This window comes from Arenimonas sp. MALMAid1274 (assembly GCF_049195245.1).
GTDB lineage: Bacteria > Pseudomonadota > Gammaproteobacteria > Xanthomonadales > Xanthomonadaceae > Arenimonas.
The window spans coordinates 170,321-212,788 of sequence record NZ_JBMIRR010000021.1 but is presented as its reverse complement, the minus strand read 5'-3'; the positions used below and the strand labels follow the sequence as shown (position 1 = coordinate 212,788).

At 69.5% G+C, this 42,468-nt stretch carries 33 protein-coding genes and 1 rRNA gene (1 of these 34 running past the window's edge); 22 read left to right on the top strand and 12 right to left on the bottom strand.

What is annotated here, in order from left to right:
- From rrf to glmU, 12 genes are all read left to right on the top strand, one after another.
- Nucleotides 1–93, top strand: a 5S ribosomal RNA gene (rrf, locus tag ACOQFR_RS02375); the annotation flags it as partial.
- A 309-nt stretch (nt 94–402) separates the two neighbouring features.
- Nucleotides 403–4,791 (top strand): Calx-beta domain-containing protein, encoded by a 4,389-nt coding sequence (locus ACOQFR_RS02370; RefSeq protein WP_421378109.1) that lies wholly within the window; start codon nt 403–405, stop codon nt 4,789–4,791.
- A gap of 146 nt (nt 4,792–4,937) precedes the next feature.
- The gene (locus ACOQFR_RS02365; protein WP_421378107.1) at nt 4,938–5,339 is read left to right on the top strand and encodes a hypothetical protein; all 402 of its coding nucleotides are present in this window, start codon (nt 4,938–4,940) and stop codon (nt 5,337–5,339) included.
- A complete protein-coding gene (gene atpB, locus ACOQFR_RS02360; RefSeq protein ID WP_421378105.1) occupies nt 5,336–6,184 on the top strand; it encodes a F0F1 ATP synthase subunit A in 849 nt (282 codons plus the stop codon). Before ACOQFR_RS02365 ends, atpB begins: the two co-directional genes overlap by 4 nt.
- Before the next feature lie 67 nt (nt 6,185–6,251).
- Nucleotides 6,252–6,527, top strand: a complete 276-nt coding sequence (gene atpE, locus ACOQFR_RS02355; RefSeq protein WP_421378103.1) for a F0F1 ATP synthase subunit C — start codon at nt 6,252–6,254, stop codon at nt 6,525–6,527.
- A 59-nt stretch (nt 6,528–6,586) separates the two neighbouring features.
- Complete coding sequence (locus tag ACOQFR_RS02350; RefSeq protein WP_421378101.1) at nt 6,587–7,057, top strand: F0F1 ATP synthase subunit B; 471 nt, start codon at nt 6,587–6,589, stop codon at nt 7,055–7,057.
- 10 nt (nt 7,058–7,067) lie between these two features.
- Nucleotides 7,068–7,598 (top strand): F0F1 ATP synthase subunit delta, encoded by a 531-nt coding sequence (locus ACOQFR_RS02345; protein WP_421378099.1) that lies wholly within the window; start codon nt 7,068–7,070, stop codon nt 7,596–7,598.
- A 67-nt stretch (nt 7,599–7,665) separates the two neighbouring features.
- Nucleotides 7,666–9,210, top strand: coding sequence for a F0F1 ATP synthase subunit alpha (atpA, locus tag ACOQFR_RS02340; protein ID WP_421378097.1), 1,545 nt, complete (start codon nt 7,666–7,668; stop codon nt 9,208–9,210).
- Between the two features lie 69 nt (nt 9,211–9,279).
- Complete coding sequence (gene atpG, locus ACOQFR_RS02335; RefSeq protein WP_421378095.1) at nt 9,280–10,143, top strand: F0F1 ATP synthase subunit gamma; 864 nt, start codon at nt 9,280–9,282, stop codon at nt 10,141–10,143.
- An 88-nt stretch (nt 10,144–10,231) separates the two neighbouring features.
- Nucleotides 10,232–11,641 carry a F0F1 ATP synthase subunit beta gene (gene atpD / locus ACOQFR_RS02330; protein ID WP_421378093.1) on the top strand — a complete coding sequence of 470 codons (1,410 nt, stop codon included), beginning with the start codon at nt 10,232–10,234 and terminating at the stop codon, nt 11,639–11,641.
- A gap of 25 nt (nt 11,642–11,666) precedes the next feature.
- Nucleotides 11,667–12,092, top strand: a complete 426-nt coding sequence (locus tag ACOQFR_RS02325) for a F0F1 ATP synthase subunit epsilon (RefSeq protein WP_421378091.1) — start codon at nt 11,667–11,669, stop codon at nt 12,090–12,092.
- Between the two features lie 992 nt (nt 12,093–13,084).
- Complete coding sequence (gene glmU / locus ACOQFR_RS02320) at nt 13,085–14,455, top strand: bifunctional UDP-N-acetylglucosamine diphosphorylase/glucosamine-1-phosphate N-acetyltransferase GlmU (protein ID WP_421378089.1); 1,371 nt, start codon at nt 13,085–13,087, stop codon at nt 14,453–14,455.
- 30 nt (nt 14,456–14,485) lie between these two features.
- Here glmU and ACOQFR_RS02315 read toward each other — a convergent pair whose 3' ends face one another.
- Genes ACOQFR_RS02315 through ACOQFR_RS02290 form a run of 6 tightly spaced genes read right to left on the bottom strand, consistent with a single transcriptional unit; the run spans nt 14,486 to nt 21,800 of the window.
- Entirely contained in the window at nt 14,486–15,805 is a 1,320-nt protein-coding gene (locus tag ACOQFR_RS02315; RefSeq protein WP_421378087.1) for a sensor histidine kinase, read from the bottom strand.
- 1 nt (nt 15,806) lies between these two features.
- Nucleotides 15,807–17,156, bottom strand: a complete 1,350-nt coding sequence (locus ACOQFR_RS02310; protein ID WP_421378085.1) for a sigma-54-dependent transcriptional regulator — start codon at nt 17,154–17,156, stop codon at nt 15,807–15,809.
- A 15-nt stretch (nt 17,157–17,171) separates the two neighbouring features.
- Nucleotides 17,172–18,404, bottom strand: a complete 1,233-nt coding sequence (locus tag ACOQFR_RS02305) for an ABC transporter permease (RefSeq protein ID WP_421378083.1) — start codon at nt 18,402–18,404, stop codon at nt 17,172–17,174.
- A 25-nt stretch (nt 18,405–18,429) separates the two neighbouring features.
- Nucleotides 18,430–19,743: an ABC transporter permease gene (locus ACOQFR_RS02300; RefSeq protein WP_421378081.1), complete on the bottom strand. Its 1,314-nt coding sequence runs from the start codon at nt 19,741–19,743 to the stop codon at nt 18,430–18,432.
- Nucleotides 19,744–19,753: 10 nt separating this feature from the next.
- Nucleotides 19,754–20,473, bottom strand: a complete 720-nt coding sequence (locus tag ACOQFR_RS02295) for an ABC transporter ATP-binding protein (RefSeq protein ID WP_421378079.1) — start codon at nt 20,471–20,473, stop codon at nt 19,754–19,756.
- A 58-nt stretch (nt 20,474–20,531) separates the two neighbouring features.
- Nucleotides 20,532–21,800 (bottom strand): efflux RND transporter periplasmic adaptor subunit, encoded by a 1,269-nt coding sequence (locus ACOQFR_RS02290; protein WP_421378077.1) that lies wholly within the window; start codon nt 21,798–21,800, stop codon nt 20,532–20,534.
- Between the two features lie 215 nt (nt 21,801–22,015).
- Between ACOQFR_RS02290 and glmS the strand changes: the two genes are divergently transcribed.
- Both glmS and ACOQFR_RS02280 read left to right on the top strand, forming a co-directional pair.
- Complete coding sequence (glmS, locus tag ACOQFR_RS02285; protein ID WP_421378075.1) at nt 22,016–23,839, top strand: glutamine--fructose-6-phosphate transaminase (isomerizing); 1,824 nt, start codon at nt 22,016–22,018, stop codon at nt 23,837–23,839.
- Nucleotides 23,840–24,126: 287 nt separating this feature from the next.
- A complete protein-coding gene (locus ACOQFR_RS02280) occupies nt 24,127–24,705 on the top strand; it encodes a TIGR00730 family Rossman fold protein (RefSeq protein ID WP_421378072.1) in 579 nt (192 codons plus the stop codon).
- Between the two features lie 16 nt (nt 24,706–24,721).
- Here ACOQFR_RS02280 and ACOQFR_RS02275 read toward each other — a convergent pair whose 3' ends face one another.
- Together ACOQFR_RS02275 and ACOQFR_RS02270 are read right to left on the bottom strand one after the other, a co-directional pair.
- On the bottom strand, nt 24,722–25,111 hold the full coding sequence (locus ACOQFR_RS02275; protein ID WP_421378070.1) for a TfoX/Sxy family protein: 390 nt from the start codon (nt 25,109–25,111) through the stop codon (nt 24,722–24,724).
- 26 nt (nt 25,112–25,137) lie between these two features.
- On the bottom strand, nt 25,138–25,626 hold the full coding sequence (locus ACOQFR_RS02270; protein ID WP_421378068.1) for a GAF domain-containing protein: 489 nt from the start codon (nt 25,624–25,626) through the stop codon (nt 25,138–25,140).
- A gap of 65 nt (nt 25,627–25,691) precedes the next feature.
- Here ACOQFR_RS02270 and ACOQFR_RS02265 point away from each other — a divergent pair, with 65 nt between their 5' ends.
- From ACOQFR_RS02265 to ACOQFR_RS02245, 5 genes are all read left to right on the top strand, one after another.
- A complete protein-coding gene (locus tag ACOQFR_RS02265; protein WP_421378066.1) occupies nt 25,692–26,432 on the top strand; it encodes a TMEM175 family protein in 741 nt (246 codons plus the stop codon).
- Nucleotides 26,433–26,462: 30 nt separating this feature from the next.
- Complete coding sequence (locus ACOQFR_RS02260) at nt 26,463–27,218, top strand: TMEM175 family protein (protein ID WP_421378064.1); 756 nt, start codon at nt 26,463–26,465, stop codon at nt 27,216–27,218.
- On the top strand, nt 27,218–27,868 hold the full coding sequence (gene bioD / locus ACOQFR_RS02255) for a dethiobiotin synthase (protein ID WP_421378062.1): 651 nt from the start codon (nt 27,218–27,220) through the stop codon (nt 27,866–27,868). The genes ACOQFR_RS02260 and bioD overlap by 1 nt, the downstream gene beginning before the upstream one ends.
- Nucleotides 27,869–27,977: 109 nt before the next feature.
- Nucleotides 27,978–29,129 carry an efflux RND transporter periplasmic adaptor subunit gene (locus tag ACOQFR_RS02250; RefSeq protein WP_421378060.1) on the top strand — a complete coding sequence of 384 codons (1,152 nt, stop codon included), beginning with the start codon at nt 27,978–27,980 and terminating at the stop codon, nt 29,127–29,129.
- Nucleotides 29,130–29,144: 15 nt separating this feature from the next.
- Complete coding sequence (locus tag ACOQFR_RS02245) at nt 29,145–32,201, top strand: efflux RND transporter permease subunit (RefSeq protein WP_421378058.1); 3,057 nt, start codon at nt 29,145–29,147, stop codon at nt 32,199–32,201.
- 51 nt (nt 32,202–32,252) lie between these two features.
- Here ACOQFR_RS02245 and queD read toward each other — a convergent pair whose 3' ends face one another.
- Nucleotides 32,253–32,612, bottom strand: a complete 360-nt coding sequence (gene queD, locus ACOQFR_RS02240; protein WP_421378056.1) for a 6-carboxytetrahydropterin synthase QueD — start codon at nt 32,610–32,612, stop codon at nt 32,253–32,255.
- 92 nt (nt 32,613–32,704) lie between these two features.
- Between queD and ACOQFR_RS02235 the strand changes: the two genes are divergently transcribed.
- Nucleotides 32,705–33,610: an SDR family NAD(P)-dependent oxidoreductase gene (locus ACOQFR_RS02235; RefSeq protein ID WP_421378054.1), complete on the top strand. Its 906-nt coding sequence runs from the start codon at nt 32,705–32,707 to the stop codon at nt 33,608–33,610.
- Between the two features lie 36 nt (nt 33,611–33,646).
- Here the strand turns inward: ACOQFR_RS02235 and ACOQFR_RS02230 are convergent, their stop codons facing one another.
- The 3 genes from ACOQFR_RS02230 to ACOQFR_RS02220 form a co-directional block, all read right to left on the bottom strand.
- Nucleotides 33,647–36,409: a M16 family metallopeptidase gene (locus tag ACOQFR_RS02230; protein WP_421378052.1), complete on the bottom strand. Its 2,763-nt coding sequence runs from the start codon at nt 36,407–36,409 to the stop codon at nt 33,647–33,649.
- A 130-nt stretch (nt 36,410–36,539) separates the two neighbouring features.
- Nucleotides 36,540–37,217 (bottom strand): hypothetical protein, encoded by a 678-nt coding sequence (locus ACOQFR_RS02225; protein WP_421378050.1) that lies wholly within the window; start codon nt 37,215–37,217, stop codon nt 36,540–36,542.
- Nucleotides 37,214–37,408, bottom strand: a complete 195-nt coding sequence (locus ACOQFR_RS02220; RefSeq protein WP_421378048.1) for a hypothetical protein — start codon at nt 37,406–37,408, stop codon at nt 37,214–37,216. The genes ACOQFR_RS02225 and ACOQFR_RS02220 overlap by 4 nt, the downstream gene beginning before the upstream one ends.
- Before the next feature lie 273 nt (nt 37,409–37,681).
- Between ACOQFR_RS02220 and recC the strand changes: the two genes are divergently transcribed.
- A complete protein-coding gene (gene recC / locus ACOQFR_RS02215) occupies nt 37,682–41,146 on the top strand; it encodes an exodeoxyribonuclease V subunit gamma (RefSeq protein ID WP_421378045.1) in 3,465 nt (1,154 codons plus the stop codon).
- Nucleotides 41,143–42,468 carry the beginning of a UvrD-helicase domain-containing protein gene (locus ACOQFR_RS02210; protein WP_421378043.1) on the top strand. The gene runs 2,184 nt beyond the window's last position, so the window shows 1,326 of its 3,510 coding nt (coding positions 1–1,326); the start codon lies at nt 41,143–41,145; its stop codon lies off the right edge, out of view. Before recC ends, ACOQFR_RS02210 begins: the two co-directional genes overlap by 4 nt.

Genomic DNA, 42,468 nt, shown 5'->3' with positions numbered 1-42,468 from the left:
AACCACCCGATCCCATCCCGAACTCGGAAGTGAAACGCAGCTGCGCCAATGGTAGTGTGGCCTAAGCCATGCAAGAGTAGGTCATCGCCAGGGTTTTTATCCCTAAAACGCCGCCCCACACAGGGCGGCGTTTTTCTTTGCGCCAAAGGCGCGTCCGCAACAGGTCATCGCCAGGGTTTATCCCTAAAACGCCGCACCACACAGGGCGGCGTTTTTCTTTGCGTGCCATACGGGCCGAGATGAATTTCACGTCCGTGAAGCCGTTCGAATTTCCCTTCACAATCAGCGCCGGGAATCGCGACGCGTGAAAGCCGCTAACGTCAGCGGCAACGTTGCATTGGCCTCCACGGCCAGCCTCTGGTAAACCATGCATCTGTCTGACCGCGACCATCCGGGTGCCCGATGAAACCGATCCTTCCCCTGCTGCTCGCGCTGGCCGCCGTGCCCGCGCAAGGCGCCGTGCTGATGGCGGGCGACGGTGTAGTCGCCGACAGCAGCAAGCGCACCCGCGATGTCGGCGAACAGACCATGCACCTGGTGCGCATCGACCGACGCGCCATCGAGACCACGGCCAAGTCCGGCGCGCTGGTCCTGCCCAGCACCGGCAGCGAACCCACGCGTGCCCGATTCACGGGGCTGGAAAAGCGCGCCGACGGCCTGAGCATCTGGACCGGCAAGGTACAGACCCGCGCCGGCGAGCAGTCGGTGGTGCTGACCCTGGGTGACGGCATCGCCTTCGGCCTGATCCCGCAGTTCGAAGGCCCGCCCCTGCGGCTCGAGACGCGGCCCGAAGGCATCTGGCTGGTCGAGGGCCTGGACGTGGACCCCGTCTTCGACGAGCCCGGCCAGGATTTCATCATTCCGCCGAGGGAGCCTGCCAAAGCCCCGCCCGCGAAGGCACGCGAAGACGGCAAGGTAATCCCCGAGCCCGTGGTCCAGGTGGTCGCGGTCTATACGCCGCGGCTCGTGGACGTGATGGGTTCCAACGCCGCCGTCGAGGCACGCCTGGTCTATCTGGAATCGATCACCAACCAGGCCTACATCGACAGCGGCGCGGAGGTTCGCATCGACCTGCTGGCGACCCACCTGATCGACTATACGGTCAACAACGACAACAACATCGCCCTGGGCGAGATCCGCAATCCGTCGTCGCTGCCGGTCAAGATCGAAGTGGACCGCGTGCGAGCCCTGTACGGCGCCGACCTGCTGGCCATGGTCCGCAACTTCGACCGCGCCGTGCAGAACAGCTGCGGCATCGCCTACCTGCTGGGCACCAATGGCAGCGCGTTCAGCACCTCCTACGGTTTCTCGGTGACCAGCGACCGCGGCTTCGGCGGCGACAACTGCGGCGAATGGACCTTCGCGCACGAGCTCGGCCACAACATGGGCTCGCACCACGACAACGAGACCACGGGTGGCGAGTACGGCGCCTACGTCTACTCGCGCGGCTATCGAATCACCGCCGGTTCCGCCAGTTTCTCCACCATCATGGGCTACACCACCGGCTCGCAGGTGCGCGTGGGCCTGTTCTCCAGCCCCAACCTGACCTGCCAGGGCGTGCCCTGCGGCATCGCCGAAGAAGCCGACAACGTCCGCAGCCTCACCAACACCGCGCCGCAGGTGGCGGCCATGGTCGCCGCGCTGCCGCCGAGCAGCGAGCCCACCGTGTCGGTGGCCGATGTCACCGTCAACGAAGGCGACACCGGCACCACCACCGCCAATTTCGTGATCACCCTGTCCGCGCCCTCGGCCAGCCCGGTCACCATCCAGACCACCACCATGAGCGGCAGCGCCTTCGCGCCGGCCGACTTTGTGGCTCGCACGGTCACCACCCTGATCCCGGCAGGCCAGACCTCGGCCACCATCGGCGTGCAGGTCAGGGGCGACAACCTGGTCGAGCAGAATGAAGTCTTCGCGCTCAACATCACCTCGGCCAGCGGCGCGCGCGTGCGCGACGGGCAGGGCGTGGCCACGATCACCAACGACGAGCCCATTCCCGACCTGACCATCGCCGACGTGACGCTGGACGAAGGCAACGCCGGCACCACCAACGCAGTGTTCACGGTCAGCCTGTCCCAGGTCTCGGGCACGCCCGTCACCTTCGACGCCAACAGCTTCATCTACGCGCCAGGCCCCAATGCCGCGACCGAGAACAGCGACTTCACCCCGATCGCGCTGACCGGCCTCACCATTCCCGCCGGCAGCACCAGCACGCAGTTCACCGTGCCGATCCTGGGCGACACGACGGTGGAGCAGGACGAGAGCTTCATCGTCCGCATCTCGAACAACACCGCCTCCAACCTGCTCGACAACCGCTCCAACGTCTGGATCGACAACGACGACGACGGCGTGACCCGGCCCACGATTTCCATCAGCCCGGTGACCGTGGTCGAAGGCAATGCCGGCACGTCCACCGCCAACTTCGCCATCAGCCTGTCCCAGCCATTCACCAGCGCGGTGTCCTTCGGCGCCGCCACCAGCAATGGCAGCGCCCAGGCCGGCAGCGACTACGTGGCGCGTTCGGTGACCAGCCAGAGCATCCCGGCCGGCCAGACCAGCACCACCTTCGCCGTCACCATCCAGGGCGACACCGCGGTGGAGTCCGACGAGACGTTCACCGTTTCGCTCAACAACCTCATCAATGCCACGGCCGGCACGCTCACCGCCACCGGCACGATCACCAACGACGAAGCCGGCAGCCTGCCCGTGCTGGCCGCCCGCGACGACCGCGTGGTGGTGCGCCAGAACGCGGCGGCGTTCACCACCAACGTGCTGGCCAACGACGTGTTCGACGCGGCGCGCCTGTCCGGCGGCAACCTCACCATCACCACCGCGCCGGCACAGGGCACGGCCACCGTGCAGACCAACGGCACCAGCGGCACCGCCGCCGACGACCTGATCAGCTATTCGCCGGCCGCGAACTTCAGCGGCGAAGTGCTGGTGGGCTATCGCCTCTGCGAAGGGGCCGGCCGCTGCGTCGACGGCATCCTGAGCATCATCGTGCGGCCCAGCCTCGACGTGGCGATCGACACGCCCTCCGGCGCCGGCTTCATGGACCTGCCGATGGCGGACCTGCGCGCGCTGCCCGCAGCCGAGTTCATCGCCTACCGCCTGCGTCCGCCGCAGGTGTTCCAGCCCAGCCTGGCCGTGGATCCGACGCCCGAATCCCCGTGGGACCAGGGCCGCGCAGGCACCCACTTCCAAACCGGCGTGATCGCGACCGGCACCCTGGAGTGGCGCATCCTGGCCGACGCCCGCTCGCTGGGCGCGGGTGACGTGGACCTCTACCTGGGCATCGACCTGGACGGCGACAGCCAGCCGGATGCCAACGAAGTGCGCTGCACCGCGGCCATGTCCAGTGCCGCCGAGCGCTGCGAAATGGCGCTGGGCGTGCCCGCGCCGGACACCCGCTACTGGGCGATGCTGCACAACCGCAGCCCCTCGGGGCACCAGGTCCGGCTGGACCTGTTCGATTTTCCGATGCAGGAAGTCGAGGTTTCCGCCGTGCTGCAGAGCCTGGTCGCCACCGGGCCCGGCAGGCTGCCTGCGGATGCCGACTTCCCGCTGCGCCTGGGCTGGACCGACTACGACAGCGTGCTCGGTGATCGCCAGCTTGCCTACATCCGGGTCAAGGCCGACGCCGCCACCGACGCCGGCGTGTTCCCCGTGCTGCTCACGCGCTCGGCCAGCGACATGCCCGCCGTGCAGCTCAACGTGAGCCAGACCACCGTGGTGTCGATGCCGGCGGGCGGCGCGCAGGATCGCGTCTATATCGACGTGCCCAACGGGACCTCGAGCCTGACCGTTTCCACCAGCAACAACACCGCCGACATCGACCTTTACCTGTCCTTCGTCGCCGCACCGGCTGGCCCCGGCGTCGCGCCTGCGCCCGCCCGCAACCTGGCGGTGCGCTCGGCCACCACGGCCAGCGGCAACGAAAGCATCACGCTGACGGCGCCGACCCTGACGCCGGGCCGCTGGTATGTCACGCCGGTCAACAAGAGCGGCGGCGTGGTGCAGGTCGGCATGCTGGCCACCGTCAGCGCGGGCGCACCCGTCGTGCGGTCGGGCAGCTACTTCAACCCCGCGCGCGGTGGCCATGGCCTGTTCGTGTATCCGGCCGGCACCCAGCGGGCGGGCCTCTGGTACACCTACCTGCAGGACGGCAGCCCCACCTGGTACTACCTGCAGGGACCGGCGCCCGGTGCGAACGGATTGTGGTACGCCACGCTCTACCGCTCGGCCTGGACCGGCAGCAGCAACAAGCTCACCGCGATCGGCAAGGCCACGGTCACGCCGACCAGCAACGATGCCTTCACCTTCAGCTACACGCTGGATGGCGAAACCGGCGTGGAAACCATGGCCGCGCTTGGCCGCGGCTGCCCCACGCTGTCCGGGTCGGCGCTGGACGTGAGCTCGCACTGGTTCAATTCCGCCACCGCCGGCAGCGGCTACAGCGTGCAGATGTTCCCGACCTACGAGTTCCATGCCTCGTTCGTCTACGACGGCCGCGGCGTGCCGCGCTTCCTGCTGGCCGAGCGCAACGGTTTCGGCGGCGCCCAGGGCGCGCTCACGCTGGAGCAGCTCAAGGGCTTCTGCCCGCTGTGCACCCGCACCGGCAATCCGACCCGCACGGCGGTGGGCACCTACACCCGCAGCTTTTCGGGCGGCAGCTTCGCCAACATCGCCGTGAACGCCACCTTCGCCGACGGCCTGCCCGGCACCTGGGCCACCAACCACCCGGTGCAGCTGCTGGGCGGGGCGGGCACCTCGCAGGGCTGCGCCCCCTGACGCGACGGGCCGGACCCCCGGGTCCGGCCCCGGCGGGGAACCTCCCGCCCATGTCGGTTGCAACTTGTCCGGGACAAGCGCCCGCTGCTATAATTTTGCGCCTTCGGCGGGAGTCTCCACGGCTGCCGGCCACATCGGAACGGTCCTTGTTCAACTCCCTGGCCGCTGGTCGACGTCTCGCCCGCAGGGCTGCCTTGTTCCAGCTGGGTGCCGGGGTCCTGGCCGCCGGGCTGGCGGGTGCGGTCTGGGGTGCGGCGCATGCCGCCGGCGCCTTCACGGGCGCCCTGGCGGCCGCGCTGGGCACGGAAGGCATGGCCCGGCTGGCGCTGGGCGGTGGCATCCAGCCGGCCCGCGTCGCCTATGTGCGGCTGCTGGCCGGGATGGTGCTGAAGTGGTTGTTGGTCGCATTGCTGATTTACCTGGCGCTGGCGCGCTGGCGGTTCCCGCCGGTCGCGACGCTCTCAGGGTTGGTGCTGGCGCTGGTGGTGTTTCCACTGGCGCATCTTTCTGGCTCGGCTACAAGAACAGACACGCAGGGTGACAAGTGAGCGCTGAATCCGGTTCCGGTGGTGGTGGTCTGACCGAATACATCAAGCACCACCTGCATCACCTGCAGTGGCAGTTTGGCGACAGCAAGTTCGAGACCATCAACCTCGACAGCGTGTTCTTCCTGGTCATCCTGGCCGCGCTGTTCCTGTTCGTGTTCCTGCGCGTGGCCCGCAACGCCACCGCCGGCGTGCCGGGCAAGCTGCAGTGCGCCATCGAGATGGTGGTCACCGGCGTCGACGGCCTGGTCAAGGACACCTTCCACGGCCAGAGCAAGTTCATCGCCCCGATGGCGGTCACCATCTTCGCGCTCGTGTTCCTGATGAACTTCATGGACATGATCCCGGTCGACTTCCTGCCGTGGGCCGCCCACGCCGCCGGCGTCAACTACCTGCGCGTCGTGCCCACCGCCGACCTCAACACCACCATCGGCATGTCCCTGGGCGTGTTCCTGCTGATCCACTGGTTCGGCATCAAGCACAAGGGCATCAAGCTGTTCGTCGCCGAAGCCTTCACCGCGCCCTTCCACGCGCACGGCACGCTCGGCAAGATCCTGCTGGCGCCGGCCAACCTGCTGCTGCGCCTGATCGAAGAACTGGTGCGCCCGCTCAGCCTGAGCCTGCGACTGTTCGGCAACATGTATGCCGGCGAGCTGATCTTCATCCTGATCGCGGTCATGACGCTCGGCGCCGCCATGAACGAAGCGATGACCTACGTGATGGCGCCGGTGCAGTTCATCGCCGGCTTCGTCTGGACCGCGTTCCACATCCTGGTCATCACCCTGCAGGCCTTCATCTACATGATGCTCACCGTGGTCTACCTGAGCATGGCGAGCGAGAAGCACTGATCCACCGGTTCCAGTTCCAAACTACGCACCACCACCTTTCAACCAAGCGTTACTGACGGAGAGCAACATGGAGAACATCAACCTTATCGCCGACGTGATGGGCATGACCGTGATCGCGGCCGGCCTGCTGATCGGCCTGGGCGCGCTCGGCACCGCCATCGGCTTCGCCATCCTGGGCGGCAAGTTCCTGGAAGGCGCGGCGCGCCAGCCGGAGCTGACCCCGATGCTGCAGACCAAGATGTTCATCGTCGCCGGCCTGCTCGACGCGGTGCCGATCATCGGCGTGGCCATCGCGCTGCTGCTGATCTTCGCCAACCCGTTCCTGGCCACCCTCGGCGCCTGATAAGCCCCGCGGACTTGGTTAGCCGGCGGCAATCCGTCGCCGGCGCATAGGAGCTAGACATGGATATCAACATCACCCTGGTCATCCAGGGCCTGGCGTTCTTCGCGGTCGCCTGGGTCGTGATGAAATTCGGCTGGCCGCACATCATGGCGGCCATCGAGCAGCGCCAGCAGCAGATCGCCGAAGGCCTCGCCGCCGCCGACCGCAGCAAGAAGGATCTTGCCGTGGCCGAGGAGAAGGTCAACGAAGCCCTGCGCGAAGCCCGCACCAAGGCCAACGAGATCATCGCCCAGGCCGAGGCGCGCAAGATCCAGATCATCGACGCCGCCAAGGAAGAGGCGATCGCCGAAGGCAACCGCCAGAAGGCGCTGGCCCAGGCCGAGATCGTCTCCGCCGCCAACCGCGCCCGCGAGGACCTGCGTCGCCAGGTTTCCGCGCTTGCGGTCGCCGGCGCCGAGAAGCTGATCCGACGCGAGATCGACGGCAACGCACACAAGGCGCTGCTCGACGAGCTGGCGGCCGAGATCTGAGACCGAAGCCATGAGCGAAGCCCTCACCCTCGCACGCCCCTACGCCCGCGCCGCGTTCTCCGTGGCCAAGGACGGCGGCCGCACGCAGGCCTGGTCGAACATGCTCGGCTTCGCCGCGCAGGCCTCCGGCGTCGCCGGCGTGCAGGCGGTGCTCGGCCATCCGACGGCTTCGGCCGACACGATGGTCGACCTGCTGATGCCGCCGGGCGACAGCGACCCCAACTTCCGCCAGTTCCTGGTGGTGCTGGCGGAAAACCGCCGCATCGACCTGCTGCCGGAAGTCGCGGCGCTGTTCGACCAGCAGCGCGCCGAGTCCGAGCGCGTGGTCAAGGCCACCGTCACCTCGGCCCAGCCGATGGACGAGGCCAGCCTGGCCAAGCTGGGTGAGTCGCTGCGCAAGCGCTTCGGCCAGCAGGTCGAGATCACCACCGCGGTGGACGCGGCGCTGATCGGCGGCGCGGTCATCGACACCGGCGACGTCGTCATCGACGGCTCCCTCCGCACCAAGCTGGCGCGCCTCGGGGCGGCGCTGGCGAACTGATACGCAGAATCCAGATCCTCCTTTGAACCAAGCGCCGGCGCGAGCCGGACGACCCAGGGATACCCCCATGCAGACGCTCAACCCGTCCGAAATCAGCGAACTCATCAAGAGCCGCATCGAAAAGGTCAAGCTGGCCGCCGAAGCCCGCAACGAAGGCACCGTGACGTCGGTGTCCGACGGCATCGTGCGCATCCACGGCCTGGCCGACGTGATGCAGGGCGAGATGGTGGAGCTGCCCAACAGCACCTACGCCCTCGCGCTGAACCTGGAGCGCGACTCGGTCGGCGCCGTGGTGCTGGGCGACTACAAGAACGTGCGCGAAGGCGACACCGCCAAGACCACCGCCCGCATCCTCGAAGTGCCGGTCGGCCCCGAGCTGCTCGGCCGCGTGGTGAACGCGCTGGGCGAGCCGATCGACGGCAAGGGCCCGCTCAACGCCTCGCTCAGCGAGCCGGTGGAGAAGGTCGCCCCGGGCGTCATCTGGCGCAAGTCGGTGTCCCAGCCCGTGCAGACCGGCTACAAGTCGGTCGACGCCATGATCCCGATCGGCCGCGGCCAGCGCGAGCTGATCATCGGCGACCGCCAGACCGGCAAGTCGGCGATGGCAGTGGACGCCATCATCAACCAGAAGGGTACGGGCGTTAAGTGCGTCTACGTGGCCATCGGCCAGAAGGCCTCCACCATCGCCAACGTCGTGCGCCGCCTGGCCGACAACGGCGCCCTGGCCCACACCATCGTGGTGGCCGCCTCGGCGTCCGAATCGGCCGCGATGCAGTACATCGCGCCGTACTCGGGCTGCACCATGGGCGAGTACTTCCGCGACCGCGGCGAAGACGCCCTGATCGTGTACGACGACCTGTCCAAGCAGGCCGTGGCCTACCGCCAGATCTCGCTGCTGCTGCGCCGCCCGCCGGGCCGCGAAGCCTATCCCGGCGACGTGTTCTACCTCCACTCGCGCCTGCTCGAGCGCGCCTCGCGCGTCAGCGAAGAGTACGTCGAGAAGTTCACCAACGGCGCCGTCAAGGGCAAGACCGGCTCGCTCACCGCGCTGCCGATCATCGAGACCCAGGCCGGTGACGTCTCGGCCTTCGTGCCGACCAACGTGATCTCGATCACCGACGGCCAGATCTTCCTGGAAACCGACCTGTTCAACGCCGGCATCCGCCCGGCCGTGAACGCCGGCATCTCGGTGTCGCGCGTCGGTGGCGCCGCCCAGACCACGATCATGAAGAAGCTGTCGGGCGGCATCCGCATCTCGCTGGCGCAGTACCGCGAGCTCGCGGCCTTCGCCCAGTTCGCTTCCGACCTGGACGAAACCACCCGCAAGCAGCTCGAGCGGGGCCAGCGCGTCACCGAACTGATGAAGCAGAAGCAGTACGCGCCGATGTCGATCGCGCAGATGGCGCTGTCCATCTACGCGGTGAACGAGGGCTACCTCGACGACGTCCCGCTGAACAAGGTGCTGGCCTTCGAAGCCGGCCTGCATGCCCACCTGAGCAACACCCAGGGCGAGCTCGAGTCCAAGGTCGTCGCCACCGGCGCCTGGGACAAGGACATCGAGGCGTCGTTCAAGCAGGTCATCTCCGAGTTCAAGACCACGGGTTCCTGGTAACCCTTGTAGGAGCGCCCTCCGGCGCGAATCGTCGGGCCGCAAGGCCCTCCTACATAGAAAGGAAGAAACATGGCAGGCGGCAGGGAAATCAAGACCAAGATCAAGAGCGTGCAGAACACCCGCAAGGTGACGCGCGCGCTCGAAATGGTCTCGGCGTCGAAGATCCGCAAGGCGCAGGAGCGCATGAAGTCGTCGCGTCCCTACGCGCGGCTGATGCGCCAGATGATCGGCCACATCGCCAAGGCCAACTCCGAGTACGTGCATCCGTTCCTGCAGGAGCGCGAGCAGGTCAAGCGCATCGGCTACGTCATCGTGTCCACCGACCGCGGCCTCTGCGGCGGCCTGAACTCGGTGCTGTTCCGCAAGCTGCTGGCCGACATGCGCGAGTGGCAGGCCAAGGGCGTGGAGGTCGACGTGGTCTGCGTCGGCCAGAAGGCCACCGCGTTCTTCCGCCGCCTGAAGGTCAATCTGCTGGGTTCGGTCACGCACCTGGGCGAGAAGCCCGAGCTGGAGAAGCTGGTCGGCGTGATCAAGGTGATGCTCGATGGCTACAGCGAGGGCCGGCTCGACCGCGTCTTCCTGAGCTACAACGACTTCATCAACACCATGACCCAGAAGCCGCGCCAGGACCAGCTGCTGCCGCTGCCGCCCTCCGAGTCGCTGGAGAGCAAGCACGACTGGGACTACATCTACGAACCCGACGCGCAGACGGTGCTCGACCACGTGCTCACGCGCTACGTCGAGTCGCTGGTCTACCAGGCCACCCTGGAAAACCTCGCTTCCGAACACGCGGCGCGCATGGTGGCCATGAAGTCGGCCTCCGACAACGCCACCAAGCTGATCGGCACCCTGAACCTGATCTACAACAAGGCCCGCCAGGCCGCGATCACCCAGGAAATCTCCGAGATCGTCGGCGGCGCCGCAGCCGTCTAAAGAACCCTGTAGGAGCGGCTCGCGCCGCGATGCGTCACGCCAGAACCCGCTTCCACAAGCCAAGAATCGTTTTCCAGAGGAAACAACCATGAGTCAGGGCAAGATCGTTCAGATCATCGGCGCCGTCGTCGACGTCGAGTTCCCGCGCGCCGAAGTGCCGAAGGTGTACGACGCGCTGAAGGTCGGCGGCACCGAAATCACGCTCGAGGTCCAGCAGCAGCTGGGCGACGGCGTCGTGCGCTGCATCGCGCTGGGTTCCACCGACGGCCTCAAGCGCAACCTGGTCGCCACCAACACCGGCCGCGCCATCTCGGTGCCGGTCGGCAAGGAAACCCTGGGCCGCATCATGGACGTGCTGGGCAACCCGATCGACGAAGCCGGCACCGTGGACACCAAGGACCACTGGGAAATCCACCGCGCCGCGCCTAGCTACGAAGAGCAGTCCTCGGGCAACGAGCTGCTGGAGACCGGCATCAAGGTGATCGACCTGATGTGCCCGTTCGCCAAGGGCGGCAAGGTCGGCCTGTTCGGCGGCGCCGGCGTCGGCAAGACCGTGAACATGATGGAGCTCATCAACAACATCGCCAAGCAGCACGCCGGCCTGTCGGTGTTCGCCGGCGTCGGTGAGCGCACCCGCGAAGGCAACGACTTCTACCACGAGATGAAGGACTCCAACGTCCTGGACAAGGTCGCGATGGTGTACGGCCAGATGAACGAGCCGCCGGGCAACCGCCTGCGCGTCGCGCTGACCGGCCTGACCATGGCCGAGTACTTCCGCGACGACATCGACCCGGCCACCGGCAAGGGCCGCGACATCCTGTTCTTCGTGGACAACATCTACCGCTACACCCTGGCCGGCACCGAGGTCTCGGCGCTGCTGGGCCGCATGCCGTCCGCCGTGGGCTACCAGCCGACGCTGGCCGAGGAAATGGGCGTGCTGCAGGAGCGCATCACCTCCACCAAGACCGGCTCGATCACGTCCATCCAGGCCGTGTACGTGCCCGCCGACGACCTGACCGACCCCTCGCCCGCGACCACCTTCGCCCACCTCGACGCCACCGTCGTGCTGTCGCGAAACATCGCGTCGCTGGGTATCTACCCGGCCGTGGACCCGCTCGACTCGACCTCGCGCCAGCTCGACCCGAACGTCATCGGCCACGAGCACTACGACACCGCGCGCAAGGTGCAGTCCACCCTGCAGAAGTACAAGGAGCTCAAGGACATCATCGCGATCCTGGGCATGGACGAGCTGAGCGAAGAAGACAAGCAGGCCGTGTCCCGCGCCCGCAAGATCGAGCGCTTCTTCTCCCAGCCCTTCCACGTGGCCGAAGTCTTCACCGGCTCGCCGGGCAAGTACGTGACGCTGAAGGAAACCATCCGCGGCTTCAAGATGATCTGCGACGGCGAGTGCGACTCGCTGCCGGAGCAGGCGTTCTACATGGTCGGCGGCATCGACGAAGCCTTCGAGAAGGCCAAGAAGATGAGCGCCGCGGCCTAAGCCGCGACACTCGGGGAATCACGACATGGCATCCACCATCCGTTGCGACATCGTCAGCGCCGAGGAAGAGATCTTCCACGGCGAAGTGCAGATGGTCGTGGCCACCGGCGAAATGGGCGAGCTCGGCATTGCGCCGCGCCACGCCCCGCTGATCACCCGGCTCAAGCCCGGCCAGGTCCGCGTGACCCTGGCCAGCGGCGAAGAGCAGCTGTTCTTCGTGTCCGGCGGCATCCTGGAAGTGCAGCCGCAGGTGGTGACGGTGCTCGCCGACACCGCCATCCGCGGCGGCGACCTGGACGAAGCCAAGGCGCAGGCCGCCAAGGAAGAGGCCGAACGCATCCTGGCCGGCCGTGGCGAAACCATGGACCTGGCCGAAGCCCAGGCCAAGCTGGTCGAGGCCATGGCGCAGCTGCAGGCCCTCGAGCGCCTGCGCAAGAACCTCAAGCACTGACGCCGGCACCACGCCGACGAATCGACGCCGGCCTCGTGCCGGCGTTTTTTTTTGCGCCGGCGTTCGGGGTATGGTGCCGGCGTCACCGAGGAAGCGAAGGTCACTTTCTGCTCAGTGAAGCCTTTTATTTCGCAGAAAGTGACCTTCGCTTCCACGGCGCCACCGGTCCGTCCCGCAAGGGTTCTCAAAGGAAGGCCCGTGGCCGCGTGCTCCGATGCTTGCGCGTGAGCGATCCGGACCAAGGCGGGCCATCTTTCCTGCTGATCGCGCGGTTAATCAGTGCCCACGACTTGGCGCCCGCGCGTCAGCGCGTGCGTGTCCGCCTGGACACGCGACAGGCTTGGTCGCGCACTGGATGGACGGCAAGGCCGTGACTCCTATCCGCCCGGCGGCGGGTGTGAGCTCTTGGCGATCCCGATAAGCGCATCCGGCGAGCAAAGCCGTAGGCACGCGCTGGCGCGCGGAGCGTAGGGGCACGCGTTTTCTGCTCACCCAGAAGGCCAGCAATGCACGGTCGGATACGGACGCGGCCCGAATGGATATTTCCCGATTGCGGCACAGCCTGTCAGCGACGGAAACCGCTCCTCACGCTCGACTGAAACTGACACCCGCCGCCGGGCGGACAGGCGCCTCACTCTTGGCGTCGACCCAGCTCGCGGAGAAGCGGCATCAAGTGTCCGAATGGACACGCAGCCGCGTCGAGCTGCTGGCATGGGCACAGGCCTGTTCAATCGCCGGATCGGCAGGAGAGATGGACTGCCTTGGTCCGGATCGCTCACGCGCACGCATCGGAGCACGACGCCGCGGGCCTTCCCGTCCACCCACCGGATGATGGGACCGGGCGCGGCGTGGAGGTGAGGGTCACTTCCTGCGAAATAAAAGGCTTCTCTGAGCAGGAAGTGACCCTCACCTCCGCGTCGCGAACGGCGCCGGATCACACCCGGCTGGCGGCGGCGAGGCCCTGCGCCGATACTAGGGCCACGGAGGAAACCATGAGCCAGGCCCTGCACGTCATCATCCTCGCCGCGGGCGAGGGCAAGCGCATGAAATCGCGCGCCCCCAAGGTGCTGCAGCCCATCGCCGGGCGGCCGATGCTGGCCCACGTGATCGACGCCGCGCGCGCCCTGGGCGCCGCCGGCATCCACATCGTCTACGGCCACGGCGGCGACCAGGTGCGCGCTGCGTTCGCCAGCCAGTCCGACCTGCGCTGGGCCGAACAGGCGCAGCAGCTGGGCACCGGCCACGCGGTGCAGCAGGCCATGCCCCACGTGCCCGACCAGGCCCGGGTGCTGGTGCTGTACGCCGACGTGCCCCTGATCACCATCGACACCCTGCGCCGCCTACTGGCCGCGGGCACCGAGCGCGCCGCCGTGCTGGCCGAGACCCTGGCCGATCCGACGGGCTATGGCCGCATCGTGCTGGACGGCAATGGCGACGTGCAGGCCATTGTCGAGCACAAGGACGCCGACGAGATCCAGCGCGCCGTCCGCCTGGTCAACACCGGCGTGGTGGCGGCGCCCGCCAACGACCTGCGCCGCTGGCTGGGCAAGATCGGCAACCAGAATGCCCAGGGCGAGTTCTACCTCACCGACATCTTCGCCATGGCGCGCGCCGACGGCCGCCCGGCCGCCGTGGCGGCCTGTTCAGTGCCCGGCGAGGCCGAAGGTGCCAACGATCCGATCCAGCTGTCGCGTCTTGAACGCGCCTACCAGCGCCGCGCCGCCGAGGCGCTGATGCTGCAGGGCGCGCGCCTGGCAGACCCGGCGCGCTTCGACCAGCGTGGCGAGGTCTCGGTCGGCAGCGACGTGCAGATCGACGTGGACGTGGTGCTGGAAGGCAATGTCTGGCTGGGCGACGGCGTCCGCATCGGCCCCTTCTGCCGCCTGCGCGACGTCGAGCTGGCGGCCGGCACCGTGGTCAACGCGCACTGCGACCTCGAGGGCGTGCTCACGCGCGGGGCCTGCAGCATCGGTCCGTTCGCGCGCCTGCGCCCCGGCACCGACCTGGAGGAGGGCGTGCACATCGGCAACTTCGTCGAGACCAAGAAGGCGCGGCTGGGCAAGGGCTCCAAGGCCAACCACCTCAGTTACCTGGGTGACGCCGAGATCGGCAAGGCCGTCAACATCGGCGCCGGCACCATCACCTGCAACTACGATGGCGTCAACAAGTCCACCACCACCATCGGCGACGGCGCCTTCATCGGCTCCAACTCCTCGCTGGTGGCGCCGGTGGAGATCGGTGCCGAAGCCACCATCGGCGCCGGCTCGGTGGTGAGTAAGCGCGCGCCGCCGGGCAAGCTCACCGTCGCCCGCGCCCGCCAGGAAACGATACAGGGCTGGCAGCGCCCGACGCGCAAGACCTGAGTCGCCGGCACACGCACCGCGGAAACGCGCTCAGGCCTCGCTGGTGGGCAGCACCATCGCCACCGCCAGTCCGCCGCCGTCGCGGTTGCCCAGGCTGATGCGCCCGCCGTGCGCCTCGGCGATTTCGCGCGCCAGCGCCAGGCCCAGGCCGGTGCCGCTGCGTTTGGTGGAATAAAAGGGCACCAGCGCGTTGGCCAGCACCGCCGGGCTCATGCCGGTGCCGCGGTCCATCACCTCGATGCGCAGCAGGCCCGACTGCCGCCGCACGCGCAGCGACACGTCCCCGGCCGCGCCGCCGGATTCGTGCGCGTTCTTGAGCAGGTTCAGCAGCGCCTGCTCCATCTGCGCCACGTCCAGCCGCGCCATCTCCGCCGGCAGCTCGCCGTCCACCGCGAAATCGATCTGGCTGCGAAGGCGCTCGACGAAGGCCGGCCACTGCACCGCCTCCAGCCGCGGCGACGGCAGCTTGGCGAAATGCGCATAGCCGCGGATGAAACCTTCCAGGTGGCGCGCGCGTTCCTCGATGGTGCCGAAGATGGATTCCAGCCGCGCATGCTGGCCGCGCCGCGTCAGCTCGGCGCCGGAGTGCGCCAGCGACGCCACCGGCGCCAGCGAATTGTTCAACTCGTGGCTGATGACGCGGATCACCTTCTTCCAGGTCTGCACTTCCTGGCGCCGCAGCTCGGTGGTGAGCTGGCGCAGCAGCAGCAGTTCGTGCGGGCGGCCGTTGAGCCGGAAGCCGCGGCGCGCCAGATGGTAGACGTCCTCCTCGTCGCCTTCGCCGACCGAGAACAGCCCGTCGCCGCCGCGGTCCATGGCTTCGCGCAGGGGCGGGGCGGCGATGCGCAGCAGTGCCTCCAGCGCCAGGCCTTCGAGCTTGCGACCCTGGTTGAGCAGCTGGCGCGCCGCCAGGTTCGCGTACACCACGTGCCCGCCCTCGCCAACCAGCAGCATCGCCACCGGCGTGTTCTGCACCATGGTGTCGAGCAGCAGCTCGCGCTGCACCAGCGACAGGCGCTGCTCGCGCAGCACGCCACCCAGCTCGTTGTGCGCGGCCACCAGGTCGCCGAGTTCATCGCGGTGGCGCCAGCGCAGGCCGAAGCTGAAGTCGCCGTCGCGGTAGCTGAGCGCGGTGCCGGCCAGCGCGCGGAACAGCGACAGCGCCGGCCGCACCGCGCGCCGCACCGCTAGCAGGCCCAGCGGCAGCGTCAGCATCAGCGCCGCGCTGCCGGCCAGCCAGGGATTGTCGAACAGGCGGTCGAACCACAGCGCCAGCGTCACCGCGAGCACGGCGCCCAGGCCGCAGATCAGCGCCAGGTGGCCAGCGATGGACCGGCGCGGCGCCACCATCTCAGGGCCGGGCGATGCCCAGCCGCTCCATGCGCCGGTACAGCGCCTGCCGGCTCAGGCCGAGTTCGGACGCGGCCTGCGCGACGATGCCACCGGCGCGGGCCAGGGCCTGTTCGATGCTGGCGCGGTCGGGTTCGCTGTCGGCCGGCGTGGCGATCGACGGCATCACCAGGCCCAGGTCGCCGACGCTGATGCGGGCATCGGCCGCCAGCAGGCAGGCGCGCTGCATCACGTTCTTGAGTTCGCGCACGTTGCCCGGCCAGCCGTGGCGCAGCAGCGCGGCGCAGGCATCGTCGGTGAGCTGCTTGCCGGGCGCCAGGAAATGCTGGGCCAGGGGCAGGATGTCGCGCGGGCGCTCGGCCAGCGGCGGTAGCCGGATCTCGATGACGTTGAGCCGGTAGTAAAGGTCCTCGCGGAAGCGGCCGTCGCGGATCATCGCCGGCAGGTCGGCATTGGTGGCGCTGACCACGCGCACCTTCACCTGGCGCTCCTTGTTCGAACCCAGGCGCGAGAAGCGGCCGGTCTCGAGCACGCGCAGCAGCTTCATCTGCCCGGCCGGCGGCAGGTTGCCGATCTCGTCCAGGAACAGCGTGCCGCCGTCGGCCGCCTCGAACTTGCCTTCGCGCGCCTTGCCCGCGCCGGTGTAGGCACCGGCCTCGGCGCCGAACAGTTCGGCCTCGATCAGCTCCGAAGGCAGGGCGCCGCAGTTGAGCGTGACGAAGGGGCCGTCCTTGACCATCGAATTGGCCTGCAGGATCTCCGCAAGTTTTTCCTTGCCCGAACCATTGGGACCGGTGACCAGCACCGGCACGTCGGCGCGCGCGACCTGGCAGGCCAGCGCCAGCACGCGCTCGGTGGCCGGGTCGGCCCAGACCAGGCCGCGCAGGTCGTGGCGCGTCTCCAGCTCCCGCCGCTGCCGGCGGTCCTGGCCCGCGCGTTCGGCCAGCGCGCGGCTGGCCTGGCCCAGCTCCAGCAGGTTGGCCACGGCGGCCAGCAGCTTGCGGTCGTCCCAGGGCTTGGGCAGGTAGTCGGCGGCGCCGGCCTTCACCAGGTCCACCGCCGTGGACAGGTGGGTCCACGCGGTAAGCAGGATCACCGGCAGGTCGGGACGCAGCGCGCGGATGGCCTTGAACAGCGCCTCGCCTTCTTCGCCCGAGGTGGTGTCGGCGCTGAAGTTCATGTCCTGGATCACCAGGTCCACCGGCTCGCGCCGCAGCAGCGCCAGGCCTTCCTCGGGCGAAGCCGCGCACAGCGTGCGCAGCTCGTGCAGCGAGAACAGGACTTCCAGCGCCGTGGCGACCGCGGGGTTGTCGTCGATCACCAGCAGGGTGGCGTGGGGCGTCGCGGGCATGCGCCTAGCCTACCTTCAGGCGGTGCGCGTGGCGATGGCCGGCGGCACCGCGGCGGCGCGCCACGCCGGGCCCAGCACCGCCAGCAGGCCCAGCAGCCACATCACCGCCATGGTGATGCCGATGTAGGCCGCGGGCAGGCGCGGGATCTCCAGCTCCGACACCAGCACGTTGTTCAGCACCAGGGCCAGCAGCACGCCCGACAGCACGCCGCCGGTGGTGATCATCACGTTCTCGAGCAGGAAGTAGCGCAGGATGTCGTGCCGGCGCGCGCCCAGGGCGCGGCGTACGCCGATCTGCTTGCGGCGCTGGTTCACCCACAGGCTGGCCATGCCGACGATGCCGCTGGCGGTGATCAGCAGCAGGAAGGCGGTGACCGCGATCAGCAGCCCGGCCATCATGTTCTCCCCCGCATAGCGACGCTCGCGCGCCTCGACGAAGGTGCGCTTGCCCAGCAGGATGCGGTCGTTGCGCAGCGCCAGCAGCGCCTTCTCGACGTCGGCCATCACGCGGTCCTGCTGGCCGGGCTCGGTGCGCACGGCGTAGCGGCTGAAGGCGTCGATGTAGCGCACCGGCAGGATGATGCTGTCGTTGGCGCCGTCGTCGGCGGGGGCGCTGGGGCTCTGCAGGTGCTCGATCACGCCGACGATGCGCACGCCTTCGGCACTGTCGTCGCCGCCCATGTAGAAGACCTTGCCCACGTAGCTGGTGTCGTCGGGAAACAGCTGTCGCGCCAGCGACAGCGTGACCATCACGTGCGCCGGCTGGTTGCGGTCCAGCTGGGGATTGGAAGTGATGAACTCCCCGGGCTCGAAGAACCGCCCCTCGACGATCTTCAGGCCGAAGGTGTCCACCAGCGAATCGCCGGTGCCGTTGAAGTACAGCGTGGCGCCGATGTCGCTGTCGCGGCGGCCGCGCTCGGCGGTGAGACCGCCGTTGTTCCAGCTCGACTGGCCCAGTGGGATCTGGTTTGTCCAGGTGGCCGAAACCACGCCCGGGATGGCCTTGATCGCGGCGATGTCGCGCTGCTGCATGTCCTCGATGTCGGTGATCTGCCGGTGCGGGTAGAAGCGGATCTCGGTCAGGTTCTGCTCGTCGGCGCCGGTGGGGCGCGCCGCCGTGGCCAGGCGGTCGCGGATGATGTAGAGCGCGTTGCAGACGATGGCCAGGGTGAGCGCGACCTGCGCAGCGATGAGCAGCGGCGCGGTCTTGTTGCGCAGCATGGCGGAGAGGATGGGACGGATTTCCATGGCGGTATCCTCGGCGGGTCCTGGGTTATTGGCTCTTGAGCTGCAGCGCGGGCACCACCTGGCAGGCGCGCCAGGTCGGCAGCAGTCCCGCCACCAGGCTGGCGGCCACCGACAGCGTGATCGCGGTGGCCAGCATCACGCCGTCCACGCGGGTGATCTGGGCTATGCCTTCGTCGAAGTTGCGGATGAAGGCCAGCGCGCCGAAGGTCAGGCCCACGCCTACCGCCGCGCCCACCAGGCCGATCACGCCGGCTTCGGTCAGGTACTGGGTGAACACGTCGCGCCGCGTGGCGCCCAAGGCCCGGCGCACGCCGATCTCGCCCGGCCGCGCGCTGAACTTGGCCAGCAGCAGGCCCACCGTGTTCACCAGGCACACCAGCAGGAAGCCGAAGGCGAGCCAGGTCGAGGTGCGGGTGTCGTCGCTGACCACGCCGTTCTGGTCCAGCCACTCCCTGACGTTGTAGAGGCGGTTGTTGACCGGGCGCTGCATGCGGCCCAGCGCCTTCTGCTCGGCGACATAGGCCGCCAGGTAATCGGCGTACTCGCTGCGCTGGCCGGCGTTCTCAAGCTCGACCCAGTACTGGATCCACACGCATTCCGACGCCACGTAGCCCTTGAAGCCGGGAGCCGGCGGCGCGCTGGAGCAGTCCAGGCTGCCGTTCATCTGCATGTCGCGCGAGATCGCCGTGTTGAACGGCATCATCACGTCCTCGCTGGTGCCGTACTGGTTGCCGCCGATCAGCCGGTAGAACTTCGGCACCGGGTTCCAGGTATCGGTCACGCCGACCACGGTGTAGTCGGCGTCGGTGATGCGCAGGGTCTTGCCGACCGGGTCCACGCCCTCGCCGAAGATGCGCTCGGACAGGCTGCGGCCGATCACCACCACCGAGGCGCCCTTGGTGTCGTCGGCGGCGCTCCAGGGCTGGCCGTAAAGGAAGGGCACCTCGAACATCGGGAAGAAGTCGGCGCCCACCGCCACGCCTTCGCTGAAGAAGGGCGGCAGGTCGGCGCGGCCCGGGTCGATGGCGGGCGCCAGGCCGTAGATCGGCGTGCGGCGCTTGCCCTTGCCCTGCTGCCAGAGGTTGGTGGCGTCGGTGTAGGACACCTGCTGCGGCGGCTCGCCGCCGTCGTTCGGGTTTTCGGCCGGGTTGTTGTCAAGCAGCGGTACGAACAGCACGTCGCTCTTGGACGGGATCGGGTCGCCCGACATGCCGCGCAGCAGGGTCAGCGTGGTCATGCTGGCGGCCACGCCCACCGACAGCGTCAGCACCATCAGGGTGGTCAGCACCGGGTTGCGGCGCAGGCTGCGGAAGCCCAGGCCCAGGTAGTAGCGGAACATGGCGGGCTCCTCAGGCGTTGGCGGGGTTGGCGGCGACCGCCGCGAGCGTGCGCTGGGTCTCGTGCGTCAGGTCCGAGACCTGGCCGTCGATGATGTGCACGTTGCGGTGCGCGCGCGCCGCCAGCTCGGGGTCGTGGGTCACCATCAGGATGGTGGTGCCGCGCGCGTTGATCTCCTCAAGCAGCTCCATCACGCCGCGCGCCATCTGCGAATCCAGGTTGCCGGTGGGCTCGTCGGCCAGCAGCAGCTTGGGCGAGCCGGCCAGCGCGCGCGCGATCGCCACGCGCTGCTGCTGGCCGCCGGAGAGTTCGGCCGGGTAGTGCTTCTGGCGCGAGGCCAGGCCGACCTGGGCCAGCGCGTCCTCGATGCGGCGCTTGCGCTCGGCGCCGTTGAAGCCGCGGTAGCGCAGCGGCACGTCCACGTTGTCGAACAGGTTCAGGTCGGGAATCAGGTTGAAGCCCTGGAAGATGAAGCCCAGCTTCTCGTTGCGCAGCTTCGAGCGGGCGTTGTCGTCCATGCCGCGCACGTCCACGCCATCGAGCAGGAACTCGCCGCCGCTGAACTCCTCCAGCAGGCCGGCGATGTTGAGGAAGGTCGTCTTGCCCGAGCCCGACGGACCCGTGACCGCCACGAACTCGCCTTCCTTGACGTGGATGTCGAAGCCGCGCAGCGCGTGCGTCTCGATCATGTGGGTGCGGTAGACCTTGCTCAGGTTGGTCATGCGAAGCATGGCGGGCGTCCTCGGTGGCGGGAGTCGTGGGTGTGCGCGGCGCGCACGGGGGTAGGGGTCATTCGTTGATCGAAACGCGCTCGGCGTTCTGGAAGTTGTCGGTGCCGGCGATCACCACGCGGTCGCCCTGCTGCAGGCCCTCGAGGATCTCGACCGCGGCCACGCTGGTCACGCCCAGGCGGATCGGCCGGCGCTCGGCCACGCCGTCCACCATCACGTAGGCGTAGCGCCCGCCCTGGTCCTCGATGAAGGGGCCGCGGGCCAGCATCAGCACGTCGGCGCGCTCCTCGAACAGCACCCGGGCCGACACCCGCTGGTTCTGGCGCAGTCCCGGCGGCTGCTCGCCGTCGAAGCGCACGCGCGCCAGCACCTGGTTGTTCACCACCTCGGGCGAGATGGCGGAGATTTTGCCGGTGGCGGTGACCGCGCCGATGCGCACTTCCGCGCCCATGCCCAGGCCCAGGTCCTCGGCATAGCTTTCGGGCATGGCCAGCTCCACTTCCAGTCGCGACAGGTCCACCACCGTCATCAGCGCGGTGTTGGCGACCACCACGGCGCGGTCGGCCACGTTGAGCGTGCCGATGATGCCGTCCACCGGCGCGCGCACGTTGAGCTCGTCCACCCGGCGCTCGAGGTTGGCGGTGAGCAGGCGCTGGCGTTCCAGCAGCTGCTGCTGGGTCTTGAGCGCCAGCGCCACGTCCTGGGTTTCCAGGCCCGCGGCCGAACCGGCGTGCTTGCTGCGGATCTCGGCGCTGGCCATCGCATCTTTGGCGCGCAGCAGCTCCACTTCCGGGATCGCGCCCAGCTCGAAGCCACGCTGCGCGCGCTGCAGGTCGCGCACGGCGGCGAGCCGCACCACCTCGGCGTCGTCGGCATCGCGGCGGGCCAGCAGGCTGGCCTTCTGGGCCAGGATGCGCTGGCGCGACACCTCGGCCTCGAGCTGGCTCAGGGTGGCGCGCTCGCGCTGCAGTTCGTTGTCCAGTTCGGGCGAGTCCAGCACGGCCATCACCTGGCCCTGCTTCACGGTGTCGCCGGCGTTGATCTTCAGCGTCACGGTGCCGCCGGCGGGCGAATAGAGGGTGGGGCTGACCGCCGCGACCACGCGGCCGTTCACCGCCGCGTCGCGCACCAGGGTGCCGCGGCTGACCTCGGCGTAGCGCAGCCGCTCGCCCGATACCGCGCGGGCGCTGCCCAGCCAGCCCGACACTGTCCAGCCGGCCAGCAGCACCAGCACGCCGGCGATGGCAGCCAGCCACCAGGGGCGGCGCGAGCGCGGCTGCTGCTGGGGGCTGACGCTGCGGTCCTGGGCGGAGGTGTCGCGGATCATGGCAACCTGCGGGGGTGGAAGTGACTGCAAGGGCGTTGCACAAGCCATGCCAGCGCCAAGTCATTGAACTCAAAGGCCGGCAGCGGCCGTCCGGGTGTCCGCCGGCCGTCCGGCCAAGCCCGGGCGGACAGCGTGCCGACCGGCCGTCGGGCGAGGCCGTGGACCGCGGTGCATCCGGTAAACTGGCGCACTAAACCGGTCAAGGAAGCCAGTCCATGTGCGGCATCGTCGGCATCAGCGCCCAACGCAACATCGTCCAGAACCTGATCGCCGGCCTGAGCGCACTGGAATACCGCGGCTACGACTCCGCGGGCGTCGCCCTGCAGGGTCCCGACGGCATCGTGCGCCTGCGCGCCAAGGGCAAGGTCCGCGACCTGATCGCGCTGCAGAAGGAAACCGGCCTGGACGGCCACTGCGGCATCGCCCACACCCGCTGGGCCACCCACGGCGTGCCCAGCGAGGGCAACGCGCATCCGCACCTGTCGGGTGAAGTGAGCGTGGTGCACAACGGCATCATCGAGAACCACTCCGCGCTGCGCGCCGAGCTGCAGTCCGAAGGCTACGAGTTCAGCTCGCAGACCGACACCGAAGTGATCGCGCACCTGATCGAGCGCGCCCAGCGCCGCGGCACGTCGCTGCTGGCCGCGGTGCAGCAGACCGTGAAGCGGCTGCACGGCGCCTACGCCATCGCCGTGGTGTCGGCGCGCGAGCCCGGCACGGTGGTGGGCGCGCGTTACGGCGCGCCGCTGATCGCCGGCCTGGGCGAGGGCGAGCAGTACCTGGCCTCGGACGTGCATGCGCTGCTGCCGCTGACCCGCCGCTTCATCTACCTGCAGGAAGGCGACGTGGTGCAGGTCACCCGCGATGGCCTGCAGGTGTTCGACGCCGACGACACGGCGGTCGAGCGCGAAGTGCGCGAGTCGCATTTCAGCGCCGACGCCGTGCAGCGCGGCGACTACGACCATTACATGCTCAAGGAAATCCACGAGCAGGCGCAGTCGGTCACCGACACGCTCGAGGGACGCATCGCCGGTGGCCGCATCCTCACCCAGATCTTCGGCGTGGACGCCGAGCGCCTGCTGGCCGACACCCAGGCCGTGCACATCATCGCCTGCGGCACCAGCTACCACGCCGGCCTGGTGGCGCGTTACTGGATCGAACAGCTGGCCGGCGTGCCCTGCACGGCCGAGATCGCCAGCGAATACCGCTACCGCGACCCGGTGGTGCAGGCCGGCACGCTGTTCCTCACCATTTCCCAGTCGGGCGAAACCGCCGACACCCTGGCCGCGCTGAAGCTGGCCAAGCAGATGCCCTACCTGGCGCAGATGGCCGTGTGCAACGTGCCCGAGTCGTCGATCGTGCGCGAGTCCTCACTGGTGCTGATGACGCGCGCCGGCCCCGAGATCGGCGTCGCCTCCACCAAGGCCTTCACCACCCAGCTGGTGGCGCTGGCGCTGTTCGCGCTCGAGCTGGGACGCAGCAAGGGCCTGGACGCTGCGCGCTATGCCGACGGCGTGGCGCAGCTGGAGCAGCTGCCCGGCCTGATCGTGGAAACGCTGAAGCTGGACGCGCAGATCAAGGCCCTGGCCACGCGCTTCGCCGACAAGCACCACGCGCTGTTCCTGGGCCGCGGCACGCACTGGCCGGTGGCCATGGAAGGCGCGCTCAAGCTCAAGGAGATCAGCTACATCCACGCCGAGGCCTATGCTGCCGGAGAGCTCAAGCACGGGCCGCTGGCCCTGGTGGACGAGGAAATGCCGGTGATCGCGGTGGCGCCCAACGACCGCCTGATCGACAAGCTCAAGTCCAACCTTGAAGAAGTGCGCGCGCGCGGTGGCGAGCTGTACGCCTTCGTGGACGAGAGCGTGGCGCATGGCCTGGATGCCGCGCACGTGATCATCATGCCGGCCGCGGGCGAGATCGCCGCACCGGTGGTGTCCACCATCCCGTTGCAGCTGCTGAGCTACCACGTGGCCGTGCTCAAGGGCACCGACGTGGACCAGCCGCGCAACCTGGCCAAGTCGGTGACGGTGGAATAAGCGGGCGGCTCCGAAGGCGCTCGCCCAGCCCTCCTCCTGCATGAAGTCCTGGTCCAGCCGCGGTCCCGCGGCCGCGCTGGTACCACGGGGCCAGAAGTTTGGACCCCGCCGCACGCGATAGCCGAGTACGGTAACCGCAGCACATCAACCGGCAATGATTTCAGCGGTGATGCTGCGCTCGGAAAATGCACGGCGCGGCGCGGCCCCGCCCCGCCGACCGCGGCCGCAAACGCTAGACTGCGCAGGCCCCGGCGATCCCCGCCCGGGCCCCGGTTGTGGAGATCGCCATGCGTGTCTGCGTTTATGCCGCCTCCAGTGCGCAGGTCGCGCCGGAATTCCACGCCGCCGCCCGTGCGCTGGGCGTGGCGCTGGCCACCGAAGGCTGCAGCCTGGTGTACGGCGGAGGCTCACAGGGCCTGATGGGCGCAGTCGCCGATGGCGCGCTGTCGGCCGGGGGCGAAGTGATCGGCATCCTGCCGCGCTTCATGGCCGACCTGGAATGGGGCCACCCCGGACTCACGCGCCTGGAGCTGGTGGAAGACATGCGCGAGCGCAAGCACCGCCTGCTCACCGGCAGCGATGCGGTGGTGGCGCTGCCCGGTGGCTGCGGCACGCTGGAAGAACTGTTCGAGGCGATCACGCTCAAGCGCCTGGGCCTGTACTTCAACCCGATCCTGCTGCTCAACACGCGTGGTTTCTACGCGCCGCTGGCCGGCTTCATGGACAGCGTGATCGCCGAGCGCTTCATGAACCCGGAACACGCCGCGATGTGGGCGCTGGTGGACGAGGTGGACCAGGTGCTGCCGACCATCCGCGCCACCCCGCGCTGGCGCGAGGATGCGCGCGACTACGCCGTGGTGCGCTGAGGCGCGGTCCGCGCGCTCAGTCCTGGCTGGACTGCCCCGGATCGTCGAAGCCGAATTCGGGCTCGGGCATCGCGCCCTCGTCCTCGTCGCTGTGCACCGTGGTCACCGGGCCGGCCGCCGGCATGCGCTTGTTCTTGGGCAGGGGCAGCTTGGCCACTTCATCACCGGCGGCCAGCACCAGTTCACTGCGGCGCGCTTCCGGGATCTCCTGCCAGTGGCAGCCCAGGATCGCGCCTTCCAGCGCATACAGCAGGTTGAGGCTGGGCTTGAAGCCGGCGCGCTTGACCCGGACGAAGGCGGCCAGGGCGCCCACGGCCTCCAGGTCTTCCTGGCTGCGGATGCCGGTCTGGCGCAGCCAGGCGGCGGACTTGGGACCGATGTTGCGAAGCTTGCTGCCCGAACTCATCACTCACTCCCGCGGCGGTACGGCGCTCAGTCCGGACCCATTGATTCCATGAACGCTTGCGCGATGGCTTCGAGGCCACGCTGGTCGGCCTCGTCGAAGCGGTCCAGGCGCGGGCTGTCGAGATCGAACACGCCCACCAGGGTGTCGCCGGCGTACAGCGGCACCACCAGCTCCGAGCGCGAGGCCGAATCGCAGGGGATGTGCCCCGGGAAGGCGTCCACGTCGGGCACGCGCTGGGTCTGCCGGGTCGCCGCGGCGGTGCCGCAGACGCCGCGGCCCAGCGCGATGCGCACGCAGGCCGGATGGCCCTGGAAGGGGCCGACCACCAGCTCGGTGCCGTCGAAGAAGTAGAAGCCCACCCAGTTCAGGTCGGGCAGGGAATGGAACACCAGCGACGACAGGTTGGCCGCGTTGGCGGTGCGATCGCGCTCGCCGTGCATCAGGCCGCGGGCCTGTTCAAGCAGCTGGGCGTACTGGTCGGGCTTGTCGCCGCTGAGGGAAAGGGCCTGGAACATGGCGGTCCTCGGTGGGGGCGGCCAGTGTAGCAGCGACCGCCGGGGCGGCCTGATAAAGTCCCGCCATGTCCACCCCACCCGGCCAGGCCGGCATCAACAGCGCCGACGGATTCCGCGATCGCGGCGCCCAGTCGACCCGGCTGGAAGCCTTCGTGGACGCGGCTTTCGCGTTCGCCCTGACCCTGGTGGTGATCGCCGGCAACGAGATCCCGCGCAGTATCGATGCGCTGGTGCTGGCGATGATGGCCGTGCCCACGTACGCCGCCAGCTTCCTGCTGATCATGCGCTGCTGGTCGGGCCACGCCGACTGGAGCCGGCGCTACGGCCTGGACGACCTCACCAGCCGGCGGCTGAGCATCCTGCTGGTGTTCCTGGTGCTGATCTTCGTGTATCCGATGCGCATGGTGTTCTCCAGCCTGTTCAACGCGCTCAGCGGCGGCTACCTGCCCACCAACTTCAGCTTCAACGAGGTCAGCGACGTGCCGGCCATGTTCATGCTGTTCGCGGTCGCCTTCGGCCTGCTGGGTGCGGTGGTGGCGGCGCTGTACTGGCACGCCTGGCGCTGCCGCGCGGCGCTGTCGCTGTCGCTGCACGAGCAGGCCCAGACGCGCTTCGAGATCATGAACTGGGCCGCGGTGCCGATGGTGGCACTGCTGTCGATCACGCTGGCCCTGCTGATCCCGGCACGCGCCGAAAGCGGCGTGTGGCTGGGCCTGCCGGGCTTCGTGTTCTTCCTGCTCAACCTGGCGCCGCCGCTGTTCCGGCGCCGGTGCGAGCGCTGGCGCAAGGCGCAGGCGGGCGCCTGAGGCCGCCGCCATCCCCGCACGAGGACCCGCATGGACCTGAGCCAACTGCCCCGCGAAAACGGCTTCCGACTGCGCGGCCAGCAGGTGACGCGGCTGGAGACCTTCGTGGACGCCGCCTTCGCCTTCGCGCTGACGCTGCTGGTGATCGCCGGCGACAACCTGCCCGACAGTTTCGCCGAACTGCGCGAGGCGCTGCGGCGCACGCCGGTGTTTGTGCTGTGCTTCGTGCTGATCGCGATGTTCTGGTCGGCGCACAACCGCTGGAGCCGGCGCTTCGGGCTCGACGACACGCCGTCCACGGTGCTCAGCATGGCCCTGGTGCTGGCGGTGCTGGTCTACGTTTACCCGCTGCGCATGGTGGTGGCCAGCGGCCTGTACGTGATGAGCGGCGGCTTCGTGCCGGCCGACCTGGTGATCGACGGCGACAACGTGAACTTCGACCTGCAGACCGCCTTCATCATTTACGGCGCCGGCTTCTGCGCGCTGTCGATCATCCTGCTGCTGCTCAACCTGCACGCGCTGCGCCGCGGCGACGCGCTGGGCCTGGATGCGCTGGAGCGGCACGAGACCGGCACCGAGATCGGCATCCAGGCCCTGCTCACCGGCACCGCGCTGCTGAGCATCGTCAGCAGCCTGCTGTTGCTCACGGTGTTCAGCGATCACCGCGGCGCCGGGGTGGCGGGCCTGCCGATGTACCTGTACATGCTGCTGGGCGGCCTGATCCCGCTGTACGTGAACCGGCGCGAGCGCCGGCGTCCCGTGCTGCCCGCGGAGGCGGGGACGTGATGCACAGCGTGTATGTCACCGGCACCGACACCGGCGCGGGCAAGACCTTCGCCAGCGTCGCGCTGCTGCATGCGCTGCGGCGCGACGGTGCGCGCGTGGTCGGCATGAAGCCCGTGGCCAGCGGCAGCGAGCCCACGCCCGCAGGCTGGCGCAATGCCGATGCGCTGGACCTCATCGCCGCCAGCGATCCGCAGCCCGACTACGCGCTGGTCAATCCCTACGCACTGCCCGAGCCGACCGCACCGCAGATCGCCGCGGCCCTGGCCGGAGTGGACGTGCGGCTGGACGTGCTGGTCGCGGCCTATCGCCAGCTCGCCGCGCAGGCCGATGCGGTGGTGGTCGAGGGCGTCGGCGGCTGGATGGCGCCCCTGGCCGATGGCCTGGACCAGGCCGACCTGGTGCGCGCACTGGACCTGCCGGTGGTGCTGGTGGTCGGACTGCGGCTGGGCTGCCTGAGCCACGCGCGGCTGACGGCGCGGGCGGTGGTGGCCGATGGCTGCCGGCTGCAGGGCTGGCTGGCGCAGGAAGTGGAGCCCGGTTTCGACGTGGCCGGGTACCTGCCCCTGCTGGAGCGGGCCCTGGGCGGCCCGCCCCTGGCCTGCATCAGGCACGGCGCCGACGTGCGCACGGTCCGGCTGGCTCAAGACTGAACCGCCGGGACTTCTGGCCTAGTGTCATTCGTGAAGCTCAAGCTAAACTACCCAGTATAGTAATTGCCCCCGGCGCTCCCGGCCGGGCTTCTTTTGCCGAGGTAGACCCATGCGCCGCGCCCGAATCCTTTCCCAGCTGACCCTGGCCCTGGCCCTCGCGGCCGCCCTGGGCGCCTGCTCCGGCGGTGACGAAGCCGCCGCCCCTGCCGGCGGACCGCCGGGGGGCGCGATGGCGCTGCCGGTCGAGGCCGTGACGGTGAAGACCGAATCGCTGCGCCAGGACCTGAGCACGGTCGGCACCCTGCGTGCGGACGAGTCGGTGGTGGTGCGGCCTGAAGTCAGCGGACGGCTGGTCAAGATCCACTTCAAGGAAGGCCAGCGGGTGAAGCAGGGAGACCCGCTCTTCAGCCTGGACGCGTCCGTGGCGCAGGCCAGCCTGAGCGAAGCCCGGGCCAACCTGGAAAACGCCCGCCGCGCCGATGCCCGCGCTGCCGACCTCGGTTCGCGCCAGCTGCTCTCGCGTTCGGACGTGGATACCGCGCGCGCACAGCTGGGGGTGACCCAGGCCCGCGTTGCCTCGGCCCAGGCGCAGCTGCTCAAGACCACCATCGTGGCGCCCTTCGGCGGCGTGATCGGCCTGCGCGAAGTCAGCGTGGGCGAAGTGGTCAGCCCCGGCCAGGCGCTGGTCAACCTGGTGCGGCTGGATCCGATGGAGGTTGATTTCAGCCTGCCCGAGAACGACCTGTCGCGCATCGCGGTCGGCCAGCCGGTGACGATCGGGGTGGACGCCTTTGCGGGCGAAACCTTCCGTGGCGAAGTCAGCGCGATCGAACCGGTGATCGACGCCAACACGCGCAGCGCCAAGGTCCGCGCCAGCGTCGAGAATCCCGACTACAAGCTTCGCCCGGGCCTGTTCGCGCGGGTCAACCTCGGCGTCGGCGATGCCGCGGCCACCGCGATCATGATTCCGGAACAGGCGCTGCTGCAGCAGGGCGACACCCGCTACGTGTACGTGATCAAGGACGGCAAGGCGGTGCGCGCCGACGTCACCACCGGGCAGCGCGTGCCCGGTCGCATCGCCGTGGTGTCGGGCCTGAAGGACGGCGACCAGGTGATCTCCGCCGGTCAGGGCAAGCCGATGATGTACGAAGGCGCCGCGGTGACCGTGGTGCCCGACCCGTCCGAGGCCGAGGCCAACGCGCCGGCCGCGGCGCCTGCCAGCCCCGAGGCGCCCGCGCCCGACGCTGCCAGCGACGAATAAGAGGCCGAGTCCCCCATGGTCCTTTCCGACATCTCGATCCGTCGCCCCGTCTTCGCGATGGTGATCAACCTGGTGGTGGTGCTGCTGGGCCTGATCGCCTATGACCGCCTCGCCGTCCGCCAGATCCCCAACGTCGACACGCCGGTCATCACGGTCAACACGAACTATCCCGGCGCCAGCGCGCAGGTGATCGAATCCCAGGTCACCCAGCCCATCGAGGACGCGCTGTCGGGCGTCGAGGGCATCGAGTTCATGCAGTCGGTGAGCCGCGAGCAGTCCAGCCAGGTGACCATCCGGTTCCGCCTGGACCGCGACCCGGACGGCGCCGCCTCGGACGTGCGCGACCGCGTCGGCCAGGCCCGCGGCCTGCTGCCGGACGAAGTGGACGAGCCGATCATCCAGAAGCAGGAAGCCGACGCGCAGCCGATCATCTACCTGGCGTTCTCGTCGGACCGCCATTCGCGCGTGGAGATCGCCGACTACGCCGAGCGCCTGGTGAAGGATCGCGTGCAGACCATCCCGGGCGTGGCCCAGGCCCAGGTCTTCTCCAGCACCTACGCGATGCGCGTGTGGCTGCAGCCGCAGCGCCTGGCCGGCTTCGGCCTGACGCCGGTGGACGTGGAGAACGCGCTGCGGGCCCAGAACGTGGAAATCCCCGCGGGCCGGGTCGAGAGCAGCGAGCGCGAATTCACCGTGCTGTCGGAAACCGACCTCAAGACGCCCGAGCAGTTCGGCGAGGTGATCCTGGGCAACGTCAACGGTTACCTGGTGCGGCTCAAGGACGTGGCGCGGGTCGAGCTGGGTTCGCAGGAAGAGCGTTTTGCCGCCCGCTTCAACGGCGTCAATGCCGTGCCGCTGGCCGTGGTCAAGCAGGCCGTGGCCAATCCGCTGGATATCTCGGCCGCGCTCAAGGAAATGCTGCCGCAGATCCAGCGCACGCTGCCGGAAGGCATGAAGATCGAGATCGCCTTCGACACCACCATCTTCATCGAGAAGTCGATCGACGAGGTCTACAAGACCGTGGCCGAGGCCGTGGTGCTGGTGGTGATCGTCATCTTCCTGTTCCTGCGCAGCTGGCGCGCGACGCTGATCCCGCTGGTGACCATCCCCGTGTCGCTGATCGGCGCCTTCGGCATCATGTTCGCCTTCGGTTTCACCATCAACACGCTGACCCTGCTGGCCATGGTGCTGGCGATCGGCCTGGTGGTGGACGACGCCATCGTGATGCTGGAAAACATCTACCGCCACGTCGAGGAAGGCATGACGCCGTTCGAGGCGGCGCTGACGGGCAGCAAGGAAATCGGCTTCGCCATCGTCGCGATGACGCTGACCCTGGTGGCGGTGTACGTGCCGCTGGCGTTCCAGACCGGGCGTACCGGCAAGCTGTTCGTCGAGTTCGCGCTGACCCTGGCGGGTGCGGTGCTGGTGTCGGGCTTCACCGCCCTGACCCTGTCGCCGATGATGTCGTCCAAGCTGCTGCGTCGCGAGACCAGCCACGGCCGCTTCTACGCCTTCGGCGAGCGCGTGCTGGGCTCGATCGACCGCGGCTACCGCGGCCTGCTTTCGCGCGCGCTGAAGCTGCGCTGGGTGGTGGTGGGCATCGGCCTGGCCCTGTTCGCGGGCGCGGGCGCGCTGTGGAGCACCCTGCCCAGCGAGCTGGCGCCGCAGGAAGACCAGGGCTTCATCATCGGCTTCGGCGTCGCGCCGGAAGGCTCCACCGTGGCCTATACCGACAAATACGCCAAGCAGATGGAGGCCAGCTTCGCCAGCATCCCGCAGGTGAAGCAGTACTTCCAGATCGTCGGCTTCCCGGCGGTCACCAACACCATCGGCTTCGTCATGCTGCAGGACTGGGAGGAGCGCGACGTCAGCACCGCCGACGTGCAGGGCCAGCTGTTTCCGCGGTTCTCCGGCATCCCGGGCGTGATGGCGTTCCCGACGCTGCCGCCGCCGCTGGGACAGGACGGCTTCGGCCAGCCGGTGAATTTCGTCGTGCAGGGTACCGGCACGTGGGAAGAGCTCGGCGTCACCGTCGAGAAGCTGATGGCCAAGATGCGCGAGAACCCCCAGCTGACCAACCCCGACTCGGACCTCAAGCTGGACAAGCCGCAGCTGCGGCTGGAGCTGGACCGCGACAAGGTGGCCACCGTCGGCAGCGACGTCACCACCGTGGGCCGCACGCTGGAAACGCTGCTGGGTGGCCGCAACGTCACGCGTTTCAAGCGCGGCTCGGAGCAGTACGACGTGATCGTGCAGGTGGAAGATGCCGACCGCCGAACGCCCGGCGACCTGAGCAACATCTTCGTGCGCGCGGGCGATGGCCAGATGGTGCAGCTGTCCAACCTGATCACGGTCGAGGAGACGGTGGCCGCGAAGGAGCTCAACCACTTCAACAAGCTGCGCGCGGCCACCATCAGCGCAGGCCTGGCGCCCGGGTATTCGATGGGCGAAGCCCTGGACTGGATGGAGCAGGCGCTGGACGAGGTCGCGCCCGACGCCCAGTACGACCTGTCGGGCCAGAGCCGCGAGTATCGTGAATCGGCCAGCGAGTTCGGCGTGATCATGCTGCTGGCCGTGGTCTTCATCTTCCTGGTGCTGGCGGCGCAGTTCGAAAGCTGGGTGGATCCGATCGTGATCCTGCTGGCGGTGCCGCTGGCGATGTTCGGCGCCTTCCTGGCGCTGAAGCTGAGCGGCCACGGCAGCTGGAACATCTACAGCCAGATCGGCATCGTCACCCTGGTCGGCCTGATCGCCAAGCACGGCATCCTGATCGTGGAGTTCGCCAACCAGCTGCAGGAGCAGGGACGTTCGAAATTCGACGCCGTGCTGGACGCGGCCGCGCTGCGCCTGCGTCCGATCCTGATGACCACCGGTGCGATGGTGCTGGGTTCGCTGCCGCTGGCCATCGCCTCGGGCGCCGGTGCCGAGGCGCGCAACCAGATCGGCCTGGTGATCGTGGGCGGCATGTCCATCGGCACGGTGTTCACGCTGTTCGTGGTGCCGGTGATCTACCTGCTGATCGCGCGCAACCACCAGCGCGATGCCGCGCACGGCAAGCCGGCGACGGCCTGAGGTGAAGTGCGGGGTCGGCGGCGGGCCGTTGCGCCCGCCGCAGCGCCGGGCTCAGCGCGGTCCGGCGTAGCGGCAGCCCGAGGTGCAGGTTTCGTGCACCACCACCAGCGACAGCGCCGGCAGCGCCGGCTTGAGCTGGTCCCAGATCCAGCGCGCCAGGTTTTCGCTGGTGGGATTCTCCAGGCCCGGCACGTCGTTGAGGTAGTGGTGGTCCAGGCGGTCGTAGATCGGCTGGAACACCGCCTTGATGTCGCCGAAATCCATGATCCAGCCGGTGTGCGGGTCCGGTTCGCCGCCCACGTGCAGCTCCACCGCGAACGAGTGCCCGTGCAACCGCGCGCACTTGTGGCCCGGCGGCACGTTGGGCAGCCGGTGCGCGGCCTCGATGCGGAAAACCTTGAAGATGTCCATGGCGGCATTGTAGCCCGGCGCCCAGGGCCTCGCGTTGAGACGCGGGGAGACCCGGCCTATGCTGGGCCTGTCCCCCGTCCGGAGCTCCGCCCATGCGCCACTTCACCCTTGTGCTGCTGATGGCCGTGACGATGCTGGCCGGTCCCGCGCTGGCGCAGCCGGCCCCGCCAAAACTTTCCTACGCCGGAAAGACCGTGCTGGTCACGGGCTCCACCGATGGCCTGGGCCGCGAGCTGGCGCTGGCGCTGGCCGCGGACGGCGCGCACGTGATCGTGCACGGCCGCAACGCCGAGCGTGGCAAGGCCGTCGTGGCCGAGATCACGCGCGGCGGCACCGGCTCGGCGCGCTTCTATGCCGCGGACTTTTCCTCGCTGCAGGCCGTGCGCGACTTCGCCGATGCCGTGGCCAGGGACTATCTGCGGCTCGACCTGCTGGTGAACAACGCCGGCGTGGCCTACACCGGCGACCAGCCGCGACGCACCAGCCAGGACGGCCACGAGCTGCAGTTCGCGGTGAACTACCTCGCCGGCTGGGTGCTGGTGAACCGCCTGCGGCCCAACCTGGCCGCCGCCGCGCCCGCGCGCATCGTCAACGTGTCCTCGGGCAGCGCCTCTGCCATCGACTTCGACGACGTGATGCTGGAAAAACCCGGCGCCCACGGCCGCGGCTACGGCCAGAGCAAGCTGGCGCAGGTGACGATGACCGTGGCCCTGGCGCCCGCGTTTGCGAAGGACGGCATCACCATGATCGCCCTGCATCCGGCCACGATGATGGACACGACGATGGTGCGCGGCCTGGGCGTGACGCCGCGCGCCAGCGTGGACGAAGGACGCGATCATGTCATGGGGCTGATCACTGCGGGGCAACTGCAGGCGGGCGCGTTCTACATCGACGGGAAGCCGGCCGATACCCGTGATCCGCAGCCGCAGGATCCGGCGGCCCGCGCCAGGCTGCTCGAACTCAGCGCGCGCCTGACGGGCGTGCCGCTGGCGCAGTGAAACAGGGCTGCGCGGCCATCCGCGCAGCCCCGGGGCTCATTCCACCGTGATGCGGCGCACTTCGCCCAGGTCGAGTTCACGGATGCCGGCTTCGATCTTGTCCAGGTCGCCCACGATCACCCAGGTCAGCTCGCCCGGCTTCACCACTGCGGCGGCCGAGGCATTCAGCGCCGGTGCCTGCAGCGACGCCAGGTCGCGTGCGTAGTTGGCGTAGTAGCCCGGGTCGCGGCCGGTGTTGACGATGTCCAGGCCCGCGGCCAGCAGCGAGTCCAGGGTTTCGTAGCGACCGGGCAGGCGCGCCACCTGGCTGCGCAGGATGCTGTCGTACTCCTCGCCCGCCAGCGGCCGCTCGCCGGCCACGCCCTTGATCTCGCGGATCACTTCGACGATGGCTTCCCTGGTCTTGTCGGTCTGCACCGGTGCGTTCACTAGGAAGGTGCGCGGGCCCCGCGCGCCGGTGAGGCCGCCGCCGGCGCCGTAGCTCCAGTGCTTGTCCAGGCGCAGGTTGCGGTTGAGCCGCGACGTGGCCATGCCGCCGAAGTTGCGCATCACCGTTTCCAGCGCCAGGTCGTCGGGCTGGTTGGACGGCGGCGCCAGGTGTGCCGCCATGATGACGGTCTGCGGGGCGCCCGGCTTGTCGATCAGGTGCACGATGCCGCGGCCCGGCGAGCTGGTGCTGGGGCCGACCGCCTTGGCCGGCGCCGCGCCGCCGCGCCAGCCGCCGAAGCTGCGTTCAAGCGCCGCCACCAGCTCGGGCAGGGTGATGTCGCCGGCGGCCACCAGGGTGGCGTTGGACGGCACGAACCAGCGCGCATGCCAGTCGGCCAGCGCCTGCCGCGACAGCGCGCCCACCGAGGCCTCGGTGCCGAGGCCGCCGCCCGGCGCCGCGTAGGCGTGGTCGGGGGCATACACCAGGGTCGGCAGCACGCGCATCGCCACCGCGCCCGGGTTGGCCTTCTGCTGGGCGATGTTGGCCAGCTGCTGCTTGCGCTGCAGGTCCACCATGTCGTCGGGGAAAGCCGGGTTCAGGGCGACGTCCGCCATCAGCGCCAGCGAGCCGTCGAGCTTGCTGCGCAGCGCGCCCAGGCGCACCCAGGACTGGTCCAGGGTATTGCCGACCGATAGGTTGGCGCCCAGCGCGTCACGTTCGTCGGCGATGCGGAAGGCGTCGCGGCTCCGGCTGCCCTTGAGCAACAGGTCCATCGCGAAGTTGGCGGTGCCGCGCGCGCTGGCCGGATCGGCGGACGTGCCCGCGTCCACGGCCAGCATCATGTTCACCAGCGGGGCCGAATGGCGCTCCAGCAGCACCACCGACAGGCCGTTGGAAAGCTTGGCGCGCTGCACCTCGGGGAAGGCCACGTCGGGCGACGGACCCAGCGCGGGCAGCTTCGAGCGGTCCAGGTCGCTCTCGACCGACTTCAGCGTCGGGAACGGATCCACCTGCAGCGTGTAGCTGGGACGCGAGAGCCAGGTGCGCGCGGTGTCCCGCAGCTCGGTCGCGGTCAGCGTCTGGTAGTCGCGGAAGCGCTGCAGGTAGCCTTCGGGATCGCCGAAGTAGGTCATGCTTTCGGCCAGCACGTCGGAGCGGCCGCCGAAGCCGCCCAGGCGCTCCTTGCCGCGCACGAAGTTGGCCACCTCGCCGGTGCGCGCGCGGTCGATCGCGGCGGCCGCGGGCAGTTCGGCCAGCGACTTTGCCAGCAGTGCATCCAGCTCACGCTCCAGCTCGGCCGGGTCCACGCCCGGCCGCACGCTGGCCACCACCAGGAACAGGCTGGCGATCTCGCTGTCGCTCACGCCGGCATTGACGCTGGTGGCCAGCCCCTTGTCGAACACCAGCTGGCGCTGCAGCGGCGAGCTTTCGCTGCCCGACAGCACGCTGCCGAACAGCTGCATCGCGTGGGTGGCGCGGTCGCCCATCGGCGGCAGGTGCCAGAGCCGGTAGATGCGCGTCTGCGGCACCTGGTCCTGCATGCTGTCGCGGATGTCGGCGTCCAGGGTCGGCACCCAGGCGCGCTGGCGCGCGACCGGCTTGCCCGGCGCGATGCCGCCGAAATACTTGGTCACCAGCGCCTTGGCCTGGGCCAGGGTGATGTCGCCGGCCAGCGAAAGCACGGCGTTGTTGGGGCCGTAGTAGTCCGCGTACCACTGGCGGATGTCCTCCATCTTCGCGTTGTCCAGGTCGGCCATGCTGCCGATCGTGGACCAGCTGTAGGGGTGCGAGTACGGATACATGGTCTCGGACACGCGCGGCCAGACGCGGCCATAGGGCTGGTTCTCGCCCTGCCGCTTTTCGTTCTTCACCACGCCGCGCTCGCGCTCGAGCATGGCCTCGTTGAGATTGCCGGCCAGGAAGCCCATGCGGTCGGCCTCGAGGTACAGCGTGCGCTCCAGGCCCGACACCGGCACGTCCTCGAAGAAATTGGTGCGGTCGGTGCTGGTGGTGCCGTTGCGGTTGTTGGCGCCCAGGTCGTCCATGGCTTCGCGGAAACCGTGCGGGTAGTTCTCGCTGCCGTTGAAGAAGAAGTGCTCGAACAGGTGGGCGAAGCCGGTGCGGCCGCGCACTTCGTTGCGCGAGCCGACGTGGTACCAGAGGTTGACGCCGACCAGGGGCACGCTGTGGTCTTCGTGCACCAGCACGGTCAGGCCGTTGTCGAGCACGAACTTGTGGTGCGGGATGCGCAGCTGCTCGAGGTCGATGCTGGCGTTGGCGGCAGGCTTGGCGGGCGCCTGCGCGAGGGCAAGCGGCGCAGGAGCGGCGGTCGCCAGCAGCAGCGTGGCGATCAGAAGCAGTAGTCGCATGGCAGGTCCTTCCCCGGGATCAGCTGCCGAATCTAGAGGCCCCGGGCCCGCTTGCACAGTGCGGATGGTCGGGGGGCGGCGGCCCCGTGCCCGGGAGAGAGGTCGGGCACGGGGCCAACGCGGGGGGAACTCAGTAGCCGGCGACGTAGTCCGGGCTGTCCGCGCCCGGCTGGGCGCTGTAGTCGAAGGCGACCAGCTCGCCGTCGCGGGAAACCGTCATGGTGAAGGCGACGAAGCGCGCATCGCCCTGGCCCCAGCTGCCGATGCCTGAGCCTTCGAAGCGGCGGCCGCCGCCCTCGACGCGGGTGGACTGGGCCGAATCAAGCGCGAACACCACGCCGGCGTCCGGCTCCACTTCACCGAAGGCCTGCTGCACCGCGCGCTGCACGCTCCAGGTGGTGTCGGTGGTGGCCAGGGTGCGCGCCCGTTCGGCATTGGGCTGCAGGCGGTAGGCGACGCGCGTCAGCTCGCCGGTGTCGGGGTCGTAGCGTCCGGTCAGCCGCAGCTCGGTATCGGGGGCGCCGGGCGTGGTGATCACGCCGGTGGCCACGATGTGTTCCTGGCCGCCCAGGCCGGGCCCGGAACGGTCCAGGGTATGCAGCACCCACCCGCTGCCCGCCGCGCCGGGAACCTGGCGACGGGTGGCGTTCTCGATGGCGGCGTGCAGGCGCGTCACCGGCGCCTCGGCGGCGGACGACACCGGCGCGAGCACGCGCGTGTCGTCCGCCGCCACTTCGTTCATGGACCACGGGGCGGCAACCAGCACCGTGCCCACCAGGGCCAGGCCGGCCAGCGCCCGCGCGATCACAGGGCACCCCGGGCGCGCAGCACCTCGGGATCGATCGGCTCGCGACGGCCGGGTGACATGTCGGCGCCGGTCATCGCTCCCAGGGCCAGCCGGGCACGGACGACCTGTCCCATCACTGCGGCCACGCTCGGATCGGCGGCCGCCCAGGCCAGGTCGGCGTCGTTGAGTTCTTCTCGCATCAGCACGGTCATCGCAGGCTCCAGGCGTTGGAATCTTTGGGGTGGAATAGCCTGAGCAGGAACCGTGCCAGCGCGGGAGAGCCCGCAACCACGCGGCTTTGCGGTCGCCGCCGGGCAAACTGCCCGGCGAACTGCCCGGTGCCTTCCGGCCCGGACTTCGATTTGCAATCCGACCGGTCCCCGTCTCGCCGGACGAGACCGGCGACGGCTAGGCTGCCGGCCTTGATCGGCTAGGCTGTAGCGATGCCCGGGGATTGGAAACAGCGCGCCAGCGAAGGAATCACGGTGTTTCGGGCCAGCCGGCTCGAGGCGCTGCTGGAGCCGCTGGACCACCTGCTGGCCACCCAGCCTCCCGATGCCGTGCTCAGCCCCCAGACCGTGGTCGCGGCCCATCCGGGCATGCGCCAGTGGCTGGCGGGCGCCCTGGCGGCGGAGCGCGGGCCGGCGAGCGTGGTGGCCAACCTGGACATCGTGCTGCCCACCACCTTCCTCGACGGCCTCGCCCGGCAGGTGCTGGGAGAAAACGCGGTGTCGCCGCGCGCCTGGCGGCGCGAGTCGCTGCGCTGGCGCGTGCACGCGCTGCTCGACGCCCCTGCCCATCCGTCGCTGCAGGCTTACCTTGCCGGCCCCGACCGCGCCCTGCGCCGTTTCCAGCTGGCCGACCGGCTGGCGCGAATCTACATCCAGTACATGGCCTACCGGCCGGACTGGCTCGAGGACTGGAGCTACACGCGGCCCACCTTCCCTGAGGCCGGTTTCCATCCGGCCCTGTGGCGGCAGCTGCGGCAGTCGTTGAAGGAGCCGCATCGCGGCGAACGCCTGGCCGAGCTGGCGGCCGTACTCCGCCAGCGCGAGGTCGATGTCGGTGCGACCGATCCCTTGCATGTGTTCGGCCTGAGCCACATTGCCCCGGCCGAACTGGCCGTGCTGCAGGCGCTTGCCGTGCACCGGCCCGTGGTGTTCTACCTGCCCGATCCGTGCCGCGAGTTCTGGGCCGGCCTGCGCAGCCCGCGTGCGCGCCTGCTCGAGGTGGCGGCCGATCCGCATGGCAGCGAGGCCTCCGCGTGGTTCCTCGACCAGGACCATCCGCTGCTGGCCGCCTGGGGGCGCCTGGGCCAGCACTTCATGCTCAGCATCCAGCAGCTGGAAGCGTCGCTCGACATCCGCCACTTCCGCGACGAGCTGCCCGGCGATGCCACGCCCGCCTGCCTGCTGCACCGCGTGCAGCAGAGCCTGCGCACGCTCGACCCCGCGCTGATGGGCCACGATCCACGCCCGCGCGACGAGCGCCTGCAGGACCGCAGCCTGCGAGTCCACGCCTGCCACTCCCGCTTGCGCGAACTGGAGGCGCTGCGCGACGCCCTGCTGCGCGAGCGCGCCGCCGACGCCAGCCTGGAAGCCGCCGACATCGTGGTCATGGCGCCCGACATCGGCGCCTATCTGCCGCTGCTGCCGGCGGTTTTCGGCGAAGCCGGCCGCGCGGAAGGGCCCTTGCCCTATCACCTGGCCGACGTTCCGATGGCGCGGGCGCAGCCGCTGTATGCCGCCTTCACGCAGCTGCTGGGCCTGCCCGGCGCGCGCCTCACCGCGCCGGAGCTGCTCGATTTCCTGGGCCAGGCACCGGTGCTGCGCCGGCTCGGCCTGGACGAAGGCGACCTCGACACGCTCACCCGCTGGCTCGCGCGCGCCCGCGCCGCGTGGGGGCTGGACGCCGACGACCGCGCCGCGATGGGCGTGCCCGCGACCGACGCGCACACGCTGGCCTGGGCAATGGACCGCCTGGTCGCGGGCTTCATCCATGGCCAGGAAAGCGACGACGCCGTGCTGCGGCTGCCCGATGGCGACGCGCTGGTGCCCCTGAGCGGCGTGGCCGCCGGTGCCAGCCAGTCGCTGGGCGCGCTCGACCACCTGCTTCAGCAGATCGCTGCGCTGCGCGCCGACGTCGCGCGCGACCGGCCGGCGTCGGACTGGGCGCGCCGGCTGGAGGAACGGCTCGACGCGCTGCTGCAGCCCGATTTCGACGACCCGCGCTCGCTCGAGGCGATGGACCAGCTGCGCGCCCTGGTGCGCTCGCTGGCCAGCGAGCCCGGCGAACTGGGACTGGACCCGCCGCTGGCCTTCGCCGTGGTCCGGCAATGGCTGCAGGAGCGTCTGTCCGCGGTGCCCGATCGCCAGCGTTTCCTGGCCGGCGGCATGACCGTGTGCGGCATGGTGCCGCAGCGCGCCATTCCCTTCCGCGTGGTCGCGGTGCTGGGATTGAACGAAGGCGAGTATCCGCGCAATGACGCCGATGCCGGCCTCGATCCCATCGGACGTCCCGGACTGCGACGGCTCGGCGACCGCGACGTGCGCAGCGACGACCGTTACCTGTTCCTGGAAACGCTGATGTCGGCGCGCGATGCGCTGCACCTGAGCTACGTCGCCCATGACGAACTCGACGGCAGCGTGCGCAACCCCGCCGCGCCGCTGGCCGAGCTGATGGCGGCGCTGCCCCCCGCCGATGCCCGTCCGCTCGAGGCCGAAGCCGCCCAGGACCCCGGGCCTGCCGGCGATGCAGCGGAGGACGACGAGCGTCCCGCGTCGCCGGCCTGGCGGGTGGACCATCGCCTGCAGCCTTTCCACGCCGCCTACTTCGATGGCCGCGATCCACGCCTGTTCTCCTTCAGTCCCGCCTTCGCGGACATGGTCGGCACCGATGCGGGCGCGCGCACGCTGATCACCGACGGGCCTGCGGCTGCCGGCGACGCGCCGTGCGAGGTCTCGCTGGCCCAGCTGCGCCGCTACTTCCGCGACCCCGCGCGCGTGCAGCTGGCCGATCGCCTGGGCGCCCGGCTCGACGCGCTCGACGAGGCCGGCCTGGCGGAGGACGAACCGCTGGAAGCGCGCATGGAGCGACTGGACTCTCCGGCGCGCGCCCTGTGCCTGCACTTCCTGGCCGACCCGCACGCGCCGCGCGATGGCGCGGCACCCGAAGCGCTGCGGCTGGCCGGCCTGCTGCCTGCGGGCCGCCTGGGCGATACGGCCTGGCGCAAGGAACTCGAGGCCGCGCGCGCGGTGGATGCCACCGCACGCGAACGCACCGAGCTGGCCGGACTGCTGGCCGCGGGCTTGCCGCCTCCGTCGCCGCTGCCGATGCGGCGCGGCTTCGGCCGCTTCCAGGTCACGGGCGAGGCCGGCAACACCTACGACGGCGGCGATGCGCTCTACGTGATCGAAGCCTTCCCGAACCGGGAAAAAGAAAACGAGCTCGACCTGCGCGAGCGCATCCCGCTGTTCCTGGCCTGGGCGATGGTGCGGCTGGCGCCTGAGAACGCATCGCGCCGGGTGCACCTGTGCGCGCTGGTGCAGAAGCCACCGGCCAAGCCGCGCGCCGGCAGCCGGCCCGATGGCCTGTGGCAGGCCGGCATCGCGCAGTGGGACGCCGATTTCGTGCGTGCCGGCGAGTCGGGCTGGGCGGGTTTCGCCACCGATCTCGAGCCCCGCGTGCTGGCCCTGCTGGAACTGTGGGCCAGCCCGGCCACGCGGCCGGCCTGGTATTTCCCGCGCGCCGCGGCCGCGATCGCACTGCAGCAGCGCGACGAGGCCGCGCTCGGCGCGTGGCAGGCCGAGCGCAACTACGCGCCGGGCTATGCCCGCCTGCTGGGCCGTGGCCTCGACTTCGAGGACGGCACCGAAGACTTTGATCGGCTCAAGCGCTGCGCCGATGACCTGGCCCAGCACCTGCTGCTGGGCAACGGAGGTGCGGAGTGAGCGCACCGCTTCCCGTCGCGCACTGGTCGCAGTTGCCGCTGGATGCACCGGGCCGTTCGCTGGTGGAAGCCAGCGCCGGCACCGGCAAGACCTGGACCATCGCCGTGCTCTACCTGCGCCTTTTGCTGGAACCGGCGCAGGCCTTCGGCGTGGAGCAGGTGGTGGTCACCACCTTCACCGACGCCGCCGCGCAGGAGCTGCGCGAACGCCTGCGCCAGGCGTTGCGCCGCGCGCTGGCGCTGGCCGAGGGCGGGTCTGCCGCCACGCCGCCCACCGAAGACGAAGCCTGGCTGCTCGCGCGTTGGTCCGAGGCTGCCGTGCGCAGCGAAGACCGTCGCCGCTTGCGCCTGGCACTCGCGGATTTCGATCGTGCGCCGGTCGGGACGCTGCACGGACTCTGCCAGCGCATCCTGGTCGAGCATCCGTTCGAGAGCGGCAGCCGCTTCGAAGTCGGCGAACCCACCTCGGGCCAGGCCCTGGCCGAGGAGCTGGCCCGCGATGCCTGGCGCGTGCTGCACCAGGGCGAGGGCCCGGCGCCGGAAGGCGTGGACCTGGACGCCCTGCGCCTGTCCACCTTCACCCGCCAGCTGCGGCAGCTGATGGCGCCGGGCATCCGCATCGATGCCGGGGGCGAGGACCTGCCCACGGTGCTGCAGTCGCTGTCCGAAGACCTGGTCTCGGGCTTGCGCAGCGTCGTGGACACGGCGGGCTGGTTCGTGCGCAGCAACGGCGCCCTGCGCACGGCCCTGGCGCACCTGGCCGGCCTGTTCGCGGGCGAGGAAGACTGGCCGAAGCAGGAGCATCTGCAACTCGTGCGCGACCAGGTGCTCGACAAGCAGGTGCGACCCGAACACCAGGCTGCGTTCCTGGCGCATCCGGCCATCGCCGCGCTGTATGCGCACTGGCCGCGGATCGAAGCCGCGCGCTTCGTTTCCCTCAACCGCTTCTGGCAGCAGCAGGTGGAGCAGGCGCGCCGCTGGCGCGACGAACGCCTTGCCGCGCGTGGCCAGGTGACCTTCGACGAAATGATCCGCCGTGCGCACGCCGCGATCGTGGCCAACGGCGCGCTGGCCGATGCGCTGTTCCAGGCCTGGCCGGTCGCCCTGGTGGATGAATTCCAGGACACCGATGCCCAGCAGTACGGCATCCTCGATCGCCTGTACCGCGATGCGGACGGACATCAACGCGGCCGGCTGGTGATGATCGGCGATCCCAAGCAGGCGATCTACGGTTTCCGCGGCGGCGACATCCACGCCTACCGCCGCGCGCGCGGCGATGCCCAGCACCTGCTGGAACTGGTTACCAACCATCGCAGCTCGCGT

What these genes read in the sequence shown, in the direction of transcription:
- ACOQFR_RS02235 (WP_421378054.1), top strand. Translation starts at nt 32,705, where the DNA reads ATGCGCCACTTCACCCTTGTGCTGCTGATGGCCGTGACGATGCTGGCC.
- ACOQFR_RS02310 (WP_421378085.1), bottom strand. Translation starts at nt 17,156, where the DNA reads ATGCCCGCGACGCCCCACGCCACCCTGCTGGTGATCGACGACAACCCC.
- queD (WP_421378056.1), bottom strand. Translation starts at nt 32,612, where the DNA reads ATGGACATCTTCAAGGTTTTCCGCATCGAGGCCGCGCACCGGCTGCCC.
- ACOQFR_RS02325 (WP_421378091.1), top strand. Translation starts at nt 11,667, where the DNA reads ATGGCATCCACCATCCGTTGCGACATCGTCAGCGCCGAGGAAGAGATC.
- ACOQFR_RS02245 (WP_421378058.1), top strand. Translation starts at nt 29,145, where the DNA reads ATGGTCCTTTCCGACATCTCGATCCGTCGCCCCGTCTTCGCGATGGTG.
- atpE (WP_421378103.1), top strand. Translation starts at nt 6,252, where the DNA reads ATGGAGAACATCAACCTTATCGCCGACGTGATGGGCATGACCGTGATC.
- ACOQFR_RS02265 (WP_421378066.1), top strand. Translation starts at nt 25,692, where the DNA reads ATGTCCACCCCACCCGGCCAGGCCGGCATCAACAGCGCCGACGGATTC.
- glmS (WP_421378075.1), top strand. Translation starts at nt 22,016, where the DNA reads ATGTGCGGCATCGTCGGCATCAGCGCCCAACGCAACATCGTCCAGAAC.
- glmU (WP_421378089.1), top strand. Translation starts at nt 13,085, where the DNA reads ATGAGCCAGGCCCTGCACGTCATCATCCTCGCCGCGGGCGAGGGCAAG.
- ACOQFR_RS02315 (WP_421378087.1), bottom strand. Translation starts at nt 15,805, where the DNA reads ATGGTGGCGCCGCGCCGGTCCATCGCTGGCCACCTGGCGCTGATCTGC.
- ACOQFR_RS02275 (WP_421378070.1), bottom strand. Translation starts at nt 25,111, where the DNA reads ATGAGTTCGGGCAGCAAGCTTCGCAACATCGGTCCCAAGTCCGCCGCC.
- ACOQFR_RS02305 (WP_421378083.1), bottom strand. Translation starts at nt 18,404, where the DNA reads ATGGAAATCCGTCCCATCCTCTCCGCCATGCTGCGCAACAAGACCGCG.
- ACOQFR_RS02270 (WP_421378068.1), bottom strand. Translation starts at nt 25,626, where the DNA reads ATGTTCCAGGCCCTTTCCCTCAGCGGCGACAAGCCCGACCAGTACGCC.
- bioD (WP_421378062.1), top strand. Translation starts at nt 27,218, where the DNA reads ATGCACAGCGTGTATGTCACCGGCACCGACACCGGCGCGGGCAAGACC.
- ACOQFR_RS02295 (WP_421378079.1), bottom strand. Translation starts at nt 20,473, where the DNA reads ATGCTTCGCATGACCAACCTGAGCAAGGTCTACCGCACCCACATGATC.
- ACOQFR_RS02260 (WP_421378064.1), top strand. Translation starts at nt 26,463, where the DNA reads ATGGACCTGAGCCAACTGCCCCGCGAAAACGGCTTCCGACTGCGCGGC.
- ACOQFR_RS02280 (WP_421378072.1), top strand. Translation starts at nt 24,127, where the DNA reads ATGCGTGTCTGCGTTTATGCCGCCTCCAGTGCGCAGGTCGCGCCGGAA.
- atpD (WP_421378093.1), top strand. Translation starts at nt 10,232, where the DNA reads ATGAGTCAGGGCAAGATCGTTCAGATCATCGGCGCCGTCGTCGACGTC.
- ACOQFR_RS02230 (WP_421378052.1), bottom strand. Translation starts at nt 36,409, where the DNA reads ATGCGACTACTGCTTCTGATCGCCACGCTGCTGCTGGCGACCGCCGCT.
- ACOQFR_RS02350 (WP_421378101.1), top strand. Translation starts at nt 6,587, where the DNA reads ATGGATATCAACATCACCCTGGTCATCCAGGGCCTGGCGTTCTTCGCG.
- atpA (WP_421378097.1), top strand. Translation starts at nt 7,666, where the DNA reads ATGCAGACGCTCAACCCGTCCGAAATCAGCGAACTCATCAAGAGCCGC.
- atpG (WP_421378095.1), top strand. Translation starts at nt 9,280, where the DNA reads ATGGCAGGCGGCAGGGAAATCAAGACCAAGATCAAGAGCGTGCAGAAC.
- ACOQFR_RS02300 (WP_421378081.1), bottom strand. Translation starts at nt 19,743, where the DNA reads ATGTTCCGCTACTACCTGGGCCTGGGCTTCCGCAGCCTGCGCCGCAAC.
- ACOQFR_RS02250 (WP_421378060.1), top strand. Translation starts at nt 27,978, where the DNA reads ATGCGCCGCGCCCGAATCCTTTCCCAGCTGACCCTGGCCCTGGCCCTC.
- ACOQFR_RS02220 (WP_421378048.1), bottom strand. Translation starts at nt 37,408, where the DNA reads ATGACCGTGCTGATGCGAGAAGAACTCAACGACGCCGACCTGGCCTGG.
- ACOQFR_RS02370 (WP_421378109.1), top strand. Translation starts at nt 403, where the DNA reads ATGAAACCGATCCTTCCCCTGCTGCTCGCGCTGGCCGCCGTGCCCGCG.
- ACOQFR_RS02345 (WP_421378099.1), top strand. Translation starts at nt 7,068, where the DNA reads ATGAGCGAAGCCCTCACCCTCGCACGCCCCTACGCCCGCGCCGCGTTC.
- ACOQFR_RS02290 (WP_421378077.1), bottom strand. Translation starts at nt 21,800, where the DNA reads ATGATCCGCGACACCTCCGCCCAGGACCGCAGCGTCAGCCCCCAGCAG.